Annotated in this window: 61 protein-coding genes (1 of these 61 running past the window's edge); 22 read left to right on the forward strand and 39 right to left on the reverse strand. The window is 71.8% G+C overall.

All coding sequences use genetic code 11. The features are described 5' to 3' along the window. Window positions 1-218 precede the first annotated feature (218 nt). Window positions 219-1,202, reverse strand: a complete 984-nt coding sequence (locus tag ACZ5D2_RS35495) for a hydrogen peroxide-inducible genes activator (RefSeq protein WP_371676873.1) — start codon at window positions 1,200-1,202, stop codon at window positions 219-221. A gap of 135 nt (window positions 1,203-1,337) precedes the next feature. On the opposite strand from ACZ5D2_RS35495, the gene ACZ5D2_RS35500 reads away from it, so the two are divergent. Together ACZ5D2_RS35500 and ACZ5D2_RS35505 are read left to right on the forward strand one after the other, a co-directional pair. Next, the gene (locus ACZ5D2_RS35500; RefSeq protein WP_030226236.1) at window positions 1,338-1,892 is read left to right on the forward strand and encodes a peroxiredoxin; all 555 of its coding nucleotides are present in this window, start codon (window positions 1,338-1,340) and stop codon (window positions 1,890-1,892) included. A gap of 3 nt (window positions 1,893-1,895) precedes the next feature. Further along, window positions 1,896-2,435 (forward strand): alkyl hydroperoxide reductase, encoded by a 540-nt coding sequence (locus ACZ5D2_RS35505; protein ID WP_030226238.1) that lies wholly within the window; start codon window positions 1,896-1,898, stop codon window positions 2,433-2,435. A gap of 59 nt (window positions 2,436-2,494) precedes the next feature. On the opposite strand, the gene ACZ5D2_RS35510 is transcribed toward ACZ5D2_RS35505, so the two are convergent. The 5 genes from ACZ5D2_RS35510 to ACZ5D2_RS35530 all read right to left on the reverse strand — a co-directional run bounded on the left by ACZ5D2_RS35510 (window position 2,495) and on the right by ACZ5D2_RS35530 (window position 8,214). Further along, window positions 2,495-3,220, reverse strand: coding sequence for a hypothetical protein (locus tag ACZ5D2_RS35510; protein WP_371676874.1), 726 nt, complete (start codon window positions 3,218-3,220; stop codon window positions 2,495-2,497). Next, a complete protein-coding gene (locus ACZ5D2_RS35515) occupies window positions 3,204-4,547 on the reverse strand; it encodes an AI-2E family transporter (RefSeq protein ID WP_468935233.1) in 1,344 nt (447 codons plus the stop codon). Before ACZ5D2_RS35515 ends, ACZ5D2_RS35510 begins: the two co-directional genes overlap by 17 nt. Before the next feature lie 116 nt (window positions 4,548-4,663). Continuing rightward, window positions 4,664-5,386 (reverse strand): aggregation-promoting factor C-terminal-like domain-containing protein, encoded by a 723-nt coding sequence (locus tag ACZ5D2_RS35520; protein WP_371676876.1) that lies wholly within the window; start codon window positions 5,384-5,386, stop codon window positions 4,664-4,666. A gap of 433 nt (window positions 5,387-5,819) precedes the next feature. Beyond that, the gene (locus ACZ5D2_RS35525) at window positions 5,820-7,136 is read right to left on the reverse strand and encodes a PhoH family protein (protein ID WP_030226246.1); all 1,317 of its coding nucleotides are present in this window, start codon (window positions 7,134-7,136) and stop codon (window positions 5,820-5,822) included. A gap of 316 nt (window positions 7,137-7,452) precedes the next feature. After that, window positions 7,453-8,214 carry an isoprenyl transferase gene (locus ACZ5D2_RS35530; RefSeq protein ID WP_266841925.1) on the reverse strand — a complete coding sequence of 254 codons (762 nt, stop codon included), beginning with the start codon at window positions 8,212-8,214 and terminating at the stop codon, window positions 7,453-7,455. A gap of 127 nt (window positions 8,215-8,341) precedes the next feature. On the opposite strand from ACZ5D2_RS35530, the gene mgrA reads away from it, so the two are divergent. Further along, complete coding sequence (mgrA, locus tag ACZ5D2_RS35535; RefSeq protein WP_371676877.1) at window positions 8,342-9,379, forward strand: L-glyceraldehyde 3-phosphate reductase; 1,038 nt, start codon at window positions 8,342-8,344, stop codon at window positions 9,377-9,379. A 131-nt stretch (window positions 9,380-9,510) separates the two neighbouring features. On the opposite strand, the gene ACZ5D2_RS35540 is transcribed toward mgrA, so the two are convergent. Beyond that, a complete protein-coding gene (locus ACZ5D2_RS35540) occupies window positions 9,511-10,224 on the reverse strand; it encodes a prepilin peptidase (RefSeq protein ID WP_468935239.1) in 714 nt (237 codons plus the stop codon). Between the two features lie 96 nt (window positions 10,225-10,320). Between ACZ5D2_RS35540 and ACZ5D2_RS35545 the strand changes: the two genes are divergently transcribed. The 3 genes from ACZ5D2_RS35545 to ACZ5D2_RS35555 all read left to right on the forward strand — a co-directional run bounded on the left by ACZ5D2_RS35545 (window position 10,321) and on the right by ACZ5D2_RS35555 (window position 12,964). Beyond that, window positions 10,321-10,689, forward strand: coding sequence for a DUF192 domain-containing protein (locus ACZ5D2_RS35545; RefSeq protein ID WP_371676879.1), 369 nt, complete (start codon window positions 10,321-10,323; stop codon window positions 10,687-10,689). Window positions 10,690-10,749: 60 nt separating this feature from the next. Then, window positions 10,750-11,367: an SMI1/KNR4 family protein gene (locus tag ACZ5D2_RS35550; RefSeq protein ID WP_356220842.1), complete on the forward strand. Its 618-nt coding sequence runs from the start codon at window positions 10,750-10,752 to the stop codon at window positions 11,365-11,367. A 301-nt stretch (window positions 11,368-11,668) separates the two neighbouring features. Further along, a complete protein-coding gene (locus ACZ5D2_RS35555; RefSeq protein ID WP_468935243.1) occupies window positions 11,669-12,964 on the forward strand; it encodes an extracellular solute-binding protein in 1,296 nt (431 codons plus the stop codon). A 160-nt stretch (window positions 12,965-13,124) separates the two neighbouring features. Here the strand turns inward: ACZ5D2_RS35555 and ACZ5D2_RS35560 are convergent, their stop codons facing one another. After that, window positions 13,125-13,751 carry a hypothetical protein gene (locus ACZ5D2_RS35560; protein ID WP_371676880.1) on the reverse strand — a complete coding sequence of 209 codons (627 nt, stop codon included), beginning with the start codon at window positions 13,749-13,751 and terminating at the stop codon, window positions 13,125-13,127. A 194-nt stretch (window positions 13,752-13,945) separates the two neighbouring features. On the opposite strand from ACZ5D2_RS35560, the gene ACZ5D2_RS35565 reads away from it, so the two are divergent. Then, a complete protein-coding gene (locus ACZ5D2_RS35565; RefSeq protein WP_468935245.1) occupies window positions 13,946-15,070 on the forward strand; it encodes a serine hydrolase domain-containing protein in 1,125 nt (374 codons plus the stop codon). Between the two features lie 16 nt (window positions 15,071-15,086). Here the strand turns inward: ACZ5D2_RS35565 and ACZ5D2_RS35570 are convergent, their stop codons facing one another. From ACZ5D2_RS35570 to ACZ5D2_RS35580, 3 genes are all read right to left on the reverse strand, one after another. Continuing rightward, window positions 15,087-15,407 carry a nuclear transport factor 2 family protein gene (locus ACZ5D2_RS35570; protein ID WP_280919524.1) on the reverse strand — a complete coding sequence of 107 codons (321 nt, stop codon included), beginning with the start codon at window positions 15,405-15,407 and terminating at the stop codon, window positions 15,087-15,089. Window positions 15,408-15,561: 154 nt separating this feature from the next. Continuing rightward, entirely contained in the window at window positions 15,562-16,407 is an 846-nt protein-coding gene (locus ACZ5D2_RS35575; protein WP_371676882.1) for a polysaccharide deacetylase family protein, read from the reverse strand. A 113-nt stretch (window positions 16,408-16,520) separates the two neighbouring features. Beyond that, window positions 16,521-18,188: a CocE/NonD family hydrolase gene (locus tag ACZ5D2_RS35580; protein ID WP_468935248.1), complete on the reverse strand. Its 1,668-nt coding sequence runs from the start codon at window positions 18,186-18,188 to the stop codon at window positions 16,521-16,523. 141 nt (window positions 18,189-18,329) lie between these two features. On the opposite strand from ACZ5D2_RS35580, the gene ACZ5D2_RS35585 reads away from it, so the two are divergent. Next, the gene (locus ACZ5D2_RS35585) at window positions 18,330-19,046 is read left to right on the forward strand and encodes a TetR/AcrR family transcriptional regulator C-terminal domain-containing protein (RefSeq protein ID WP_371676884.1); all 717 of its coding nucleotides are present in this window, start codon (window positions 18,330-18,332) and stop codon (window positions 19,044-19,046) included. Between the two features lie 121 nt (window positions 19,047-19,167). Here ACZ5D2_RS35585 and ACZ5D2_RS35590 read toward each other — a convergent pair whose 3' ends face one another. Continuing rightward, complete coding sequence (locus tag ACZ5D2_RS35590) at window positions 19,168-20,748, reverse strand: MDR family MFS transporter (RefSeq protein WP_371676885.1); 1,581 nt, start codon at window positions 20,746-20,748, stop codon at window positions 19,168-19,170. A gap of 129 nt (window positions 20,749-20,877) precedes the next feature. Between ACZ5D2_RS35590 and ACZ5D2_RS35595 the strand changes: the two genes are divergently transcribed. Beyond that, window positions 20,878-21,468, forward strand: a complete 591-nt coding sequence (locus ACZ5D2_RS35595) for a TetR/AcrR family transcriptional regulator (RefSeq protein WP_371676886.1) — start codon at window positions 20,878-20,880, stop codon at window positions 21,466-21,468. Here ACZ5D2_RS35595 and ACZ5D2_RS35600 read toward each other — a convergent pair. The 6 genes from ACZ5D2_RS35600 to ACZ5D2_RS35625 all read right to left on the reverse strand — a co-directional run bounded on the left by ACZ5D2_RS35600 (window position 21,443) and on the right by ACZ5D2_RS35625 (window position 25,761). Beyond that, a complete protein-coding gene (locus ACZ5D2_RS35600) occupies window positions 21,443-22,081 on the reverse strand; it encodes a hypothetical protein (protein WP_468935251.1) in 639 nt (212 codons plus the stop codon). The genes ACZ5D2_RS35595 and ACZ5D2_RS35600 overlap by 26 nt on opposite strands. An 88-nt stretch (window positions 22,082-22,169) precedes the next feature. Then, window positions 22,170-22,568: a hypothetical protein gene (locus tag ACZ5D2_RS35605; RefSeq protein WP_468935254.1), complete on the reverse strand. Its 399-nt coding sequence runs from the start codon at window positions 22,566-22,568 to the stop codon at window positions 22,170-22,172. A gap of 71 nt (window positions 22,569-22,639) precedes the next feature. Continuing rightward, entirely contained in the window at window positions 22,640-23,125 is a 486-nt protein-coding gene (locus tag ACZ5D2_RS35610; protein ID WP_468935257.1) for a hypothetical protein, read from the reverse strand. 30 nt (window positions 23,126-23,155) lie between these two features. After that, complete coding sequence (locus ACZ5D2_RS35615) at window positions 23,156-24,424, reverse strand: hypothetical protein (protein ID WP_468935260.1); 1,269 nt, start codon at window positions 24,422-24,424, stop codon at window positions 23,156-23,158. A gap of 30 nt (window positions 24,425-24,454) precedes the next feature. Continuing rightward, a complete protein-coding gene (locus ACZ5D2_RS35620) occupies window positions 24,455-24,820 on the reverse strand; it encodes a hypothetical protein (protein WP_468935263.1) in 366 nt (121 codons plus the stop codon). Window positions 24,821-25,266: 446 nt separating this feature from the next. Beyond that, complete coding sequence (locus ACZ5D2_RS35625; protein WP_468935266.1) at window positions 25,267-25,761, reverse strand: ATP-binding protein; 495 nt, start codon at window positions 25,759-25,761, stop codon at window positions 25,267-25,269. 238 nt (window positions 25,762-25,999) lie between these two features. On the opposite strand from ACZ5D2_RS35625, the gene ACZ5D2_RS35630 reads away from it, so the two are divergent. Together ACZ5D2_RS35630 and ACZ5D2_RS35635 are read left to right on the forward strand one after the other, a co-directional pair. Continuing rightward, window positions 26,000-26,851: a helix-turn-helix domain-containing protein gene (locus tag ACZ5D2_RS35630; protein WP_371676890.1), complete on the forward strand. Its 852-nt coding sequence runs from the start codon at window positions 26,000-26,002 to the stop codon at window positions 26,849-26,851. Between the two features lie 11 nt (window positions 26,852-26,862). Beyond that, the gene (locus ACZ5D2_RS35635) at window positions 26,863-27,060 is read left to right on the forward strand and encodes a hypothetical protein (protein WP_371676891.1); all 198 of its coding nucleotides are present in this window, start codon (window positions 26,863-26,865) and stop codon (window positions 27,058-27,060) included. A 24-nt stretch (window positions 27,061-27,084) separates the two neighbouring features. Here the strand turns inward: ACZ5D2_RS35635 and ACZ5D2_RS35640 are convergent, their stop codons facing one another. Continuing rightward, window positions 27,085-27,909, reverse strand: coding sequence for an alpha/beta fold hydrolase (locus tag ACZ5D2_RS35640; protein WP_468935270.1), 825 nt, complete (start codon window positions 27,907-27,909; stop codon window positions 27,085-27,087). Between the two features lie 27 nt (window positions 27,910-27,936). Continuing rightward, entirely contained in the window at window positions 27,937-28,362 is a 426-nt protein-coding gene (locus ACZ5D2_RS35645; RefSeq protein ID WP_468935273.1) for a nuclear transport factor 2 family protein, read from the reverse strand. Window positions 28,363-28,456: 94 nt separating this feature from the next. Here ACZ5D2_RS35645 and ACZ5D2_RS35650 point away from each other — a divergent pair, with 94 nt between their 5' ends. Next, complete coding sequence (locus tag ACZ5D2_RS35650; protein WP_468935275.1) at window positions 28,457-28,987, forward strand: TetR/AcrR family transcriptional regulator; 531 nt, start codon at window positions 28,457-28,459, stop codon at window positions 28,985-28,987. Window positions 28,988-29,015: 28 nt separating this feature from the next. Here the strand turns inward: ACZ5D2_RS35650 and ACZ5D2_RS35655 are convergent, their stop codons facing one another. The 14 genes from ACZ5D2_RS35655 to ACZ5D2_RS35720 form a co-directional block, all read right to left on the reverse strand. Continuing rightward, window positions 29,016-29,654: an OmpA family protein gene (locus ACZ5D2_RS35655; protein ID WP_030226294.1), complete on the reverse strand. Its 639-nt coding sequence runs from the start codon at window positions 29,652-29,654 to the stop codon at window positions 29,016-29,018. Window positions 29,655-29,658: 4 nt separating this feature from the next. Beyond that, entirely contained in the window at window positions 29,659-30,255 is a 597-nt protein-coding gene (locus ACZ5D2_RS35660; RefSeq protein WP_468935280.1) for a hypothetical protein, read from the reverse strand. Window positions 30,256-30,285: 30 nt separating this feature from the next. Beyond that, on the reverse strand, window positions 30,286-30,942 hold the full coding sequence (locus ACZ5D2_RS35665) for a pilus assembly protein TadG-related protein (RefSeq protein ID WP_468935282.1): 657 nt from the start codon (window positions 30,940-30,942) through the stop codon (window positions 30,286-30,288). An 8-nt stretch (window positions 30,943-30,950) separates the two neighbouring features. Next, on the reverse strand, window positions 30,951-31,196 hold the full coding sequence (locus tag ACZ5D2_RS35670; RefSeq protein ID WP_468935285.1) for a hypothetical protein: 246 nt from the start codon (window positions 31,194-31,196) through the stop codon (window positions 30,951-30,953). Window positions 31,197-31,306: 110 nt separating this feature from the next. Beyond that, the gene (locus tag ACZ5D2_RS35675; RefSeq protein WP_468935288.1) at window positions 31,307-31,993 is read right to left on the reverse strand and encodes a response regulator; all 687 of its coding nucleotides are present in this window, start codon (window positions 31,991-31,993) and stop codon (window positions 31,307-31,309) included. Then, complete coding sequence (locus ACZ5D2_RS35680; protein WP_468935290.1) at window positions 31,990-33,129, reverse strand: sensor histidine kinase; 1,140 nt, start codon at window positions 33,127-33,129, stop codon at window positions 31,990-31,992. The genes ACZ5D2_RS35675 and ACZ5D2_RS35680 overlap by 4 nt, the downstream gene beginning before the upstream one ends. A 6-nt stretch (window positions 33,130-33,135) precedes the next feature. Then, window positions 33,136-34,038, reverse strand: a complete 903-nt coding sequence (locus ACZ5D2_RS35685; protein ID WP_468935293.1) for a DUF5936 domain-containing protein — start codon at window positions 34,036-34,038, stop codon at window positions 33,136-33,138. 16 nt (window positions 34,039-34,054) lie between these two features. Continuing rightward, window positions 34,055-34,993: a type II secretion system F family protein gene (locus ACZ5D2_RS35690; protein WP_371676902.1), complete on the reverse strand. Its 939-nt coding sequence runs from the start codon at window positions 34,991-34,993 to the stop codon at window positions 34,055-34,057. Continuing rightward, window positions 34,990-36,336, reverse strand: coding sequence for a CpaF family protein (locus ACZ5D2_RS35695; protein WP_371676903.1), 1,347 nt, complete (start codon window positions 36,334-36,336; stop codon window positions 34,990-34,992). The genes ACZ5D2_RS35690 and ACZ5D2_RS35695 overlap by 4 nt, the downstream gene beginning before the upstream one ends. After that, the gene (locus ACZ5D2_RS35700; protein WP_371676904.1) at window positions 36,333-36,668 is read right to left on the reverse strand and encodes a TadE/TadG family type IV pilus assembly protein; all 336 of its coding nucleotides are present in this window, start codon (window positions 36,666-36,668) and stop codon (window positions 36,333-36,335) included. Before ACZ5D2_RS35700 ends, ACZ5D2_RS35695 begins: the two co-directional genes overlap by 4 nt. A gap of 37 nt (window positions 36,669-36,705) precedes the next feature. After that, window positions 36,706-37,089 carry a TadE/TadG family type IV pilus assembly protein gene (locus tag ACZ5D2_RS35705; protein ID WP_468935298.1) on the reverse strand — a complete coding sequence of 128 codons (384 nt, stop codon included), beginning with the start codon at window positions 37,087-37,089 and terminating at the stop codon, window positions 36,706-36,708. Window positions 37,090-37,092: 3 nt separating this feature from the next. Continuing rightward, the gene (locus ACZ5D2_RS35710) at window positions 37,093-38,373 is read right to left on the reverse strand and encodes a CpaE/TadZ family protein (protein ID WP_371676906.1); all 1,281 of its coding nucleotides are present in this window, start codon (window positions 38,371-38,373) and stop codon (window positions 37,093-37,095) included. A gap of 7 nt (window positions 38,374-38,380) precedes the next feature. Then, the gene (gene cpaB, locus ACZ5D2_RS35715; protein WP_371676907.1) at window positions 38,381-39,082 is read right to left on the reverse strand and encodes a Flp pilus assembly protein CpaB; all 702 of its coding nucleotides are present in this window, start codon (window positions 39,080-39,082) and stop codon (window positions 38,381-38,383) included. 47 nt (window positions 39,083-39,129) lie between these two features. Then, on the reverse strand, window positions 39,130-40,011 hold the full coding sequence (locus ACZ5D2_RS35720; RefSeq protein WP_371676908.1) for a hypothetical protein: 882 nt from the start codon (window positions 40,009-40,011) through the stop codon (window positions 39,130-39,132). A 350-nt stretch (window positions 40,012-40,361) separates the two neighbouring features. On the opposite strand from ACZ5D2_RS35720, the gene ACZ5D2_RS35725 reads away from it, so the two are divergent. After that, entirely contained in the window at window positions 40,362-42,056 is a 1,695-nt protein-coding gene (locus tag ACZ5D2_RS35725) for a chitinase (RefSeq protein ID WP_468935302.1), read from the forward strand. Window positions 42,057-42,181: 125 nt separating this feature from the next. Then, window positions 42,182-43,519 (forward strand): M14 family metallopeptidase, encoded by a 1,338-nt coding sequence (locus ACZ5D2_RS35730; protein ID WP_371676910.1) that lies wholly within the window; start codon window positions 42,182-42,184, stop codon window positions 43,517-43,519. Between the two features lie 93 nt (window positions 43,520-43,612). Here the strand turns inward: ACZ5D2_RS35730 and ACZ5D2_RS35735 are convergent, their stop codons facing one another. Further along, window positions 43,613-44,023: a RidA family protein gene (locus tag ACZ5D2_RS35735; protein WP_030226332.1), complete on the reverse strand. Its 411-nt coding sequence runs from the start codon at window positions 44,021-44,023 to the stop codon at window positions 43,613-43,615. Then, window positions 44,020-44,802, reverse strand: a complete 783-nt coding sequence (locus ACZ5D2_RS35740) for an IclR family transcriptional regulator (RefSeq protein WP_371676911.1) — start codon at window positions 44,800-44,802, stop codon at window positions 44,020-44,022. Before ACZ5D2_RS35740 ends, ACZ5D2_RS35735 begins: the two co-directional genes overlap by 4 nt. 237 nt (window positions 44,803-45,039) lie before the next feature. On the opposite strand from ACZ5D2_RS35740, the gene ACZ5D2_RS35745 reads away from it, so the two are divergent. From ACZ5D2_RS35745 to ACZ5D2_RS35770, 6 genes are all read left to right on the forward strand, one after another. Then, complete coding sequence (locus ACZ5D2_RS35745; protein WP_371676912.1) at window positions 45,040-46,320, forward strand: alanine racemase; 1,281 nt, start codon at window positions 45,040-45,042, stop codon at window positions 46,318-46,320. A gap of 2 nt (window positions 46,321-46,322) precedes the next feature. Then, window positions 46,323-47,915: an N-acyl-D-amino-acid deacylase family protein gene (locus ACZ5D2_RS35750; protein WP_468935308.1), complete on the forward strand. Its 1,593-nt coding sequence runs from the start codon at window positions 46,323-46,325 to the stop codon at window positions 47,913-47,915. Beyond that, on the forward strand, window positions 47,912-48,946 hold the full coding sequence (locus tag ACZ5D2_RS35755) for a YdcF family protein (protein WP_468935311.1): 1,035 nt from the start codon (window positions 47,912-47,914) through the stop codon (window positions 48,944-48,946). Before ACZ5D2_RS35750 ends, ACZ5D2_RS35755 begins: the two co-directional genes overlap by 4 nt. Before the next feature lie 128 nt (window positions 48,947-49,074). Beyond that, window positions 49,075-49,260, forward strand: coding sequence for a hypothetical protein (locus ACZ5D2_RS35760; protein ID WP_030226344.1), 186 nt, complete (start codon window positions 49,075-49,077; stop codon window positions 49,258-49,260). Between the two features lie 120 nt (window positions 49,261-49,380). Beyond that, window positions 49,381-49,887: a peptidylprolyl isomerase gene (locus tag ACZ5D2_RS35765; RefSeq protein ID WP_371676915.1), complete on the forward strand. Its 507-nt coding sequence runs from the start codon at window positions 49,381-49,383 to the stop codon at window positions 49,885-49,887. A gap of 108 nt (window positions 49,888-49,995) precedes the next feature. After that, window positions 49,996-50,448, forward strand: a complete 453-nt coding sequence (locus ACZ5D2_RS35770; protein ID WP_371676916.1) for a nitroreductase/quinone reductase family protein — start codon at window positions 49,996-49,998, stop codon at window positions 50,446-50,448. Here ACZ5D2_RS35770 and ACZ5D2_RS35775 read toward each other — a convergent pair. Then, window positions 50,435-50,818 carry a hypothetical protein gene (locus tag ACZ5D2_RS35775; RefSeq protein ID WP_371676917.1) on the reverse strand — a complete coding sequence of 128 codons (384 nt, stop codon included), beginning with the start codon at window positions 50,816-50,818 and terminating at the stop codon, window positions 50,435-50,437. The genes ACZ5D2_RS35770 and ACZ5D2_RS35775 overlap by 14 nt on opposite strands. 117 nt (window positions 50,819-50,935) lie before the next feature. Continuing rightward, complete coding sequence (locus tag ACZ5D2_RS35780) at window positions 50,936-51,628, reverse strand: DUF4386 domain-containing protein (RefSeq protein ID WP_371676918.1); 693 nt, start codon at window positions 51,626-51,628, stop codon at window positions 50,936-50,938. A gap of 96 nt (window positions 51,629-51,724) precedes the next feature. On the opposite strand from ACZ5D2_RS35780, the gene ACZ5D2_RS35785 reads away from it, so the two are divergent. After that, window positions 51,725-52,453: a TetR/AcrR family transcriptional regulator gene (locus tag ACZ5D2_RS35785; protein ID WP_371676919.1), complete on the forward strand. Its 729-nt coding sequence runs from the start codon at window positions 51,725-51,727 to the stop codon at window positions 52,451-52,453. 142 nt (window positions 52,454-52,595) lie between these two features. Continuing rightward, complete coding sequence (locus tag ACZ5D2_RS35790) at window positions 52,596-52,871, forward strand: hypothetical protein (RefSeq protein ID WP_371676920.1); 276 nt, start codon at window positions 52,596-52,598, stop codon at window positions 52,869-52,871. A 130-nt stretch (window positions 52,872-53,001) separates the two neighbouring features. Here ACZ5D2_RS35790 and ACZ5D2_RS35795 read toward each other — a convergent pair whose 3' ends face one another. After that, on the reverse strand, window positions 53,002-53,300 hold the 3' portion of the coding sequence (locus ACZ5D2_RS35795) for a GNAT family N-acetyltransferase (RefSeq protein ID WP_371676921.1). Its footprint extends 286 nt past the window's final position; only the last 299 of its 585 coding nucleotides appear in the window; the start codon falls outside the window, past its right edge; its stop codon occupies window positions 53,002-53,004.

A 53,300-nucleotide genomic window follows, 5' to 3' on the forward strand; every position in this document is an offset into this window, starting at 1 on the left:
CCCCCCCCCCCCCCCCCCCCCCCCCCCCCCCCCCCCCCCCCCCCCCCCCCCCCCCCCCCCCCCCCCCCCCCCCCCCCCCCCCCCCCCCCCCCACCACGCAGCCGGACGGCTGACCGCCCCGTCCGGCCGGGAGCGCCCCACCGGGCCCGCCCTCCCGGACGGTCTGCGTACGGAGCGACCGCTGCGAGGCGGCGACGGCCGCCTCCCGGACGGCCGCCTCAGTCGGTGGGCCACACCGGGAGCGGGCGCACCGCCTCGCGCAGCGCGGCGGCGACGGCCCGGAACTCCTCGTGCCGGGCCGTCCCGGTCCGCATGGCCAGCGCGATCCGCCGCGAGGGGGCCGGCTCGGCGAAGTACCCGGTGGCCAGGTACTCGTTGCGGGCGGTCTCCAGGCGCAGGGCGGTGCGGGGCAGCAGGGTGACCCCGAGCCCGCCCGCGACCAGCTGGACGAGCGTGGACAGTCCGGCGGCGGTGGTGGTGACGTCCGCCCCGGCGCTGCGGCCCGCCTCGCGGCAGATGTCCAGGGCCTGGTCGCGCAGGCAGTGGCCCTCGTCGAGCAACAGCAGCTGGAGGCCGCGCAGTTCCTCGCGCGGGATGTCGCGCCGCCCGGCCAGCGGGTGCTCGCGCGGGGCCAGCAGGACGAAGTCCTCGTCGAAGAGGGGCAGTTCGGTGACGCCCGGCATGCCGAGCGGCACCGCGAGCAGCAGCAGGTCGAGGCGCCCGCCCGACAGCCCCTCCAGCAGCGAGGCCGTCTGCTCCTCGTGCACCTGGAGGTCCATGCGCGGGTAGCGCCGCTGGAAGAGCCCGAGCACGGTCGGCAGCAGGTACGGGGCCACGGTGGGGATCACCCCGAGCCGCAGCACCCCGGTGAAGGGCGCCCGGACCGCCTCGGCCTCCTCCAGCAGCCCGCCCATCGCGTCGAGCACGCCGCGCGCGCGGGCGGCGATCCGCTCGCCCGCCGGGGAGAGCAGCACCTTGCGGGTGGTGCGCTCCAGCAGCTGCACCCCGAGGGCCTCCTCCAGCGCGGAGACGGCGCCCGAGAGCGCGGGCTGGCTCATGCCGATCGCCGCGGCGGCGTCCCGGAAGTGCAGGTGTTCCGCGACCGCCGCGAAGGCGCGCAACTGCGCCAGCGTCGGCTGCTTGGCCTGCCTCGTCTGCCGCGTCTGCTTCAACTGCTTCGGTCCCCTATTACCGACAGCCACTGATAGGCACCTCCGATCACCCACCACAAGAGTAGCTATTTCCGTAATCAATGCAGCTGTGTCAGCATGTGAGATCCGTCCAACCCCTTCGGAAAGCCCCCAAAAGGGTCACTTTCCCGTTCGCAAGGAGAGTTCGTGCTCACTGTCGGTGACAAGTTCCCCAGCTACGACCTGACCGCCTGCGTCTCCCTCGAAGCCGGCAGCGAGTTCGCGCAGATCGACCACAAGACCTACGAGGGCAAGTGGAAGGTCGTCTTCGCGTGGCCGCTGGACTTCACCTTCGTGTGCCCGACGGAGATCGCCGCCTTCGGCAAGCTGAACGAGGAGTTCGCCGACCGTGACGCGCAGGTCCTCGGCTTCTCCCTCGACTCCGAGTACGTCCACCACGCCTGGCGCAAGGACCACGCCGACCTGCGTGACCTGCCCTTCCCGATGATGTCCGACATCAAGCGCGAGCTGTCGACCGAGCTGGGCATCCTCGGCGAGGACGGCCTGCCGATGCGCGCCGTCTTCATCGTGGACCCGAACAACGAGATCCAGTTCTCGATGGTGACCGCCGGTTCCGTGGGCCGTAACCCCAAGGAGGTCCTGCGGGTCCTCGACGCCCTGCAGACCGACGAGCTGTGCCCCTGCAACTGGAACAAGGGCGACGACACCATCAACGCGGGCGCCCTGCTGGCCGGTGAGTGACGGATGTCCCTCGACTCCCTCAAGTCCGCCATACCGGACTTCGCCAAGGACCTGAAGCTGAACCTCGGTTCGGTCATCGGCAATCAGGACACCCTCTCGCAGCAGCAGCTGTGGGGCACCGTCCTGTCCTGCGCGATCGCCTCCCGCTCCCCGCGCGTCCTGCGCGAGCTGGAGCCCGAGGCGAAGGCGGCCCTGTCGCCCGAGGCGTACACCGCCGCCAAGTCCGCCGCGGCGATCATGGCGATGAACAACGTCTTCTACCGCACGCGCCACCTGCTCTCCGACCCGGAGTACGGCACGCTGCGCGCGGGCCTGCGGATGAACGTCATCGGCAACCCCGGCGTGGAGAAGATCGACTTCGAGCTGTGGTCGCTCGCGGTCTCCGCGGTCAACGGCTGCGGCCAGTGCCTGGACTCGCACGAGCAGGTCCTGCGCAAGGCCGGCGTGGACCGCGAGACGGTCCAGGAGGCCTTCAAGATCGCCTCGGTGATCCAGGCCGTCGCCGTCACCCTCGACGCCGAAGCGGCCCTGGCCGCCGAGTAGTCACCCGCACGAGCGACAGGGCCCCCACAGCCGTCACCGGCCGTGGGGGCCCTGCGCGTTCACTTGCGCAGCCGGACCATGAGTGCGCGCATGTCCTCGATCATCGCGGTCTTGACCGCGTCGTCGTCCGGGTCCTGCTCACCGCCGTTCACGCCGAACCAGCGGGCGCTCAGGGTGAAGACCGCCCCGCCGTCGAGCACCTGCAGCCGGACCTGACCCACCTGCGTGGTCAGCAGCGCCCGTTCCCCGAGCCCGGGGACCTGCTCCACCTCGGCGCCCACCAGCCGCGTGCCGGGCTCCAGTCCCGGACCGGTCCCGAACTCCGGACCGGGATCGGCCTTCTTGTGCAACTCGACCACGACCTGGTTCTCGTAGCCGGGCATCCTGTCGGCGCCGCTCATGCCGACCGCGCAGTAGGACCAGTCCTGGACGGGGCCCTCGCCGTGTTTGGTCGTCCTCCCGTCGACCGAGCCGCCGATCCCGGAGAGCATCCGGAGGGGCGCCTCGTCGCACAGGTTCTCGGCGTGCCGGTAGCGGATCGGCGGCCCGGCCTCGGCGGAACGTTCCTGCACGACCAGTACGCCCGCCCACACCACCGAGGCCAGCACCGCCCCGCCCAGCGCCCACCGCCACGGCACGCGCCCGCCGCCCGACGGCGGGGACGGGGGCGCGGACGGAGACGGGGACGGGGACGGGGACGACGGCGCGAACGGAGCGTCCGGCCGGGCCTCCCCGGCGGGCCGGCCCGCGGGCCAGTCCCCTTCGAGCTCAGGCTCGCTGATCATCGCCGGCCCCCGGCCCCGTCACGGCCACGGCCGTGGCGGTGGCGCCGTGCGGGGCCGGACCCATCGCGACGGACGGGAGGTGCCGCTCGCGGGCGTGGGCCCGCAGGTAGCCGACGACCGTGTTCGTGACGGCGACCAGCGGTACGGCGACCACCGCGCCGCCGATCCCCGCGATCATCCCGCCGGCCGCGACCGAGAGCACCACCGCGAGCGGGTGGACCCGTACCGCGCGGCCCAGGATGAAGGGCTGGAGCACGTGCCCCTCGATCTGCTGCACCGCCAGCACCACCAGCAGCACCATCAGGGCGATGAACGGCCCCTGCGTCACCAGCGCCACGACCACGGCGAGCGCCCCGGAGACCACGGCGCCGACCAGCGGGATGAAGGCGAACAGGAAGATGAACACGGCCAGCGGCACGGCCATCGTCACGTCGAGGAAGTAGAGCCCGAGGCCGATGAAGACGGCGTCGATGAGCGCGACGAGGACGGTGCCGCGCACGTACGCGGTGAGCGTGCGCCAGGCGCGCGGACCGGCGCCCGAGAGGCCGGGGCGGGCCGCGGCCGGGACCAGGCCGAGCACCCAGTTCCAGATCTTCGCGCCGTCGTAGAGCAGGAAGAGCGTCGAGAACATCGCGAGCAGCATGCCCGTCAGCACCTCTACCAGGACCGTCACGCCCTGGAGCCCGGCGGAGGTGATCTCCTCGGTGTTGGTGCCGATCGTCTCGCTGAGGTTCTTCGCGATGTCGTTGATCTGCTTCTCGGTCACGTGGAACGGGCTGTCCAGGGCCCAGCTCTTGAGCTCGTTGATGCCCTCGCGCAGCCGGTTGGAGAGGTCGTCGAGGTTCTCCATGACCTGCCAGACCACGAACCAGCCGACCAGTCCGATCACGACGAAGCCCAGGATCGCCGTGACGGCGGTGGCCAGCCCCCTCGGCAGCCCGAGCCTGCGCAGCCGGACCACGAAGGGCTGGAGCAGCGCGGTCACCAGCAGGGCGGCCGCGAAGGCGAGGACGACCAGCCGGACTTCGCTGATCACCTTCATCAGCACCCAGAGCATCCCGGCGAGCAGCAGCAGCCGCCAGCTGGCCTCGGCGGCCACGCGCATGCCCCAGGGGATGACGGTCACCGGATCGGGCTTGGCCGGCGGCGGGAGCGCCCCGGACACGGCCTGCGGTACGGGGACGGGCGCCTCGGCGGCGCCCACGACGGGCGCCACCGGCTCCCCGGTGGCCTCGGCCTCGACCTCGGCCCGCCGTTCGTCGAGGCGCGCCTCCATCCGGCTCAGTCTGCTGCCGAGCCGGCCGAGCCAGCCTGCCCTCTTCGACATCTCGTTCCCTTCCCCCGTCCTACGGTCACACCTCGCACGACCGTACACGCGAGGGGCCCCGCACCGTAGGACGGTGCGGGGCCCCTCAAGGTTGAACCGGCCCGGAGGCGGTTCCGCTAGTACCAGCCGTTGGCCTGGTGGAAGCTCCAGGCACTGCACGGGCTGCCGTAGCGCTCGTTCATGTAGCCCAGGCCCCACTTGATCTGAGTGGCCGGGTTGGTGCGCCAGTCCGAGCCGGCCGAGGCCATCTTCGAACCGGGGAGCGCCTGGACCAGGCCGTAGGCGCCCGAGGAGGAGTTGACCGCCTGGTAGTTCCAGGTGGATTCCTCGTTGATGATGTTGGAGAAGCACTGGTACTGGCCCGAGGGGACCAGCTGCTGCGCGATGGCCTTGACCTGCGAGACCGTGTAGGAGCCCTGGAGGGGGAAGTCACCGGCGTCGCGGGTGGCGGACCGGCTCGCGACCTCGTCCTTCTCCTCGCGCTCCTTCTTGAGCTTGGCCTCGGCCTCGTCCTGCTTGGCCTTCTCCGCCTTCTCGGCGTCGGCCTTCTTGGACTTGGCGTCCTCGGCGGCCTGGATGCGGGCAGCCTCTTCCGCCGAGCGCTTGGCGTCGGTGTCGGCGGCGTGGGCGATGGCGTCGGCCTGCTGCGTCAGGGACGCGCTCTGGACCTGGGCCTGCTCGCCGACCGGGATGTCAGTGAGGAGAGTCGCACCCGACGCGGTGGTCTCGATGTCGTTCGAGGAGGCGGCGTCGCCGGTGGCGACGCCGACGACTGCGCCGACGGTGGTGACCGCGGTGGCCGAAGCCACTGCGAACCCCCGGACCGAAATCCGGCTCACACGGTGTCCTTCCAGCAGCGTCCGCAGTGACCGCGCGGGCGCGAGAGTGCCCCTCGACACTGGTCTCCGGGAAGGTTCGGTCACTGGAGACGCGGGCCCGTGGGCAACTCCCCTGCGGGGGCTGCCACGTGAAACCGGGCGGCATACGGACATCGGCTGTGGAGTTGTGGTGCTGCGCGTATCCCACGGGAGATACAGGTGTGCCGTATGCGGGGCCTGACGGAAAACAGACTCTGCCGGACCTCGACGCCGCAGGGCAATTCCACGTTGCGTGGGAAAGGTCACACCTGGCATGTTGCCGTTGTTTTCGACAAAGCCCTGTGCAGCACGACGCCGCCCGGCTAGGCTCCTGGGCCTTTGCCGGGCGGCGCCAACTCGCCTTCCCGCTATGGGGTTTTTGACCCTTTCGGGCCGGGTGGGCGATCGGTGCCGGTCAGAGCGTTTCGAGCATCTCGGTGACCAGGGCCGCGATCGGGGAGCGCTCGGAACGGGTCAGCGTGACGTGGGCGAAGAGCGGATGCCCCTTCAGCTTCTCAACGACGGCGACCACTCCGTCGTACCGGCCGACCCGCAGATTGTCCCGCTGGGCCACGTCGTGGGTCAGAACCACCCGCGAATTGGCCCCGATCCGGGACAGAACGGTCAGCAGGACGTTGCGCTCCAGCGACTGGGCCTCGTCCACGATCACGAAGGAGTCGTGGAGCGAACGGCCGCGGATGTGCGTGAGCGGCAGGACCTCCAGCATCCCGCGGCCCAGCACCTCCTCGATGACCTCGCGCCCGGCCACCGCCGAGAGGGTGTCGAAGACCGCCTGCGCCCAGGGGCTCATCTTCTCGGACGCGTCGCCGGGCAGGTAGCCGAGGTCCTGGCCGCCGACCGCGTACAGCGGGCGGAAGACCATCACCTTCTTGTGCTGCCTGCGCTCCAGGACCGCCTCCAGGCCCGCGCAGAGCGCCAGCGCCGACTTTCCGGTGCCGGCCCGGCCGCCCATCGACATGATCCCGATCTCCGGGTCGAGCAGCAGGTCGAGGGCGATGCGCTGTTCGGCGCTGCGGCCGTGCAGTCCGAAGGCCTCCCGGTCGCCCCGGACGAGCTTCACGTTGCCGTCGGCCGTGACCCGGCCCAGGGCCTTGCCGCGCTCGGACTGCAGGACCAGTCCGGTGTGCACGGGCAGCTCCGCGGCCTCCGGTACGTAGAGCCGTTCCTCGGAGTAGAGGAGGTCCACCTGCTCCCCGGAGAGGGCGAGCTCGCTCATGCCGGTCCAGCCGGCACCGGTGATCGCGAGTTCCGCGCGGTACTCCTCCGCGAGCAGCCCCACGGAGGAGGCCTTGATGCGCAGGGGAAGGTCCTTCGAGACGACCGTGACGTCGTAGCCCTCGGCCTGGAGGTTGCGGGCGACCGCGAGGATGCGCGAGTCGTTGTCCCCCAGCCGGAAGCCGGCGGGCAGGACGCCCGGGTCGGAGTGGTTGAGCTCGACGCGCAGGGTCCCGCCCAGATCGCCCAGCGGGATGGGGGCGTCGAGGCGACCGTAGCGGACCCGGAAGTCGTCGAGCAGGCGCAGGGCCTGACGCGCGAAGTAGCCGAGTTCGGGATGGTGCCTCTTTGCCTCCAGCTCTGTGATCACCACGATCGGGAGCACGACCTCGTGCTCGTCGAAGCGGGAGAAGGCGTTGGGGTCTGCCAGCAGGACGCTGGTGTCGAGGACGTAGGTCCGCCTGTCGGGCAGGCGGCGCTTTGTGCTGGTCACCACGGAAGGACGTACCCCCTCGGAAGAGGTCGGGCCATGAAGACCGGACCGGTCAACGGCACCCCTGCCAGGGCCGAATTCCGGCCCTCCAATCCGTCCGTGCGAACCGCACGCGCGTCCTGGTGCAAAGGGCCTCCCGGGCGGACGGCCCTGTGCCGTCCGCTGAGACTCGACACCCGTGGACCGGGCGTCGACCTGCCTGGGTTATGCCCTCGAACATGCGCCGCCATGCCATGGCATATGACGGACGCTCGGTGAATCCCTGGTGAAGGGTTCGCGAGGGGGCGGGAGGGGCCGAAGGGGCGTCAGCTCCGCGGGGTCAGGTGCCGTAGCGCCGGTGGCGGGCGGCGTAGTCGCGCAGGGCGCGCAGGAAGTCGACCTTGCGGAAGGCCGGCCAGAAGACCTCGCAGAAGTAGTACTCCGAGTGGGCGCTCTGCCACAGCATGAATCCGGACAGCCGCTGCTCGCCGCTGGTGCGGATCACCAGGTCCGGGTCGGGCTGGCCGCGCGTGTAGAGGTGCTCGGCGATGTGGTCGATGTCCAGGACCTCGGCGAGCTCCTCGAAGGAGGTGCCCTTCTCGGCGTGCTCCAGGAGCAGCGAGCGCACGGCGTCCGCGATCTCCTGACGGCCTCCGTAGCCCACGGCGACGTTGACGAGTATCCCGTCGACGTCGTGCGTGGCCTGCTCGGCCTCCTTGAGCACGGACTGGGTCTGTGCGGGCAGGATGTCGAGGTTGCCCACGTGGTGGACGCGCCAGCGGCCGTCCGCGGCGAGGCCCCGGACCGTGTTCTCGATGATGTTGAGCAGCGGGCGGAGCTCGACCTCCGGCCGGTCCAGGTTGTCCGTGGACAGCATCCACAGGGTGACGACCTCGACGTCCGTCTCGGTGCACCAGCCGAGCATCTCGGAGATCTTGTCGGCGCCGGCCTGATGGCCCTGCACCGTGGTGCTCCCCGCCGCCTTGGCCCAGCGCCGGTTCCCGTCCAGGATGACGCCGATGTGCTTGGGCGACGCGTCGTGGTCGAGGCGGCCTTCCACCCGGCGTGCGTAAAGCCTGTACACCAGGTCGCGCAGCTTCACGATCTTCCAGCCCCTCCGTGCAATGCCCCCGTGCGGATTGCGGTCTCCCCCGAGGCCGCCACATTACTGCGCGGCGGGATCGGGTACCCAACTCGGTCGGTCACAAGTCCGTGATAGGGAGGACATCGTGACTGATAACAATCCCTATCGGGCAGAGCCCTCGCGCTACGACTCCATGCAGTACCGGCGCACCGGCCACAGCGGCCTCAAGCTTCCGGCCATCTCCCTCGGCCTCTGGCACAACTTCGGTGACGACAAGTCCCTGGAGTCCCAGCGGGCCATCCTCCGCCGCGCCTTCGACCTCGGCGTCACCCACTTCGACCTGGCCAACAACTACGGCCCGCCGCCCGGCTCGGCCGAGCTGAACTTCGGCAAGATCTTCGCGCAGGACTTCGCGTCCTACCGCGAGGAGCTGGTGCTCTCCACCAAGGCCGGCTACCTGATGCACCCGGGCCCCTACGGTGAGTGGGGCAGCCGCAAGTACCTCCTCGGCTCGCTCGACGCGTCGCTGAAGCGGATGGGCGTGGACTACGTCGACGTCTTCTACTCGCACCGCTTCGACCCGGAGACCCCGCTGGAGGAGACCATGGGCGCGCTCGCGTCCGCGGTCCAGCAGGGCAAGGCGCTCTACGTCGGCGTGTCCTCGTACACGGCGGAGCAGACGGCCGAGGCGGCGCGGATCCTGCGCGGGATGGGCGTGCGGCCGCTGATCCACCAGCCCTCGTACTCCATGATCAACCGCTGGACGGAGGAGGACGGGCTGCTGGACACCCTGGAGGAGGCCGGCATGGGCTGCATCTCCTTCGCGCCGCTCGCGCAGGGCCTGCTGACCGGCAAGTACCTGGGCGGCATCCCGGAGGGCTCGCGGGCCAGCCAGGGCAAGTCCCTCAACCCGGACCTGCTCTCCGAGGACGTCCTCGGCCGCCTCGCCGGCCTGAACGAGATCGCCGCGCGGCGCGGGCAGTCGCTGGCGCAGCTGGCGCTGACGTGGGTGCTGCGCGACGAGCGGATGACCTCCGCGCTGATCGGCGCGTCGAGCGTGCGGCAGCTGGAGGAGAACGTGGCCGCGCTGGCCGCGGCGCCGCTGTCGGCGGAGGAGCTGAAGGAGATCGACTCCTTCGCCGTCTCCACCCCCGGCACCAACATCTGGGCCCAGCGCGGCTGACCTGCGTTTTTGCCCAGAAGGGGCGGAAAGAAAAAAACGGGCCGGTCCGTGGGGGGGATACGGACCGGCCCGAGGGGGGGGTTCCACCATAACCCTTCGTAAAGCGAGATGCGTGCATTGCCGCGAAACGATTACGCTCCGAATCCGCCCAGCAGCACTCCGGTGAGGGCGCCGGCGGCCATGAAGGGGCCGAAGGCGAAGCCCGCCGTACGGGTCGCCCGGCCCCTGAGCACCAGGCCGAGGCCGTACAGGGCCCCGTAGAGGAGGCCCAGGAAGGCCCCGGCGAGCCATACCCCCCACCCGTACCACCCAAGAGCGACCCCGAGCGGGAGCGCCAGCTTGACGTCGCCGAGGCCCATCCCGGCGGGGTTGATCAGGAACAGCAGGAGGTACGCGGCCCCGAGCGCGACCCCGCCCAGCAGCGCGAGCCGCCACGAGCCGGCGGCGCCGGGCAGCAGCGCGGCGGCGCCGAGGAGCGCGGCGGTGGCGGCGGCCAGCGGCAGGGTGAGCACGTCGGGCAGCCGGTGGACGGCGAGGTCGACGAGGGCCAGCAGCACCAGCGCCGGGGCGAGCAGCACGTACGCCGCCGCCTCGGGGCGCGGGCCCACTCCGGCGGCGAGCGCCCCGCAGACGGCCGCGGAGGCCGCCCAGGCCCCCGCGGGCCCGTAGCGGCGCCCCGCGCAGCGGGCGGGGCCGAGCCATCCGGCGAGCGGGTGTCCCCGGGGGCAGCTACGCCGCCAGGGCTCCCCGGGCTCCACGGAGAGCCGGTACGCGGCGCGCGGCAGCCCCAGCCCGGCGGCGGCGCCGTACGCGACGGCGAGGAGGACGATCACGGCGTGGCCCATCCGCCGACGGTAGACCGCGGTACGCGGACGCCGGGGCCGTTTCCCCTTTCCCCGCAGGGGTGGGGGCCGGGGGCGGGAGCCTCTAGGGTGGCCGCCATGACGCGGTGGGGCGACGGGTACGGGATCCTCCAGGTCGGCGGGGTGGCGGTGCCGCTGGAGGTGGCCGCCTCGTACCGGGCGCGTACGCGCGGGCTCCTGGGGCGGGACGGCATCGAGGGGGCCCTGCTGCTGACCCCGGCGGCGAGCGTGCACACCTTCCGGATGCGGTTCGCGATCGACGTGGCCTACCTGGACCGGAGCCTGCGGGTCCGCGCCGTGGTGACGATGCCGCCGGGCCGCCTGGGCCTGCCCCGCCCGCTCTCCCGGCACGTCCTGGAGGCGGAGGCGGGTGCGATGGCGGGCTGGGGGCTGCGCCCCGGGATCCGGGTCGGGGTGCGGCCGCGGGACCGTCTCGACACCGCCTAGGTCCGCGGGCGCTCGGGCGGTAGGTTGGGGCGGTTGAGCTGGGGCGCGCAGGGGAGCGGCATGACGGAGAACGCGCGGATCAAGGCGCTGGAGCAGATCATGCCGGCGACGCACGGCGCCGACGAGGACATCGACTGGCAGGCGGCCGAGGCCGTCTGGGGCACCCGCTTCCCGGCCGACTTCGTCGCGTTCATGGGGCGTTACGGGGCCGGTTCCATCAACGGCGAGGCCAGCATCCTGCTGCCGCTGCCCAAGCCCGGACTCCAGTGGGACCCGGCGGAGATGTCGGAGGAGACCGCCAACGCCCGGCAGGCCTGGGAGGACGGGGGCGGCCGGGCCGCCTTCGACGTGGATCCGGAGTCCATCGTCGCGTGGGGCGTCACCGGCGGCGCCGACGTCCTGTGCTGGCTGACCACCGACCCGGACCCGGACCGGTGGCCGGTCCTCGTCGTCGGGCGGCACACCGCCGACGCGTTCGCGGTGTACCCGTACGGCATGGCCGAATTCCTGCTGCTGCTGTGCTCCGACGAGTTCGACGTGAGCCCCGTCGGCATCACCTTCTGGGACGTCGGCCACCTCAGCTTCGTCCACTGGCGCAAGGCCCAGCGCCGCTGGCAGGAGGGCCGCAACCCCGAGACCGGGGAGCCCGACCCCTACGCGGGCGAGTTCGCCGACTAGCCGGCCGACCCGCCACACCCGCCACACCCTTCAGCCCGTTTCCCGGCCGGAAACGGGCTTTTCGGCATGTCTGCGCATGTCTACGCGCGTCCAATTCATGGACCGTGTATCGGAAAACACGAGCGAGAATTGCGGAATTTGGAGCATTGAACACAACTGCCGACCCAATGGAATCAACCGCGCCACCCTCGGGAGAGAATTCCGGCCAACGGGCCACGGCGGGACACCCCAGCCCGGAGCAACTCATAAGTAATATCCGGTCTCAAAAGAAAATCAGGGGTACCCACCCGTGCGACGAAGAATGTTCGGAGCTGCCGCCACGGCGGCCGTCTTCGGCCTGCTGATACCGCTTTCCGGCTGCGGAAGTTCCGAGGCCGGGTCGGGGGACAGCGGAACCCTGCGCCTGGTCGCGGCCGAATACGGCGACAATGCGGGCAACAGCTCCAAGGCTTTCTGGGACCAGGTGACGAAGGATTTCACCGCGGCCAACCCGGACATCAAGGTCGAGGTCCAGCTGCTTCCCTGGGCCGACATCGACCGCGAGGTCTCCCGGATGGTCAAGGCCGGCAAGGCGCCCGACATGGCCCTCATGGGCTCGTACTCGGACTTCGCGGCCCAGGGAAAGCTGTATTCCGCGGACGAGCTCCTCTCCATCACCGCCGAATCGAACTTCCTCCAGCCCCTCGCCGAGGCGGGCTCGGTCGGCAACACCCTCTACGGCCTGCCCTTCGTGGCGAGCAGCCGTCTGCTCTTCTACAACCAGAAGCTGCTCGCGGACGCCGGGGTCATCCCCAAGGACGGTTCGGCCACCTGGCAGCCGAAGAACTGGTCCGACCTGAAGGCCGCCGCCAAGGCGCTCAAGGACAAGGGCGTGAAGTACCCGTACGCCCTTCCGCTGGGCCCCGAGGAGGCCCACGCCGAGACGCTGATCTGGGAGCTGAGCAACGGCGGCGGCTACGCCGACAGCAGCGGCAACTACGCCCTGGCCTCCGACGCGAACATCTACACCCTCCGCTGGCTCCGGGACCAGCTGGTCGCCCCCGGCCTGACCGGCCCGACGCCGCCGTCGCACCTCAACCGCGCGGACGCCTTCGCCGCCTTCCTGCGCGGCGAGGTGGGGATGCTCAACGGCTACCCGTCGCTCTCCCACGAGGCGCGCGCCAAGGGCATCACCGTCGGCGCCGTCGCCATGCCGGTCTCGGACAGCCTGGGTGCGGGCGAGACCCCGCCGACGGTGGGCGTGGCCGACTGGATGATGGCCTTCAAGCAGAACGACCACCGCGCCGAGATCGGCAGGTTCCTCGACTTCGTCTACGCGGACAAGTACCTGTCGGACTTCGCGGGCCGCTACCACCTGCTGCCCTCGACGGTCACGGCCTCCCGCACCCCGGCGGGCGGGGGTCTCGACAAGACCGACGAGCAGTTCCTGACCGCCCTGCGCGGCGCCCAGCTCTACCCCGTCAACGACCCGACCTGGGTGACGGTCAGCGACACCATCAAGCGCGGGATCGGGCGGGCCGTGGAGCCGGGCGGCGACCCGAAGGCCATCCTGGAGGGCATGGCCGCGAAGGCGGCGGAGGCAGGGAAGAAGCACTGAAGCGCCTCCCGATCCGGGACCTTCGACCCTCCGCCCGTACCCATCCCGTACGGCACCATGACCGTGACGGCCTTGATCCAAGGCCCCGGCCCGGTCGCCCGCCGAGCACCCACAAGGTGCCGGGGCGCCAGGCCTCCCCTCCCCCGCCTCCTCCGCGGGGCTAGTGCGCCCCGTTCTCCGCGGCGAACGCCGTCCGGTACTGCTCGCAGCTGGAGTCCCAGGGCAGGCTGCCCGTCAGCGTCCCGTAGCCGGTCCGGGTGACCGACCACTCCACCGTGTACCGACCGGTGTCGCACGCGATCCGCTCGTTCCCCGCCACCTTCTGACGCCCCGTCGCCGGCTGCCCGGACAGTTCCTTGCGCACCTCACCGACCGCGGCCCCCTTCGCGTCGCGCAGCACCGCGTGGACGACGATCGGCTGGTTGCCGTCCTTGGTGGTCAGGGCCTTCTTCACGACCGCCGAGTCGGAGACCGCCCAGGCGAACTCGTACGAGGGCTGCCAGGCCAGCGTCTTGGGATCGCCCACCTGGCGCTTCCACTCGGGCGCTTCCTGCGGACCGGGCCGGGACACCGTCTTGTACTGCACTCCCGGGTGGAAGCGGAGCTGTCCCTCCACCTTGTGCATGTCGTCCTTGGTCCACATGGACTTCATCGCCTTCTCGTCGCCCGCCGGGTCCTGGAGGTAGGCCGTGCCCTGCGCGGCGGTGGCGGCGGCCTGTCCGAGGGCGGGCGCGAGGGCCGCGACGGCGGCGGCGAGGCTGAGGGCGACGGTGCGGGTGCGGTTCATGCACGGCCCAACGGGAGCCCGCGGCGGGCCGGAACGACGCCGCGGGCGCGTTCACCCGTACGGGAGCGGGCCGGGCGCGCGCAGGTGACGAACTCCCGGATCCGACAGGAATACGATCCCACCGCCTCTGGTTGGCTGCCGACGGACACTGCGGAAAGATCCGCGTGCGACGAACGGGGGATGCCATGGGCGTGATGGTGAACGGAACGGTGGCGGCGGGCTGGGAGCCTGTGCGGGAGGAGTTCGAGGCCTTCGTGACCGGCGAGCACGCCTCGCCCGAGGCCCAGCTGTCGGTGCGTCACCACGGGCGGGTCGTCGTCGACCTGTGGGGCGGCGAGGACACCGAGGGGGACACCCTGACCGGGGTCTACTCGATCACCAAGGGTGCCGCGCACCTGGTGGTGGCCCTGCTGGCGCAGGAGGGCGTACTGGACCTGGAGCGCCCGGTGTCCTCGTACTGGCCGGAGTTCACGGGGCACGGCAAGGAGCGCCTGACGGTGCGGCAGCTGGTCGCGCACGGCTCCGGGCTGATCAACACCCCCGAGGGCTTCTCGTACGAGGAGATCGCGGACGACGCGCTGATCGCGGCGCGGCTGGCCGGCGCCGAGCCCTACTGGGAGCCCGGTACGGCGTACGGCTACCACGCCTTCGTGATCGGCGCCCTGACGGGCGAGGTGGTCCGGCGGGCGACCGGCCGCTCCCTCCGGGAGGTCTACGAGGAGCGGCTGCGGGTCCCCTACGGGCTGGACCTGTACATGGGTCTGCCGGCCTCCCAGGAGGGCCGCTGGAAGCCGGTCCTGGAGATGGCGCCGACCCCGGCCCAGCTGGAGGTGCTGGCCTCGGGCGAGCCGCTGCCGGAGCTGTTGAAGATCGCCTTCAACTGGCACCGGGAGCCCGCGATGGACCTGGTCGCGTACGCCAACCACCCGCAGGTGAAGGGCCGGGGCCCGGCCTCCGCGGGCGGCGTCGGCACGGCGCGCGCGGTGGCGGACCTGTACGCGGCGGCCATCGGCGGGCTGAACGGCCTCCCGGCGCTGCTGAAGCCGGACACCCTGGCGGATGTAGCGCGACCGCACACCCCGGGCGCGGACTCGGTCGTTCCGGAGGCCGACCACTTCGGTCTGGGCTTCGAACGGCAGCACGCGGTGGGCCCGGAGGCCTTCGGGCACTGCGGCGCGTCGGGCGGGCTCGGCTTCGGCGACCCGGTCACGGGCGTCGCGTACGGGTACACGCGCCGCCGTTTCGGCTTCCCGGGCGGTGTGGGCCCGGAGAACGGTCCGCTGACGGCGGCGGTGTTGGGGGTGGCGCGGGGGCTGTAGCCCCGGGACCCGTGGATCAGGCCTGGCCGGTCTCGAAGCGGACGACGTGGCCGTCGGCGATCTCGAACCGCCAGGCGGTGCGCATCTCGCCCCAGGTGTCGTTGCGGTAGTCGACCACCAGGGAGCGGCCCCCGTCGGCTTCGGAATCGACCGACATGTGGCCGTGGCAGGACCAGATCTCCCGCTCCGACCAGTCGTCGACGTCGCGGTCCGAACCGTCGTCGGACATGGTCGCGCCGGGGGTCAGGACCGCGTGGAAGGCCGTGCGGTCCCCGGCGTTCACGGCGGTGACGAAGGCGCGGACGGCGGGGTCGGTCAGCTGGGTGGGGTCGATCACGGGGGCTCCTGGGCGGCTGCGTGCGTACCGTGCTGCGTGCGCGACCAGGGAACACCGTGGCGGCCGCGGGCGCGGCGACCCTCACCCGTTCGCCGCCGGACGGCGTGTCAGGCGGCGGTGCGGCGGGGTTTCAGGGGGGCGGTGCGGGCGCGGCTCAGGGGGCGGTGCGGACCGGGAAGCCGGTCGGCCGGCCCTGCTCCTTCAGCCAGGTCAGCACCTGGTCGAGGGCCTCGACGGTCTGCCGGCGGTCGCCGCCCCCGTCGTGGAAGAGCACGGTGGGGCCGTTGCCGATCTCACGCTTGACGGCGGCGACGATGGCGGCGGTCCCGGGCTTGCCGAAGTCCTTGGTGTCGACGTTCCAGCCGAGCGGGCGCATGCCCTGGGCGGCGGCGATCCGCCGGCTGTCGGGGGTGAAGGCCCCGCCGGGGGCCCGGTAGTACTCGACCCTCGCGCCGCCGCCCGCCGCCTCCTCGATCAGCTTCTTCGCGTCGACGATCTGCGCCTCCTGGTACGCGACGGGCTTCTTGTCCATGGCCGTGTCGTGGCTCATGGTGTGGTCGCAGAGCCTGTGGCCGGCCGCGACGACCTGCTTGACCAGCTCCGGGTGGGCCTTGGCCTGCGGGCCGATCATGCAGAAGACGGCCTTCACGTCGTGGCGGGCCAGGACGTCGAGGACCTGTGGGGTCCAGCGGGGGTCGGGGCCGTCGTCGATGGTGATGTTGACGGTGTTCCCGCCGCCCTCGGAGGCGTGGGCGATGGTGTCGGGCAGTCCCGCCGGTGCGGCGGGGGCGCCGCCCGCGCCGGTGGCGGCCCCGCCGGTGCCCCCCTCGTCCGGCCCGCCGTCCGCTTCGCCCTGGCGCGAGGCGCTGCCCTGCCGGTGGGCGGTGTGGCCGTCCGCGGCGACCAGGGCCGTCACGCCCCAGACGGTCGCCGCGACGGCCACGGCGGAGGCGCCGACCGCCATCCGGGTCCGCAGGGCCTGCTTCTGCGTGCGCGTCATGAGTCCACTCCCCATCCGGACTTGTGAGGGTCCTGTGGGTCATGACGTCTTGGAAGCGGGCCGGGTTCCACCCGATTGCCCTATAAATTCCAGGTAATAAGGACTTTGGTCCTTTATAGCCCCGGACGCCCCTCCTGCCCCACGGCACCGGGGCCGGGCGTTGCGAGCACCAGCGCGGAGTCCGTGTGGAGCGTGATGCGCACCGGCGTGAAGGTCGTGGCGTCCGCCGACGACTCCCCGGTGCCGGGGTTGCGGGCGTAGCGCGGATGGGCGCCCCCGCTGATCTGCCAGCGCATGCGGTGACCGACGGCGAAGCGGTGGGCGGTGGAACTCATCGGCACGGTGACGGTCGAGGGCATGCCTTCCTCCGTCCGAAGCCGGCCCAGCCCGTCGCAGATGTTGACGGAGCGGCCCTGCTCGTCCACGTCGCACAGGCGGGTGAAGACGTCGGCGTGGCCGGTGTCCGTGGAGATGGTCAACCGGGCGGTGACCGGGCCGAGGACGTCCACGGGCGCCGTCAGCGGGGGTCCGGTGAACGTCAGCACGTCGTCCCGGCTCTCCAGGGCGCCGTTGTCACGAGGACCGGCCGTACGGGAGAGCAGCGGGCCGCCGAGCGAGGGGGTGGGGTCGTCCGGGTCGTAGCGGACCGACGCCAGTGGCGCGGACTGCGCGGGAGCCCGCTCGGTGAGCCGCCCCTGCTCGGCCGGGAACCACGAGGTGGTGGCCGCGGCCGGCGGCCAGTCGTCGAGGTCCCGCCAGTCGTCTTCGCCGCCGACGTGCACGCGGACCCTGGTGGGACGGAGACCGGAGGCATCGCCGCACAGGTGCGCGCGCAGCCAGGCGAGGCTCTCGGCGAAGACCTCGGGCCACCCCTGCTGCAGCGCGGACGTGTGGGTCCAGGGGCCGACGAGCAGGGAGGTCTCGCAGCCGGCCTCGCGCAGCCGGTGGTACTGCCCCAGGGTCTGGTCGCCCATGACGTCGTGCCATCCGGTGATCAAAGCGGTCGGCACGCCCAGCCGCTCCGCCACCGTCGCCATCGACGCGCCGTGCCAGTACGCGTCCTCGGCGTCCGGGTGCGACATCACCTCGTCCAGCCAGGGCACGTCACCCCCGAGGGCGGGCGCGTACGCCCCGCGCAGCGGCCGCGCGGTGGTGACTTCGCCCAGGCGGCGCTGCAGACGCATCGTCGCCCTGACGAACCGGCCCATGCCCTGGTGCTGGTACGTCATGCCGGCGCCGACGGCGAGGGCGTTCTCCAGGCGGAGCGCACCGTCCGCGTAGAACAGGGAGTACGGATCGTGCAGCCCCACCTGCACCACCATCGCCTTCAGCTCCGGCGGCGGGTCCGCGGCGAGGGCCCACTGCACGTATCCCAGGTAGCTGGGCCCGACGGTCCCCAGTGTTCCGTCGAACCAGCTCTGCTCGCGCAGCCAGGACACCGTGGCCCGGCCGTCGGCGGCCTCGTTGCGCCACAGGTCGAACTCGCCGCCGGAGCCGCCGGTGCCGCGGCAGCTCTGCAGCACCACGTGAAAGCCCTGTTCGGCGAAGAGCACGCCGTACATCGGAGACCACGGCAGGCCCCTGCCGTACGGCGAGCGCACCAGGAGGGTGGGGAAGTCGCCGTCGGCGCGCGGGAAGTAGTGGTCCGTGACCAGCGGGCTGCCGTCGGCGGCCGGCACCCGCAGCCCCGGCTCCCACCCGACGTCGTACCGCTTGGCCGGGAGGCCGCGCCAGGTCGCCCTCATCATCCGCGAGGCCAGCGGCGGCTTACCGGAAGGCATCGCCCAGGTCGTCCTCGGCGCAGGACCGTGCGTGCGTGTTGCCATCGTTCCCCTCCTCCATGTCCGTACAGTGTACGAGAATACAGGATGCTTGGATGAGGCCCGCAAGGGCCGCCCTGATCAAGGAAGGGAGCATGGACCATGCCCCGTAGAGGAGGGGCCGATGCCGCAGGCATCGACCCCGAGCAGCTCTGGCTGGGTTCCGACCAGCCCCGCAGGGGGCGCAAGCCCGCCTACAGCAGAGAGACGATCACCGCGGCGGCCGTCGCCCTGGCGGACGCGGAGGGGCTCGAAGCGGTCACCATCCGGAAGGTCGCCGCGCAGGTCGGAGCCGGCGCCATGTCGCTCTACAGCTACGCCCCCGACAAGGAGACGCTGCTGGAGCTGATGGTCGACCACGTCAGCGGCGAACTGCCGGCCGCGCACGCGCCCACCGGCGACTGGCGCGCCGAGCTGAAGGCCATCGCGCACCTCCAGCGCGCCCACATGCTGCGACACCCCTGGCTGCCCGCCGCTCTGGCCACCCACCGCACCCCCGGCCCCAACACCCTGGCCTTCCTGGAACGCGCGCTCGCCGCCCTGCGGCCCACGGGGCTGGACGGCGCGGCGAAGCTGGAGGTCTTCGCCCAGCTGACCGCGTTCGTGGCCGGGCACGTCGGCCACGAGATCGCGCGGGCCGCGGCCTCGCAGTCCCCCGACCGGGCCGCGGCGGAAGTCCGCTACCTCACCGCCGTCGCGACGGACGGCCGCCACCCGGAACTCGCCGAGGCCCTCGCCGCCCCCGGACGCCCCCTCACGCCCGAAGCCACCTTCGACCGGTTCCTCAACCGCCTCGTGGACGGGCTCGACACCGGCTGATCCCGCGGGGCCGCGGGGCCGCATACGGAAACGGGTCCGGCCCGGGGATCTCTCCCCGGGCCGGACCCGTGTGGTGTGTGCCGCGTGCCGCGTGCGCACCGCGCGTTCCCGCGCGGGGGACTCAGTGCGCGAAGGAGTCCTGCGGAGCGGGCGCGGCCTTGGCGCCCTCGCCGCCGCCCTGGGCCGGACCGGCGCCCCGCAGCGGGACCTCCTTGACGAACCAGGCGAGCACGAAGCCCAGTACGGCGATGCCCGCGCCCAGCAGGAACGCCGAGTGCGTACCGGCGGCCACCGCGTGCTGGTAGGCGTCGCGCACGGCCTCTGGCAGCTTGGCCAGGCTCGCCGCGTCCAGCTGGGCGGAGCCCGCGGCCTTGGCGGCCTGCGGGCCGAGCCGCTCGGACATGGTGTCCGTGACCTGGGTGGTGAAGAGCGAGCCCATGAGGGCCACGCCGAAGGAGCCGCCCAGGGTGCGGAAGAGCGTGGCCGAGGAGGAGGCGACGCCCATGTCCTTCATGTCCACGCTGTTCTGCGCGACCAGCATGGTGATCTGCATCAGGAAGCCGAGACCGGCGCCGAGGACGGCCATGTAGAGGCCGGAGACGAGGCGGGTGGTGCCGGTGTCCATGGAGGCGAGCAGGAAGAGCCCGACGACCATCAGCGCGCCGCCGATGATCGGGAACATCTTGTACCGGCCACTGCTGGTGGTGATCCGGCCCGCGACGAGCGAGACGACCATCATCGAGAGCAGCATCGGCAGGAGGAGCAGGCCCGAGTTGGTGGCGGAGGCACCCTGCACCGCCTGCTGGAAGAGCGGCAGGTAGAGCACGCCGCCGAACATCGCGAAGCCGACGAGGAAGCCGATCACGGACATGAGCGTGAAGTTGCGGCTGCGGAAGATGTGCAGCGGCATGACCGGCTCGGCGGCCTTGGTCTCGACGTAGAGGAAGGCGGCGAGCGAGAGCAGGCCGACGACGATCAGGCCGATGATCTCCGCGGAACCCCAGGCGTACTCGGTGCCGCCCCAGGTGGTGACGAGGACGGTCGAGGTGATGGCGACGGTCAGCAGCGCCGCGCCCAGGTAGTCGATCTTCCCCTGCGCCTTCTTCTTGGGCAGGTGCAGCACGGCCGTGACCATCGCGAGGGCGACGGCGCCGAGCGGGAGGTTGATGTAGAAGGCCCAGCGCCAGCCCATGTGGTCGGTGATGGTGCCGCCGACCAGCGGGCCGCCGATCATGGCGAGGGCCATCACGCCGGCCATCATGCCCTGGTACTTGCCGCGCTCACGGGGCGGGATCAGGTCGCCGATGATCGCCATGACGCCGACCATCAGACCGCCGGCGCCCAGACCCTGGATCGCGCGGAAGCCGATCAGCTGGCCCATGTCCTGGGCCATGCCGCTGAGCGCGGAGCCGACGAGGAAGATGACGATCGAGGTGAGGAACGAGCCCTTGCGCCCGTACATGTCACCGATCTTGCCCCAGATGGGGGTGGAGGCCGCGGTCGCCAGGGTGTAGGCGGTGACCACCCAGGAGAGGTGTTCGAGACCACCGAGCTCACCGACGATGGTCGGCATCGCGGTCCCGATGATCATGTTGTCTAGCATGGCGAGCAGCATGGCGATCATGAGTGCCATGAGCACGACGCGCACGCTGCGCGGCTTCACCTCCCCCGAGGCGCCCGCCTGCTTGACCGTCTCGCTCATGTCCACTCCCCTGGTACTGGCACTTCTTCGTTCGGTCGGGCACTTACTTGCCGCCCGGCTAGTTCACTACACTGGGGAAGGTAGTCCTGCTACTAGCCGGGCGTCAAGTAAGTTCTCGTGGGGAGAGTCATGTCCAGCAGTTCCAGCGGCACCGCTCCGCAGGCCAAGCGCGGAAACACGCGCCAGCGCATCCAGGACGTCGCGCTGGAACTCTTCGCCGAGCAGGGATACGAGAAGACCTCCCTGCGGGAGATCGCGGAGCGGCTGGACGTCACCAAGGCGGCGCTCTACTACCACTTCAAGACCAAGGAAGACATCATCATCAGTGTCTTCGAGGACTCGACGCGGCCGATCGACGAGCTGATCGAGTGGGCCCAGGGGCAGCCCCGGACGCTGGAGACCAAGCGGGAGGTGCTGCGCCGGTACAGCGAGGCGATGGCGTCGGGCGCACAGCTGTACCGCTTCATGCAGGAGAACCAGGCGACGATGCGGGAGCTCAGCATCGGCGAGACCGTCAAGAAGCGGCTCTTCACCCTGGTGGAACTGCTGCGCACGGACGAGGGGCCGCTGGCGGACCAGGTGCGCTGCGTGAGCGCCCTGTTCACCCTGCACGCGGGGATGATGTTCCTCCAGCACGTGGAGGGCGACCCGGAGGAGACCCGCCAGGCCGCCCTGGAGGTGGCCACCGATCTGATCACCCGCGCCCACCAGGCGCAGTAGCCGTCGCGGGGGCGGTCGGCTCCACGACGGCCGCACCGGCGACCGGCGCGCCGGGGGCGATGCGGAAGCCGAGGTCGCAGGGCAGGAGCGGGGCGAGGTGGCGGGCCGCGTCGGCGGCGAGGGCGGCCAGCGGCTCCGCGGCGCCGGGCGGCACCGCCTCGTCCGCCACCCGGCTCTCCCTCCGGTGCACGTTCACCGCGAGCCATCGCTCATCCGCGCCGGCGGGGGCCCGGCATGGCAGGTAGAGACTCGCCGCATGGTCGTTCGCGTACCCCTCGACCTCCGCCAGCCGGACGGGAGCGTTGCCCCGCACCCGGCTCCGGGCGTCCTCGGGGGTGAGCCAGTGGTAGTCGCCCCAGAGGGCGCCGCCCCCGGCGGTCATCCGGCACCAGGTACCGCCGTCGGCCCGCACGGGCTCCCGGGACTCCGCGTACCCCTCGCCGCGCGTCCGCGACGGCAACAACGCGGCGACCTCCCTCCCCGTCAGGACGCCCCCACAGGTCCGGACGGGCACCCGCACGGAGTCCGGGAGCGACACCCACCAGAGCGCGGACCCCATCAGCACGACGGCGAAGACCGCGCCGGCCAGGTTCCGTCTGACATCCACCACCATGCCCGCATCCTGACCGCCCGGACGGGCACTCACGCCCGAACAGCCGTTCTGTCAGGGGATGTTCACCCGGCAGAGGCCTGCGGACCGCTCACCACTTGAGCAGCACTCCGCGCCAGGTCCACCCGGCGGCGAGGACGGCGTCCCGCAGGGGGTCCTTCATGTCCCGCGAGTCGAACCGGAACGTCTCGACCAGGTGTCGGCGGCCATCGGGGCCCTTCTCGAACTGCCACTTCCTGGCGACCATGACTCCGCCCCCGCGGCCGTACTGCCGCCCGGAGTACTCGTGCGATATCTTCCCCCACTGCTCTTCGAGCGCCCGCACCTCGCGGGCCGCCGGAACCAGCCGCATCCGGATCTTGACGGTCAGGTCCAGCCGCGGAACGTGCCGGTCCGCCACTAGGTCGGCCTTCTCCTTGGGAAAGCCGTGGCGCACCTGGAACACCGCGTCGGGCCCGTTGAGCGCGAGCAGCGCTTCCCGCACCTCCATGGTGGGCAAAGGCCTGACATCGCGGTCGGGGTACTTGGTACCGGTTAGCTTGTCCCGAAGGCGCCCCATCGTCAGACCCCCGCTCCGCTGTTCGGGCGCACCGTGCGCACGAAGTCCTGGAAGTCGGGCAGGACGCTTTCGTACTGCACTGCGGTGGCGGTCAGGGCCACCCGGATCAAGGCGCGCCCACGCACGTCCTCGTGGTCCAGCAGGAACAGATAGACCTGGGACTGGACGAGGTCGCGGCTTTCGTCACCCACAAGGGTCGAGAAGGTGATCCGCTGGGCCAGCGCAGGCGCATCATCGGACCCGAGTTCGCGACGATGGGTCACCGTCACCGATGCGGCGAACTCACGCAGGCGCTCCACCGAGGCATCAGCAAGCTCGGCCGCCGTCACCTCATCTTTGGGGAGTCCCCCGTCAACGGTGATGTTGGCATCGAACCCGGCATCCGGATGAGGATGCACCGCGGCGTAGGCGACGCCTGCAGGGGCGGCAGCCGGAAGCCAGCCCTCCGGCAGGCTGAACTCGATGGGCACCGGCAGCGTAGTGGACATCTTGGCCCCTCCTTCTACTGAAACGTGACGTCAGTCGAGCCAGTTGCCGATTTCATGGGCCACTGCTCCAGCCGTTTTCTTGATCTTGCCCGGATCTACGGTGATCTCCAGCCCCAGCGCGCCTCCGAAGAGCGGGGAAAAGCCGACCCCGCTGTCGAGCTCCCACACACCGGTCGTTGCGTCCCTCCGCCAGCCGAACGACGCCTCCGCACCCTTCCCGGCCCATCCCTCGCCCGTCAGACCGACACCAAGACCGCCGGACTCCACACCACCCGCAGCGGTGAGCTTCCCTCCGGCGAACGCCTTCGCCCCGATGGTGACCTCTTCCCGTGTCAACTTGCCAGTCGAGCTGGCCTCGCCTCCGGCGAAGGCCTCCACTCGCCCGTAGGCGGCCTGCGGACCGTGTTCGATCCGGGCTTCTTCCAGGAATCGCAGCCCGGCGGACATCTCGCCCTTGGCGACGACGCCCTTGTCGGTGGCACCCAGGTTTCCAGTGGCCCTGACACCTCCGTAAATGTCCTCCACCCCTGAGAGCTTCAGTCCCTCAAAGGACGTATCTCCGCTCACGGATGCGTGGAAGAGGTCGGCGTAGGTCTTGAACGAGGCCTCCTTTCCGTACTTGATCCCGCTGGCCGTCCAGCCGACGGCGGGGCCGGTCACCGTAACGGGGTCGGGATGCGTCTTGATGTCGGCCGGTTCGTGCTTCCTGGCCTTGGCCAGGTCGCCCTCTGCGTAGTTGTTGAAGCCGGTGAGGGTCTCGTCGGCGCCCTTGCCCAGGGCATCCCGGTTGCTGTCGACAACTGCGGCTTCGAGAGCGTCCTTGACGTGCACGTCCGCTTCGATCAAGGCCTTCACACGGTCGTCGATGTGCTTCTGCCACATGTCGACCGCCGTGCGGATGGCGGACCGGCCGTCAGGATCGTGTTCGTAGGCACTGCGCTCGGCGGCGGTGAGCTTGGCGTAGTCGAAGGCGACGTGGCCCTGCTCGGAGACGGTCATGCCGGCGGCTATGGCGTCGTCGCGGGCACTCTCCAGCTTCGCCTTGAGGCCACTGAACTGCTCGTGGGCACCGCGCAGAAGGCTCGCGATGGCCTTGGCCTGGTTCTGCGCCGCCGAGTACTCGTAGCGTGTCGCCGTGAACTTGGTCCGGGCCACACCAGCACTGACACCAGACCAGTTGTCACCCATGGTGATCTTCTGGACGGTTTCGCCGTAGCGGGCCTCGACTTTCTTCAGTTCGCCCGCCATGCTCTCCCATTTGGCGGCCGCCGACGTCAGCAGACCCAGATCCGTCGTCATGACTTTTCCGTATGTCAGCACTGCGGCCCCTCAGAGGTGGTTCAACTTCGACTGCGAAAGGAATCGGTCGTGCAGGCCCGTGTCATTGCCCACGAAGAGGCCCGAAGCCCCGCGCAGCGCGGCTTTTTCTCCCGCGAGGCGTCCCATCAGGGTCTTCACCTGCTGGTCCCAGGTGTCCGCCACCTTCGTCAGGCCTACGGCTGCATCCCAGCCGTCGAAGCCCTTCTGTGCGGTGCTGGTGACGTCATCCGCATGGTCGACAGCCTTCTTGGTGTCGGGCTCCAGTTCGGTCTCGATGGTGCCCGCCGCCGCCTTCTTCTCCGCCGGTGTCGAAGCGAAGTCTCCAGGCCCGCCCGGAACCAACGGCGGCAGCCCTGCCCCCGGCCCGCTGTTCATCCTCGTCCCCACCTGGTCCGCGCCGCCTGCGTGCGGGCGCATCTGCTCCCGGCTGACATCCCCCGACATCGCACCCCAATCAGAAAATCTGATCTTATCCTCGCCACTCCGAGGGGCACTCCCGCCAGCTCGCGAGTCGCGGCGGAAATGGCGGCAAATAGACGCCGCGCGGCGCATCTTCAGCGCCGATGCCACCGACGCGGGCCAGTGGACCGGCGGCTGGTTGACCAGCCCTGCTGCGCGACCCCGCCGGCCCACGATGACGGTGTTCGGCAACACAAGGAGCAGACGCGAGGGGCTCAGGGCACTCTCAGCCGACCGCCCGTTCTGTACACGGTGGCCGTGGGCCGGCGGCCCGGCGGGCCGCACGAGAGTCGGGGGCACCGTCTTACAGGTCGACACCCCTACAGGTGCACCCCGAACCCCTTTCCATCAAGGGAAGTTCGTCAGCCTGCGAGGTAGCCGACAGCCCCCTCCCGGGGCAGGCTCGCCCAGGTCCGCGTACCGCCTCCGGGCTCCCGGGACTCCCCGAACCCCCACACCCCGCCGCAGTCCCGCACGACGGCCGCCATCACCCGCAGCCCCGCCCGCCGCCGGGCCTCACAGTGGGCGGCCAGGCGGGGGTGGGCGTGGGGGGCGTGGGCGTCGTAGACGCTGAGCCGCAGTGCGTCGTCGCGGTACCGGACGGAGAGGTAGAGGCTCCGGCCGGGCTCCAAGTCCCAGGTGGCGGCGATCAGCTCCCCGGCGACCTGCACGGCGGCGGGGGCGAGGGCGTCGAGCCGGTAGGCGTGCAGCACGGACCGTACGGCGCCGCGCGCGATCTGGCCGCTGTACGGGGCTGCGGGCACGGTGAGGCTGCACGCGAGCCCGTCGGGTGCGGGCGGCTCGCACGGACCCTCGGCGGGCCGGGGCGGCGGGCAGGACGAAAGGGGGCTGGGCATGACGGACTCCCTGAAGTCGGCTTGGACGAAGGCGAGTTCGACGCGCACGGATGGCCGACGCGGAACGGGGAGCGTGGCTCGTCGCCGAGGCCCGAGGCATGCTGCGGCGATGCACTTCGACTCCCCTGCGTGGGCGGTGCGTTACCTAACGTAGCGTGAATAGGGGTCTATTGACCACCTCATTGAGGAAGTATGGCCACGCATGGATTCGAGCACCGCGACACGGCAGACTGCGTCCATGCCGCCACGCACCGCACCGACCGAACGGCAGAAACGACTGGGCGCCGAGCTGCGCCGCATGAGGGTCGCCGCAGACGTATCTGCTGAATCGGCGGCCGGACTTCTGGGAGTCGACCGGTCGAAGGTCTCCGCCATCGAGCAGGGCATCCGAGCCATCAGCGAGGAGCGGCTGCGCTCCCTGGCGTGTCACTGCGAGTGCGCCGACGAGGAGTACATCGAGGCGCTCGTCGCCATGACGCAACCTCGGCGCCGCGGCTGGTGGGAGCGCTATCGCGGCTCACTGTCGGCTCCGATACTGGACATTGCCGAGCTGGAGGCACACGCCACACGTATGAGGTGCGCCCACTCGGTGCACATTCCCGGACTGCTCCAGACCAGCGACCACGCGTTGGCCCTCTTCCGCCTCGTCGTACCCGCCCTCCCCGAAAAGGAGGTCGCCCTTCGGCTCGCCCACCGGCTGGAGCGCCAGCAGGTGCTGGAAGGCGATGCCGCGCCCGCGTACGTCACGGTCATCCACGAGGCGGCGCTGCGGATGCAGTTCGGCGGACCGAAGGTGGCGCGGGCACAGCTGGAGCAGCTCAACCTCTCAGCCGAGAAGGACAACATCACCTTGCGCGTCCTGACCTTCAAGGCCGGGGGATTCCCGGGCGCCGGGCAGACCGTCAACTACCTGGAGGGACCCGTACCGCGCCTCGACACCGCACAGGTGGACAGCACGCACGGGCCGGACTTCCTGCATACCGAAGCCCAACTAGCCAAATACCGAGCCCAGCTGGACTGGATGGAGAGCCTCAGCCTCTCCCCCGAGGCGTCTCGGGACTTCATCCACAGCCTGGCCCGCCAACTCTGAGAGGACGGCCGATGGCCGACATCACCTGGGAAGACGCCTTCTGCGGCGAAGGAGCGAGCTGCTACCGGATCGGGGTCGACGGGGACGGGAACAGCTACATCGCCGTCGCGGGAGCGGAGGCGGCCTACCTCACCGACTCGACGGAATCGCTGCGCCAGCTGATCCGCGACATCAAGGCCGGGAAGGCGGACCATCTGCTGGAGGGGTGACCTCCGGGCCTCCGGGCCTCGGGGTCAGCCCGCGCCGGCGGCGAGGAAGGCGGTCAGGCCGTCCACGTAGAGGTCGGGGTGGGAGACGTGCGGGACGTGGCCCGCGCCCTCCAGCACCCTGACCCGCGCCTGTGGCAGCGCGGCGGCGAGCCGGTCGATGATCACCGGGAACCAGGGCGGGCTCTCGGTGCCCCGGGTCAGCAGCACGGGACCGGTGTAGCGGGAGAGGCGGGTGAGGTCCAGGTCTGCCCAGGCGGGGTCGGCCTGCTCGTCCGCGAAGGTGGGCGCGTTGGCCACGTACGTCTCGCGCAGCGGCTCCGGCAGCCGGTCCCACGCCCCCGGGCCGACGGCGACCTCCTCCACGAAGCGGCGGGCCCCCGCCCGGTCGCGGCCCGCGCGCAGCTCGGTGAGGACCCCCTCGATCCGGAGCCGGGTGGCTTCCATCAGCGGCCGGAGGGCGGGGTCGTCGGCGACGACGCCGAGGAGCGGGGGCTCGTGCGCGGTGACGCTGCGGAAGAGCTCTGGGCGGCGGGCAGCGAGCCCGAGGGCGGTGGAGGCACCGAAGGAGTTCCCGGCCACGTGCGCCGGAGCGAGGCCGAGGGCTTCGATCAGGGCGGCCAGGTCCTCCTCGTCCTCCACCCGGCTGCCCGGCCCGGGCAGCCGCTCGCTGCGGCTGTGGCCCCGGCGGTCGTAGGCCACGACGCGCAGCGGCGCGCGCTCCGCGAGGCGGGGCACGACGGCCCGCCAGCCGTCGTGGTCGCTCCAGGAGCCGTGGACCAGGACGAGGGGCTCCCCGTCCCCGGTGGCCTCGTAGAAGAGGGTGGTGCCGTTCGCGCGGACCTGTGCCATGACTCCACAGAACCGCACCCGGCGGGATCAGGCGAGCCGGCGCTCGGCAGTGGTGATCGGGACGTCGTTGATGCTGGCCTCGCGGCGGCGCATCAGGCCGTCGGGATCGAACTCCCACTGCTCGTTGCCGTGGCTGCGCCACCACTGGCCGGCGGTGTCGTGCCACTCGTACTCGAAGCGGACCGAGATGCGGTTTCCGGTGTACGCCCACAGCTCCTTGCGGAGCCGGTAGTCCAGCTCCCGCTGCCACTTGTCGGCGAGGAAGGCGCGGATCTCGGCCCGGCCGGTGAGGAAGCGGTCGCGGTTGCGCCAGACGGAATCCTCCGTGTAGGCGAGGGCGACGCGTTCGGGATCGCGGCTGTTCCAGGCGTCCTCGGCGGCCTGGACCTTGGCGCGGGCGGTTTCCTCGGTGAAGGGCGGAACGGGCGGTCGGACGGCGGTGGTTCCGGACATGCGGAAGTCCCCTCTCGGTCGTGGAGAACGATCGTTCTCAAGCCTAGGAGAACGATCGTTCTCTCCGCAAGGCCGTTTGGGCTACGCTGCCCCCATGGACGAGGAAGAGGCCCGCACCCGGCTGCTGGACGCGGCGGAGGAGCTGTTCTACGCGCACGGCATCCAGGCCGTCGGCATGGACCGCATCCGCGCGGGCTCGGGGGTGCCGCTCAAGCGGCTGTACCGGATCTTCCCGGCGAAGGAAGCCCTGGTCACGGCCTATCTGGAGCGGCGCGACCGGCGCTGGACGGGGAGCCTGCGGGAGGCGGTCAAGGGGGCCCCGGAACCGCTCGGCGCGGTCTTCGACTGGCTGGAGCGGTGGTTCTCGGAGCCGGACTTCCGGGGCTGCGCCTTCCTGAACGCGTACGGGGAGCTGGGCGACGGCGGGCCGCCCGGGGTGCTGGACGCCGTACGCCGCCACAAGGCGGACCTGCGCGCGCTGCTCGCGGAACTCGTCCCGGACTCCCCCGCCACGGCCGACGACCTGCTGATCCTGATCGAGGGCGCGATCACGGTGGCCGCCCTCTCCCCGGGCCCGGAGCCGGCGCGCAGGGCGCGCGCGATGGCGGAACGCCTGACGGGCTGACGGGTTGACCGGCCGACCGGCCGCCCGCCTAACCGCCGGTGCTGCGGGGGAAGGTGATCTCGACGCGGCGGTTCTTCTTGCGGCCTTCCTCGGTGCTGTTGTCGGCGATCGGGTAGTCCTCGCTGTAGCCGCGGACGTCGTAGGTGACCCCGGGGGCGGTGACGGTCTTGGCCAGCTCCGCCTGCACGGCGTCGGCGCGCTGCTTGCTGAGCTCCTTGCCGTGCTCGTAACTGCCCTGGTCGTCGGTGAAGCCGAAGACGCGGACGCGGGTGGCCTTCTGGGTGTTGATCTCGTTGGCGATGGCCTGGATGCGGGCGGCGGCCTGGGCGTTGAAGACGGCGCTGTTCTCGGGAAAGAGGACCTCGGACTGCAGGGCCATCATCACGGTCTGATTGGTCTCCTGCCGCCGCTGCTCCCCGCCGAGGTCCTCGACGACCTCGGCGATGTCGAGCACCTTGGCGGGGGCGAGGGTCCCGCCCTGGGGGATCTTCAACCCCGGGGAGGCGGAGTCGATCGGCACGGGCGCCGAGGCGGACGGCTCGGTACCGGGCGGCGTGGAGGGCTTGACGTCGTCTGCGTGGGCGGCGGTGGCGCCGATCAGGTGGGCCCCGGCGATGATCAGGGCCGAAACGGCTGTGGCGGCGGCTGCACGGTGGCGTGTGGTCATGGCGTCACCCGGAGAGTTTGACGGTGGCCGTGGCAAAGGTGGGGAGGTTGAAGTCGACCTCGGTGGTCGAAGCGGGAGGTGCGGGGAACTGCGCGAAGAACGGCACCGTGGCGCCCGCGGCGATGCCGGCCACCCCCGTGGTGCACAGGCACCTGCCGTCCGTATCGCGCAGCACGTAGTACCGTTTCTTGCCGACCTTGTCGACGAGCGTCGCACCGGCCACGGACTCGCCGCTTCCGTTGAGATCGCGCTCGCTGCCGCGCCAGGCCGATGTCTTGACGAACTGCTGGCCGGTGGTGTTCTTGATCTGGCCGTTGATCGTCACGAAGCCGCCCGCGTCACGGGTGACGGAGTTGATCGTCAGAACGATCCCGCTCTCGCCGTTCACCGAGGCCAGGATCTGGGGCGGCGCGGAGCTGCCGCCGCCCGCGGGGGCCGAAGCGGATGAGCCCCCCTGCGGCTGCGGCGACGAGGAGGTCTGTACGTCCTTCGCCTTCGGCTTCTCCCCGCCGCCGCCACAGCCGGCCAACGCGAGTGCCAGGACCGCCACGACCGCCGCGGCCGCTCCCCCGCGGACCTTCACCGTGTGCCGAATGCTCATGTAAGCCGCTTCCTTGTCTCTCATTCGCTCTCACTCGACCAATCGCACGCTGAACAGGGACCGCGCCAGATCGCGCAGGGAACCCGGGTTCAACGGGTCGATGTCAATGGACTTTCCCCCTTTGCACCGCAGCTTGACCCGGGCCGGCACCGGCGTGGCGGTCGGCCCCGGAGACGCGGTGGCGGTGGGGTCGGGCTGGGGCGTCGCAGTGGGGGCGGGAGCGGGGGCGGATCCCAACGTGCAGAGGGGGTCGATGACGGCTGCGGCGCGCGCCTCGCCATGCATGCCGTCCGTACCCGGAACCACCGACTTGCCCACCGTGCGGTTCGTCTCCACCGTAACGGCGAAGCGCGGAGGCGACGCCTCGCACGTGGCCCTGGAATCGTTCCTGGCCGCGAAGTCGACCGCGGCGTCGCAGGCCCCCCTGCCGCTGAGGAGGTCGCCCGCCAGGACCTTCACCCATTCCTCCGGCTTCAGGGAAACAAGGTCCAGAGCGCCCAGGCTCCCCTCCCCCGCTTCTCGGGCCGCTGCCAGCGCGGCCGCATCCGCTGCGCCCTGCGCGTCGCTGCGCGTCACTGAGGCCTGTCCGACGACGAAGAAGACGAACGCCGCGAAGAGCAGGCCCCCCACCGCCACGACGTAGATGGGGAAGGCCTGCCCTCGGTCACTCGACCCTCTGCTGCGCACGCGCCGGATCAGCCCGCCTTGATCAGGCCGACCTGCTCCTTGATCTTGTCGACGATCTGCTGGCCGATCCCAGTGCCGATCATCGCCCCGATGATCACCACGACCACCAGGATGATGCCCAGGTACTCGAACGCGGTCTGCCCCCGGTCGAGGTTCGCGTAGCGCTTGCGGAGGCGTGTCACCGCCGTGTCCGTCCAGTCGTTCAGGCGGAGCTTCGCCTCGACCGATGCCTTCAGCAGCCTGTTGTGTGACATGGGGGTTCCCTCCCGGGCCGGTGCCGCTGTTGATTTGCGGACGGTACGACGAGTTACCGGTCGTCACCAAGGGTCCCGGGGCCCAAATACGGACCCACTGCGTACTCCGTCTACCCATGACCGGTCACCCCTGGACGGGCGGTTCCCAGCCAGCGGGCTATCGCCTCGCTGCGGGAGGCGCTCCGGAGTTTGGCGAAGATGCGGTTGATGTGGTTCTTGACCGTCTTCTCGCTGATGAAGCAGGCGCCGGCGATCTGCTGGTTGTTCATGCCGGACGCGATCAGATCCATGATCTCCACCTCCCGCGAACTCAGCCCGAAAGCAACGGAGTTGTGCACGCGCTCCGTAGACTGTCCCACACTTCGTTGCTGTTGCGAAGAGGACCGGAGTTCCGCGAGCACGACGGTCGCCGCCGTCGGGGTGAAATGGGCGCGGCCGGCGCGGGTGTCCCGGACCGCGCGCAGGAGGTCGTCGGGCGTGAACTCGCCGTGGACCAGGTAGCCGCCCGCGCCCAACAGCAGTGCCTCGCGGACGACATCGGCCTCCTGGCTGTACGTCAGCATCAGCACCGGTGCCAGGCACACGAGGTGCGGCAGGGCCGAGATGCCGTCGACTCCCGGCATGCGGACGTCCAGCAGGATCACGTCCGGACTGTGGAGCCGGGTCAGGTGCAGGGCCTCGTGGCCGTCCCGGGCCTCCGCCACGACCACGAGGTCGGCGGTGGTGGCCAGGAGGCTGCTCAGGCCCGCGCGGACGACCGGGTTGTCGTCCGCGATCAGGACGCGCACAGCGGTCACGCGCGGCCTCCCGTCGGCAGGGTCAGGCGGACCCGGGTGCCGGTGCCCGCGGTGCGGGGGCCGACCTCGAAGGCGGCGCCGATGGCGTGCGCGCGTTCCCTCATGCCGAGGACCCCGAAATGCCCGGCCGGCATCACGGGGGGCAGGCCGACCCCGTCGTCCTCGACCGTCACCGTGAGCGTCGACGGCCCCGCGCACACCGACATCTCCACCCGCGAGGCCCCGGCGTGGCGGCGGGCGTTCTCCACCGCCTCCCCGGCGACGGAGAGCAGCTGGTGCACCACCCCCGGGGGAAGGACGGGCAGCGTGCCCGTGGTGTGGAGTTCCGCGCCCAGGGCGCGCAGCCCCGGCAGGAGGGCGGCGCCGGGCACGCGCAGCTCCGTCAGCAGGGCCCGGGACTCCGCGGAGGCGCGGCGGGCCGCGTCCGCGACGAGTTCCGCCTGGCGGCGGATCGCCGCCGGGTCGGGGGTCCGGGCCAGGGCGTCGGCCGCCAGTGCCAGGCCGTGCAGGGTCTTGGCCACCGAGTCGTGCATCTCCCGGGCCATCCGCTCCCGCTCGTCCCGGACCGCCTCGGCCGCCGCCAGGCTCCGTACGGCCGCCCCGAAGCGCAGCAGCAGCTCCCGCAGCCCGGATCCGGCGGCCCCGGCCACCACGCACAGCAGGCAGAGCACGAAGCCGCCGCCCAGCGCGGCCACCGCCACCGCCTGCGCGGCCGCGTACACCGCCGAGCCCCGCCATCCGTAGACCAGCCCGGCCAGCAGCGGGGTGCACAGGGCCACCAGCCCGACCGGGGAGGTGGGGGTGGCCACGATCAGCAGGAGCCCGCTCAGGACCATGTCCACCGCCAGCAGCCAGCGGTGGCGCAGCAGCAGCGGCCCGAAGCGCTCCCAGTCGCGGAAGAGGACGTAGGACAGCATGAAGGTGGCCAGCAGCGCGCCGGACACCAGGTACGTAGGTCCCCCGGCCGCCGTCCGGCCCAGGGAGAACGGGGCGCCGAGGCCGATCATCACGAGCCGGAAGGCCATGACCTGTCGGCACAGGCACTGGAGGGCGTTCGCCTGGACCGCGAGGGAGGGGGCGGGGGTCGTGTCCCGTCCGGGGGCCGCGCGCAGTAACGGCAGGTGCAGTGCGGTCATGGCGGCTCACCCGCCCCCGAGCAGTGCACCGAAGTCCACGTTGGCTCCGTAGACGAACCCGCAGACGAGCAGGATCAGGGTGCCCGGCAGCATGAACATGGTGACGGCGAAGGTGGCCTTCGGGACGGCGCGGGCGGCGCGGCGGCGGGCGTTCTGGGCGTCGGTGCGGCGCATGTCCTCGGCGATGGCGATGAGGGTGTCCACGATCGGGGAGCCCAGTTCCTCGCCCTGTTGGAGGGCGGTGACGAACTGGGCGACCTGTTCGGAGTCGTTGCGCTTGCGCAGGTCGTCGAAGGCCTGGCGGCGGCTGACTCCCATGTCCATCTGCTGCAGGGTGATCCGGATCTCGTCGGACCAGGGGCCGGTGTACTTGTCCGCGACGCGCTCCAGGGCCTGACGGAAGCCGAGTCCGGCGCTGACCACGACCGCGAGGACGTCGAGGAAGTCCGGGAGGATCCGCTCGATGTGGTCGCGGCGGACCCGGATGGCCGACCACAGGCCGACCTCGATCCAGAACAGGCCGAAGGCCACCATGAGGAGGGCGAGGACGAGCTGCCCGTTCATGAGCATGGCCAGGGCGCCGAGTCCGCCCAGGAATCCGTAGACCGCGCGCCGGGCGGCGTAGCGGTCGATGGTGAGGCCGGCCGGGTTGCCCGCCATGTCGATCTGGCGGCGCTTGCGGGCCACCTGCTTGGCGCCCATCAGGCGCAGCACCAGCGGCGCCCAGCGGATGCCGAGGCGGTCCACGAGCGAGCCGACGGCGGTGGTGCGGGTGGCGCCGACCTCCAGGGCCAGGGCCAGGTCGGTCGGGAGTTTGACGTCGGCGCGGTAGAGGCGGATGCCGTGCAGGGCACCGAAGACGGACAGGGCCACGGCCAGGGCGAGGAGGAGGGGGAGGTAGGCGGTCATCGCGGCGTCAGCCCCCTCACACGTCGATCTTCGACAGCCGGCGGATCAGGACGAAGCCCAGCGCGAAGAGCCCCAGGGCGACGATCACCGCGACCTGCCCGACCAGCGCGCCGGTCATCCGGTCCAGGGCGCCGGGCATCATCGCGTTCACCAGCAGCAGCGACCCCAGTCCGATGGCCGGTACCAGGTACGCCGTCACCGTCACCTGCGAGAGCTGCGTACGGATCTCCCGGCGGGTCTCCTTGCGCTGCTCCAGGGTCACCGTGAGGTTGCGCAGGCTGCCCACGATGGCGCCGCCCGCGCGGGCGGAGAGGACCAGGGTGGAGACGAGGACGACCAGTTCGCGGGACGGGAGCCGGTCGACGATCTCCCCGAGGGACTCCTCGATGGAGTGCCCGACGGCGAGCCGGTCCGCGACCCGGGCCAGTTCCTCGCCCGCCGGGGCCTCCAGTTCCTCCGCCGCCATGCCGATGGCGGTGCGCAGGGCGAGGCCGGCCTGGGTGGCGTTGGCGAGGATCCGGGCCAGTTCGGGGAGCTGGTTGATGAAGCGTTCCGTGCGGCGGGCGCGCTGCCAGTTCAGGAAGGCGTTGGCGGACCAGAGGCCGATCAGTCCGGCCACCGGCCCGAAGAACGGGGCCAGCAGGGAGGAACAGACCAGCCATGTGCCCGCGACGGCCAGCAGCATGTAGACGAAGAACTCACCCGGGGTGAGGTCCAGCCCCGTGGTCGCCAGTTTCAGTTCGATGCGGCGGCCCAGCGCCGTCCGGCGCAGGCGGCGGTCGACGCCGCGGAAGCGGCGCCTGCGTCCGGTCGGCGGGGGTTCGCCGCTCGCCGAGAGGCGTTCGATGAGGGCGGCCCGCTGGGCGAGCCCGGCCGAGTAGGCGTGCACCCCGAGGGCCGTGAACAGCCCGGCGAGCAGGGTGGCGCCGAGGGTGAGGAGGACGAGGTGGTTCACAGGACGGTCCGGGGGGTGAGCGGGTCGAGGAGGGCGTCGGGCTGTGCGACGCCGAAGGCCTGGGGGATCGGCTGGCTGTTCATGTAGAGGCGCTCCGCGATCCGGCGGGGAAGGGGGGCGTACGCGAAGTAGCCGTGCACGCGTCCGTCGGCGCCCATGGGCTGGGCCACGTAGCGGCAGACGGTGGTGATCCGGAAGGGCTCGCGGCCGTGGGATTCGAGGATGGAGATCTCCGTGATGCGGCGCGAGCCGTCACCGAAGCGGGTGAGCTGCACGATGACGTTGACGGCGCTGTTGATCTGGTCCTGGAGCGCCTCGAAGGGGATCTCCACCTCGGACATGGAGGCGAGGGTCTGCAGGCGGGTGAGCGCGTCCGAGGAGCTGTTGGCGTGGACGGTGGCGAGGGAGCCGTCGTGGCCGGTGGACATGGCCTGGAGCATGTCGAGGGTCTCGCCGCCGCGGACCTCGCCGACGATGATCCGGTCGGGGCGCATGCGCAGGGAGTTGCGTACGAGGTCGCGGATGGTGATCTGGCCCTTGCCCTCCACGTTCGCGGGGCGGGATTCGAGGCGGATCACGTGCGCCTGCTGGAGCTGGAGTTCGGCGGAGTCCTCGATGGTGATGATGCGCTCGCCCTCCGGGATCAGGCCGGAGAGGGCGTTGAGGAGGGTGGTCTTGCCGGTGCCGGTGGCCCCGGACACGATCAGGTTCAGCTTCGCCTGCACCAGCCCGGACAGGAGCAGGAGCATCTGCTCGTCGAGGGAGCCGAGGGCGATCATCTCGGGCAGGGTGAAGGCGCGCGGGAACCGGCGGATGGTGAGGGTGGCGCCGGTGAGGGAGAGCGGCGGGATGATGACGTTGACGCGCTCGCCGCTGGGCAGGCGCGCGTCGACCATCGGATTGGCCTCGTCCACGCGGCGGTTGACGGTGGAGACGATGCGCTCGATGGTCTGCATCAGCTGCTCGTGCGAGGCGAAGCGGATCGGGAGCTGCTCCACCCGGCCGGAACGCTCGACGAAGATCTGGTCGGGGCCGTTGACCATGATCTCGGAGATCGAGGCGTCTTCGAGGAGCGGTTCGAGGACACCGAGCCCGAGGGCCTCGTCGACGACGCGGCGGATCAGCTGGGCGCGCTCGGCGGTGGACAGGACCGGGCCCTCGCGGCTGATGATGTGCCCGAGTACGCGTTCCAGCCGCGCGCGGCGCTCGGCGGGCGCGAGCGCGGACATCTCGGCGAGGTCGATCTCTTCGAGGAGCTTGGCCCGGTACGAGGAGACCAGGCGGCCGTCCTCGCGGGGGCTGTGGCGGTCGTCGGGGGTGCTGACCCGGGAACGCAGGCTCACGGTCGGGCTCCGTCCGGGTCGGTGTTGGGCATGACGGCCGTGGCCCTGGCCGGGTCGATGTGCAGTCCGGGGATGATCGAGTTGATCGGTATCGTCACGGTCGCCGTGATCGCGTCCCCGCCGCTCGGGACGGAGACGGTCGCCGCGAGGCCCTCGCGGATCGCGGCGTGACCGGCGGCCTCACCTCGGCCCCGGTGCTGGGCCTCGACCCGGGCCGCGGTCCGCGCGGCGGTGTCGGCCTGCTCGTGGACGTACGCGATCCAGCCCAGCTGGATCGCACACAGTGCGACGAACAGCAGGATCGGGACGAAGCCGATGTATTCGATGGCCACTTGGCCGCGGTCGGAGCGGATGCGCCGCCTTCTCATGTCATTCCTCCCGCTCCATCGCCGCGCCGGCCGTGCCGTCGATGGCGCCGAAGCCGAGCCCCGGGAAGAGGACGGGGATCTCCAGTCTGACCTTCGCCTTGTACAGGTTCCCGGCCGGACCGCAGTCGACGGACATGTTCCAGGCGCCCCCCACGTACTTGCGGGCCGCCGTGTCGCACTCCCCGTCCCCCTTCACCGCGCCCGCCCGCGCCCCCTGGTCGGCCGCGTTGCCCGCCAGCGAGAAGGCGTACCCGATCAGCACGCACTCCCACACCGCCGCCACGAGCAGCAGGATGAGCGGGACCATGCCGACGAACTCGACGGCCACCTGCCCCCGGTCCCGGCACCACCCCCGCCCGCCGCGTACGGACCCGCGCGCGGTCACCGTTCAGCCCTCCCGGCCGCGCCGCAGGCGGGCCACCGGGCCGGCCGCGCGGAGGGCGAGGGCCGCACCGGAGCCGGCGGCGGCGGGGGCCGGGGATCCCGCCGGGGCGTCCGGGGCGGCGAGGAGGCCCAGTTCGCCGGCCAGGGTCCACAGGGCCTGCTTCACCGTCGAGCGGTTGTCGAGGTCCTGCACCCGGCCCGCGTCCACCACCGCCTGGAGTTCCTTGAAGGCGGCGGGGACCGGGGTGCGGGTGGGCCGGGTCTTGGTGATCTTCTCGATCAGGGAGGGCTGTATCTCGGTGTGCTTGCTCCAGCGGTTGACCACCATGGTGGTGTCCTCGGCCTTGCGCACCTGGAGCCGTTCCCACATCCGGACCATCCGCTTGGCCGCCCGTACGGCGACCACGTCCGGGGTGGTGACCATGACGGCCAGGTCCGCGAGTTCCACGGCGGTGGCGTTCGCGCCCGTCACCTGGGTGCCGCAGTCGATGACGACGAGCTCGTAGCGGGCGCGCAGGGCGCCGATGACGTGCCGGGCGGCCCGTTCGTCGACCTCCTCGCCCCGCTCCCCGTCCGCCGGGGCCAGCAGCAGGGCCAGGCCGGTGCGGTCCTCGTAGACGGCGTCCTGGAGGACGCGCGGGGAGATGTCCTGGATGCCGGCGAGGTCGGCGATGGAGCGCCGGAACTGCACGTCGAGGTACGAGCCCACGTCCCCGGCCTGGAGGTCCAGGTCCACCAGGGCCGTGCGCCGGCCCGCCGCGGCGGCGGCCAGCGCGAACTGCACCGCCGTGAACGTGGCGCCCACGCCTCCCTTGGCGCCGGTGACGGTGACCACCCGGCCGCCCGGCCCGGCGGGCGCCTCGGGGCCGCGGCCCAGGTGGCGGCGTACGCCCGCGGACCACTGGGCGGCGGCCTGGACGCGGGCGGCGAGTTCCTCGTAGGCGAGGGGGAGGCCGATCAGGCCGCGCGCGCCGGAGTCCATGGCGGCGGAGAAGAGGGCGGGCCCGGCGTCGGAGGAGATCAGCACCACGCCGACCGCGGGGAAGCGCAGGGCGACTTCGCGGATCAGCTCCAGGGCGGGGACGGGCCCGATCCGCTCGTGGACGAGGACCACCTCGGGCAGTTCGTCCAGGGAGTCCGCGGCGAGCCGGAACAGGGTGTCCAGGAGGGTCGTGGAATCGGGGACGGGAGCGGCGGGCTCGGCGTCCGGGAGCTGGCTGAGCAGCGCCACGATGGCGCGGGCGGCGTCCGGGTCGCCGGCCGCGGGGAGGATTCGGGTGGTCATCCGGGCCTCACTTGTCCCCGTCGAGGGTGTACGTGCGGTCGCTCGGGCCGGGAGTCGAGTCGGTGCCGGGGGCCACCAGGGCCAGTCGGACGTGCTCGGCGAAGGACTCGGCGTACGCGACGCGCTGGGTGTCCTTGGTGTTCAGGGCGAAGGTGATCGGAACGGCCTCGGCGGGGCCCTTCCTGTCGCTGTCCTTGTCGAGGGCGGTGAGCTTGCCGACGCCCAGGACGCGGGCGTTGGCGACGATGATGACCGAGCGGGCGGGGTCGGTGTCCTTGGCGCCCTTGAAGGTGGCCAGGATGTTGACCTTGGCGCCCGAGGTGATCTTGCCGGCCACGCCCGTCGCCGCGTCGATCATGATGGCGATCTCCTGCTCCCCGGCCTGGAGCTGAGGCTTGTCGACGAACATGTCGCTCTGGAGCAGCGAGCCCCGCTTCAGGGTGGTGAGCGCGATCTTGCCCTGGAGCGCGCCCAGGTCGGTGACGGCGGTGTCGGAGAGCCACCGCTTGGGGACCTTGACCTCTTCGAACTGGCCGGCCGTGAGCGGACTGTACGGGGCGATGTCGCCCTTGACGCGGTAGGCGACCACCTCGGACCCGACCTTGGAGTTGACGTCGCCGATCACGACCAGGACCCCGGCGAAGGCCGCGAGGGCGCACAGGACCGACAGCAGGAGCAGGATGACGCCGCGGCGCTGGCGTGAGTTCATGGGCCGTACTACCTCGCCGTTCTTCGGTTCGTTCGGGGGCGGGCCGGTCAGGTTCTGGAACGGGTGCCGGTACGGGCGGGGGCCTCGGGTGGGGGTGCGGCCAGGGGTGCGGCGCAGAATCCGCAGCGGTCGCCGATGAGCTCGAAGCCGCACCAGCGGCACTCCTCCCTGCGGACCGAGGCGACCAGCTGGTAGAGCACGGACGGGTCGGGGATGGCGGCGGCGAACTCGACGAGCTTCGGGGTGGCCCACCAGGCGGCGGAGTCGGCGGGCAGCGGGTTCTCCATGACGCCCTGCACCTGCCAGGCGGGGGCCAGTTCGGCCGTCACCCAGTCGGAGGACAGCGCTCCGCGCGCGAAGGTGAGGTGGGTGGCGAAGCCGGGTCCCGGCGGCAGCGCGGCCTGCGAGGCGGCTCCGGCGGATCCGAGCCGGGCCAGATGCGGCGTCGGGTGGGCCAGTACGGCGAACTGGGCGCTCGGCGACCAGGACCGGGCGTGGGCCTTGAGCCCGACGGGGACCCGGTCCAGCTTTGCGACCGTACCCAGCAGCGCGCCCGCGTGGATGTAGTGGGAGAGCAGCCGGGCGGCGGAGGCGATGACCCCGGGGCTGAAGTCGCAGACGGTGAGCTGGCGCAGCTGACGCACCAGCACGGCGGTTGCCAGGGGCGGCAGATCGATGTCGAGGAGCGCGATGCGGTCGGTCTCCAGGATGGCCCGGACGGTGTGCAGCCGGCGCACGGTGGCGGGCGGGAGCCAGGGCGGTACGACGGCCACGAGGTGGCCGTGCCGCTCCAGCAGGGCGGAGGTCTCGGCGAGCGCGCCCTCCAGGTCGGCCTCGCCGGGCGGGCGCAGGACCGCGGCGCCGGGGGTGTGCCGGTCGGGGGCGGGCAGCACCAGGTCGGCGCTGGTGACAGCGATGGCGGTCGGCACGCGAATCCCCCCGTTCACCCTGTACGCGACGCCTGTTCGCACGGCCGTCACGTACGCGCACATGCTGCGCGACCGCAAACGATCGACGCGCTCCCCCCTTGCCCCAGCACCATAACCGCGCCACCCCTGGCTGGTCAGGGGCTTGGTGATTCCCGTGCCGGAAGGGCTTGTCACAGGTGGCGGGAAACCCGGACAACAGGGATCGGAAGTCCGAACAGTTCAAGCCACTTCGCAAAGACCCTTGACACGGGGATTGGTCTGGACCAACTTGGCTGCGCCGGCAGTTCGTTCCGGGGGACCCCCACTCCCCCTCCTTCCGCTTCCCCCCTTCCTCCCCCCACGGAGCCCACGTGAACCGCATACGCTCCCTCGCCCTGCTGGGCGCCGCCACCCTCACCGCGGGCGGGCTGACCGCCCTCGCGGCGGGCACCGCCCAGGCCGCCGACGTCAACGTCGCCCGCAACGGCGGCTTCGAGTCCGGCCTCGCCAACTGGTCCTGTTCCGGCGGCAGCGGAGCCGTCGTCACCACTCCGGTCTACGCCGGCGCGGGCGCCCTGCGCGCCACCCCGGCGGGCTCGGACAACGCGCAGTGCAGTCAGACCGTCACGGTCAAGCCGAATTCCACGTACACGCTGAGCACCCAGGTCCAGGGCTCGTACGTCTACCTCGGCGCGACCGGTACCGGCACCCAGGACGTCTCCACCTGGACCCCCGGCTCCGGCTCCGGCTGGCAGAAGCTGTCGACCACCTTCACCACCGGCCCGAACACCACCCAGGTCACCGTCTGGACCCACGGCTGGTACGGCCAGCCCGCCTACACGGTCGACGAGTTCAGCGTCTTCGGCCCGGACGGGGGCGGCGGCACCGACCCCGGCCCGAGCGTGCCGGGCGCCCCCTCGGGGACCGTCGTTTCCGGCCAGAGCGCGAGCGGGCTCACCCTTTCGTGGAACGCGGTCGGCGGCGCCACCGGCTATCACGTCTACCAGGACGGCGTCCGCGTCCAGACGGCGTCCGGAGCCTCCGCCCAGATCACCGGGCTGGCCGCCGCCACCTCGTACGCGTTCCAGGTGAGCGCGTACAACGCGGCGGGCGAGGGCCCGAGGTCGGCGGCGGTCACCGGCACCACGACCGGGGGCGGCGGCCCGAACCCGAACCCGTCGGTGCCCAGGCACGCCCTGACCGGGTACTGGCAGAACTTCGACAACGGCGCGACCGTCCAGAAGATCTCCGACGTCTCCGCCCAGTACGACATCATCGCCGTCTCCTTCGCCGACGCCACGACCACGCCCGGCGCCATCTCCTTCAACCTCGACTCGGCGGGGCTCGGCGGGTACACCGTGGACCGGTTCAAGGCCGACATCGCGGCGAAGAAGGCGGCGGGGAAGTCCGTCATCCTCTCCATCGGCGGCGAGAAGGGCACCATCTCCGTCAACGACTCCGCCTCCGCGAACAACCTGGCGAACTCGGCGTACGCGCTGATGCAGGAGTACGGCTTCAGCGGCATCGACATCGACCTGGAGAACGGCCTCAACCCGACGTACATGACCCAGGCGCTGCGCGCCCTGGCGGCCAAGGCGGGTCCCTCGTTCGTCCTGACGATGGCCCCGCAGACCATCGACATGCAGTCCACCCAGGGCGGCTACTTCAAGACGGCGCTGGCGGTCAAGGACATCCTGACCGTGGTGAACATGCAGTACTACAACAGCGGCGCGATGAACGGCTGCGACGGCAAGGTCTACTCCCAGGGCTCGGTCGACTTCCTGACGGCGCTGGCCTGCATCCAGCTGGAGGGCGGGCTCGACCCCTCGCAGGTGGGCATCGGCGTCCCGGCGTCCCCCAGTGGCGCGGGCAGCGGCTACGTCTCCCCGACGGTCGTCAGCAACGCCCTGGACTGCCTGGCCAAGGGCACGGGCTGCGGCTCCTTCAAGCCGTCGAAGACGTACCCGGGGCTGCGCGGCGCGATGACCTGGTCGACGAACTGGGACGCCAAGGCGGGTAGTGCCTGGTCCAACGCGGTGGGTCCCAAGGTCCACGGCCTCCCGTAGGCGGTAGGTGTGGGGGTGGCCGGTTCGGGTTCCCCGGAAAGACGGGGTTCTTGACCGGGACATGCCATGAGAGCACGCTGTGCGCGTCCGCACGGCTACCCCCACACTCCCACCCAGGAGAACGCATGCGGCTCCACCACCGCGGAAGGGCCGCCGTCACGGCGGCCCTCCTCGCGCTCGCGCTCGGCGCGCCCGCCTACGGCATGAGCGCGACGGCGGCCCCGCCGCCCACCCCGTCCACCGCGACGCAGGACGAGGCCATCGTCCAGTACGAGATCCAGGGCCCGTCCACCGCCGCCGAACGCACCGCCCTGCTGAGCTCCGGCGTCTCGATCGACGAGGTGGACGCCCGCTCGGTCGTGGTCAGCGCCGACCCCGTGCAGGCCAAGGAACTGCGGGCCCGCGGCTACCGGCTCACCGCCCTGCCCGGCCCGCCGGACCGGGGCGAGCGCGGCACCAAGGCCAACCCGATGGACTTCCCGTCGGCGGACTCCAACTACCACAACTACGCCGAGGCGAACGCGGAGATCGACCAGCGGATCGCCCAGTACCCCGGGATCATGAGCAAGCAGGTCATCGGGAAGTCGTACGAGGGCCGCAACCTCTACGCCATCAAGATCAGCGACAACGTCGGCACCGACGAGGCCGAGCCCGAGGTCCTCTTCACCGCGCACCAGCACGCCCGCGAGCACCTCACGGTGGAGATGGCCCTCTACCTGCTCAAGGAGTTCGGATCCAAGTACGGCACCGAACCCCGGATCACCGACATGGTCAACAGCCGCGAGATCTGGATCGTCCCGGACCTCAACCCGGACGGCGGCGAGTACGACATCGCCACCGGCTCCTACCGTTCCTGGCGCAAGAACCGGCAGCCCAACAGCGGTTCCTCCGCCGTCGGCACCGACCTCAACCGCAACTGGGACTACAAGTGGGGCTGCTGCGGCGGCTCCAGCTCCAGCAAGGGCTCCGAGACCTACCGCGGCCCCGCCGCCGCCTCCGCCCCGGAGGTCAAGGTGGTCTCCGACTTCGTCCGCAGCCGCGTCGTCGGCGGCAAGCAGCAGATCAAGGCCGCCATCGACTTCCACACGTACAGCCAGCTGGTCCTGTGGCCCTTCGGCTGGACGTACAACGACACCGCGCCCGGCATGACCGCCGACGACCTCGCCGCCTACAAGAAGATCGGCACGGGCATGGCGGCCAGCAACGGCTACACGCCCGAGCAGTCGAGCGACCTGTACATCACCGACGGCACGATCGACGACTGGCTGTGGGGCAACCAGAAGGTCTTCGCCTACACCTTCGAGATGTACCCGTCCGAATCCGGCAGCGGCGGCGGCTTCTACCCGCCCGACGAGGTCATCGACCGCGAGACCTCGCGCAACAAGGAGGCCGTGCTCCAGCTCCTGGAGAACGCCGACTGCATGTACCGCTCGATCGGCAAGGAAGCCCAGTACTGCTCCTGAGCCCCGTACCGCTCCCGGCCCGGCCGGACGCCGCGCGCGGAACCCCGCGCGCGGGGGGCGCCCCACCGCCAGGGGGGCGCCCCGCCCGCCCCCTCAGCCCAGGACGGCGAGCGCGTCGATCTCGATCAGCAGCCCGGCCGGCAGCCCCACGTACACCGTGGTGCGGGCGGCCGGGGCCTCCTTGAGGCCCTGCTCCTCGAAGTAGGTGTTGTAGATCCCGTTCATCTCGGCGAAGTGGGCGGTGTCGGTCAGGTAGACGCGGATCATCATCACGTCGTCCCAGCCCGCGCCGCCCGCCTCCAGCACGGAGCGGACGTTCTCCAGCGTCTGCAGGGTCTGCTCGCGCAGCGTCGGCCCGGCCGGCGTCGGCGGCTGCCCCTCGACGTGCGGGAGGAAGCCGACCTGGCCGGCGACCTGGAGGATGTTGCCCTTGCGCACGCCGTGCGAGAACCTCGCGGGCGGCGCGGTGTGGGTGTCGGGGGTGATGGCGGTCTTCTCGCTCACGGAAGGTCCTCGTCTTCTGGCTCTCGGTGCGGCTCCGGCGCGGTGCCGGAGTACTCCCGGCTGATGATGTCGGCAGTCCGGCGCACCAGGGGCAACAGCTCCAGCAGTTCTCCGGCGCCGACCACCACTCCGGGCGCCGAGACCGACATCGCCGCGACCACCCTCCCGCCCGGCCCGCGCACCGGGGCGCCCACGCAGTTCAGGGCCTCCTCGTGCCCGCCCAGGTCGGCGGCCCAGCCCTGCTCCCGTACGAGGGCCAGCTCGGCGAGGAACGCCTGCGCGTCCGGGGTCGACCGGGAGGTGTAGCGCGGGTAGTCGATCCGCCCCGCGAGCGCACGCCGGTCGTCCTCCGGCAGGTCGGCCAGGAGCAGCTTGGCGACGGCGGCGACGGTGAGGGGGACGGGGCGGCCGATGCGCGAGTACATCCGGACCGGGTAGCGGCTGTCGACCTTGTCGACGTAGACCACCTCGTCGTCCTGGTGCAGGGCGAGGTGGACGGTGTGCCCGGTGAGCCGGTTCAGCTCGACCAGGTGGGGATGGGCGACGTCGCGGACGTCGAGGTTCTCGACGGCCTCGGCGGCCAGCGCGAACAGGCGGGCCCCCAGCCGGTAGCGGCCGTCCGGCTGCCGGTAGGCGAGGCCGTGCGCCTGGAGGGTGCGCAGCAGGCGCAGGGCGGTGCTCTTGTGCACGCCGAGTCCGTCGGCCACCTCGCCGAGGCCCGCCGGTCCCTTCGCGAGCGCGGGCAGGATCCGCAGCGCCCGCTCCACCGACTGGCTCATGCCACGCCCCTCGTCCCGTCCGCTCGCCCGCGGTCCGCGGGCCTGTCCGTACGCCGGTCCGTACGCCGGTCCGCCCCGCTGCCCGCCGGCCCCGCCGGCCCCTTCGGCCCGTTCGGCCCCTTCGGCCCGTTCCGGAACCGGGCGCCGTTGACCCGTCGTCATCCGGGATGTTAGACACCACAAGCACCACCCGCAACGCTCGTTGCGCATCACGCAACAGCACGAGGAGGCATCCGCATGGCCAGCGACGCAGTCCGACGGCTCGCCGACGAACCGGTCGACCACCGGTTCAAGGGGCTCCCCCCGGACGCCCAGAGCGCCGGCCTCACCGTCGGCGAACTCGCCGCCCAGGCCCGCGACCTGTACGACGGCGGATTCACCACCCCCGTCCTGACCCTGGACGCGGAGGCCCTGGAGCACAACCTCACCGCCCTCGGCGAGTACGCCCGCCGCCACGACCTCGCCTTCGCGCCGCACGGCAAGACCTGCATGGCCCCGCAGCTCTTCGAGCGCCAGCTCGAACACGGCGCCTGGGGCATCACCGCCGCCGTCCCCCACCAGGCCCGCGTCTACCGCGCCTTCGGCATCCGGCGGATCTTCCTCGCCAACGAGCTCGTCGACCCCGCCGCCCTGCACTGGGTGGCCGCCGAACTCGCCGCCGACCCCGACTTCCGCTTCGTCTGCTACGTCGACTCCGTCCGCGGCGTCCAGCTCATGGACCGCGCCCTCCAGGGCCGCGGCGCCGTCCTCGACGTGGTCGTCGAACTCGGCGCCGGCGAGGGCGCCCGCACCGGCGCCCGCACCGACGACGACTGCCGCGCCGTCGCCGACGCCGTCGCCGCGACCACCACCCTGCGCCTGACCGGCATCGCCGGCTACGAGGCCGAGGTGCCCGACGCCGACCCGGACTCCGTCCACGCCTACCTGCGCCGCCTCACCGGCCTCGCCGTCGAGTTCGACAAGGCCGGACGGTTCGCCCCCGACCTGGAGGAGATCGTCGTCAGCGCGGGCGGCTCCGCCTGGTTCGACGCCGTCGCCGACGTCTTCGCCGCGATCCCGGAGCTCTCCCGCCCCGTGCTGCGGCTGCTGCGCTCCGGTGCGTACGTCTCCCACGACCACGGCTGGTACACCCGGCTGACCCCCTTCAACCGGGTCCCCGAGGAGGGCGGACTGCGCCCCGCCTTCCGGCTGTGGACCCAGGTCGTCTCCCGCCCCTCCCCCACCCAGGCCTTCGTCAACGCCGGCAAGCGCGACATCGCCTACGACCTCGGCCTGCCCGACGCCGAACTGGTCCGCGACGCGCTCACCGGCGAGGAGCGGCCCGCCACCGGGATCCGCGTCGTCAAACTGTCCGACCAGCACGCCTGGCTGGAGACCGGTTCCGCCGACGACGTGCAGGTCGGCGACTGGGTGGCCCTCGGCATGTCGCACCCCTGCACCATCTTCGAGAAGTGGCCGCTGATCCCGCTGGTGCAGTCCGACGGCACCGTCACCGAATTCGTCCGCACCTTCTTCTGACCGTGGACCTCGTCATCCGCGGCGCCCTCGTCGCCGACGGCACCGGCGGGCCCTCCTACACCGCCGACGTCGCCGTCCACGAGGGGCGCATCGCCGGGATCGGCCGGATCCCGGGCGGCGGACGGCGCACGATCGACGCCCGGGGGCTGGTCCTGGCCCCCGGGTTCGTCGACATGCACGCCCACAGCGACCTCGCGCTGCTGCGCGACCCTGACCACAGCGCGAAGGCAGCCCAGGGCGTCACCCTCGAAGTCCTGGGCCAGGACGGGCTCTCGTACGCCCCCGCCGACGAGCGGACCCTCACCGGGGTGCGCACCGCCATCGCCGGCTGGAACGGCACCGGCGAGGACGTCGACTTCGACTGGCGCACCATCGGCGGCTACCTCGACCGTCTGGACCACGGCTTCGGCGGACGGGGCATCGCCGTGAACGCCGCCTACCTCGTCCCCCAGGGCACCGTCCGCGCGTACGCCCTCGGCTGGGACGACCGCCCCGCCACCCCCGCCGAACTCGACCGGATGCGCTCCCTCGTCGCCGAGGGGCTGGAGCAGGGCGCCGTCGGCCTGTCCTCCGGGCTCACCTACACCCCCGGCATGTACGCGTCCGGGTCCGAACTCACCGCACTGTGCCGGGTGGTGGCCCGCTACGGCGGCTACTACTGCCCGCACCACCGCTCGTACGGCCGCGGTGCCCTCGACGCCTACGCCGAGATGCTCGACCTGACCCGCGAGGCCGGATGCGCCCTCCACCTCGCCCACGCCACCATGAACTTCGGCGAGAACGAGGGCCGGGCCGGAGAACTGCTGGACCTCCTCGACACCGCCCTCGCCGGGGGCGCCGACCTCACGCTCGACAGCTACCCGTACACCCCCGGCTGCACCACCCTCGTCGCCCTGCTCCCCGGCTGGGCCAACGAGGGCGGCCCCGAGGCGGTCCTGGCCCGGCTGCGCGACGACGCCACCGCCGACCGGATCCGCCACGCCATGGAAGTGGAGGGCGCCGACGGCTGCCACGGGGTGCCCGTGGACTGGTCGACGATCGAGGTCTCCGGGACCGCCTCCGCGGCCCTCGCCGGCCACGTGGGCACCCGCCTGGACGGCTGGGACACCGCCCGGCGGCTCCTGCTGGCGGACCGGCTCGGCCCGACCGTCCTCCAGCACGTCGGCCACGAGGACAACGTCCGCACGATCATGCGCCACCGCGCCCACACCGGCGGCTCCGACGGCATCCTGCACGGCGCGAAGCCCCACCCCCGCGCGTACGGCACCTTCCCGCACTACCTCGGCCGCTACGTGCGCGAACTCGGCGTGCTCTCCCTGGAGGAATGCGTCGCCCACCTCTCCGGCCGCCCCGCGGCACGGCTGCGCCTGCCCGACCGGGGCCTGGTGCGCGAGGGGTTCCGGGCCGACCTGGTCCTCTTCGACCCGGAGACGGTCGCGGCCGGAGCCACCTTCGAGGCGCCGCGCGCCCTGCCGCACGGCATCCCGCACGTACTGATCGACGGCCTTCCCGTCATCCGCGACGGACGCCGTACGGACGTCCTGGCGGGCCGCTCCGTGCGCCGGACTCCCGTTCACCGACGGCCCATACGATGAACGCCATGGTCGCCGCCTTCGTCCTCCCCGCCCTCCTCTTCCTCGTGTTCTGCGTCAGCGTCTGGAAGGACCGCCGCCGCTTCCGCAACGCGGTCCTGCTCGGACTGACCTTCGTCTCCCTCTCGTTCGTCATGCTGCTCCAGCTGACGGCGCTGCCGCCGTGGGCCGCGCTGACCCTGTTCGCGCTCGTCTTCTTCGTGCCCGCGGTCGGCGTGGTGGCCCTCGGCGTCTTCCTGGTCCGCAACGGCATGACCATGGTCCGCAAGGAGGGCGGCCGGCCGGCCAACCTGCTGTCCCTGCTGGCGGGGCTCGGGATCTTCGCGATGATCGCCCTGCTGGTCACGGTCGCCTGGACCGGCTCCAGGACCCTCGCCGGCATCGCTGCGACCCTCACTCTGGTCGTCGGCTACGTCTCCTTCGTCTTCCTGTGCTTCTTCGGCTACGCCTTCCTCTACGGCCGCATCAAGGTCCGCGGCGACGTCGACCACGTGGTCATGCTGGGCTCCGGCCTGATCGGCGGCGAACGGGTGCCGCCCCTGCTGGCCTCGCGCCTGCGCAAGGGCCAGGAGATCTACGAGGCCCAGATCAGCCGGGGCAGCCGCCCGCCGGTGCTGCTCCCCTCGGGCGGCAAGGGCACCGACGAGAAGGTCGCCGAGGCGCGGGCGATGGCGGACTGGCTGATCGCCGAGGGGGTTCCGGCCGAGCACATCGTGCTGGAGGACCGGTCCACCACCACCGAGGAGAACATGCTGTTCTCCCGGCAGATCATGGAGGCGGCCGACCCGGGCTACCGGTGCGTGGTCGTCACCAACAACTTCCACGCCTTCCGCGCCGCGATGATGGCCCGCAAGGCCGGGGTCAACGGACAGGTGCTGGGCTCGCCGACGGCGCGGTACTTCCTGCCCAGCGCGACGCTGCGCGAGTTCGTCGCGGTGTTCTGGGAGCACAAGGCGGTCAACCTCTGGATCTGCGGAGTGCTGACCGCCCTCGGCGCCGTGGCCACCCTCACCGCCGCCGGATCCGGGGCCTGATCCGGGGCCCGGCCCGGGGCCTGATCCGGGGCCCGGCCCGGGGTCCCGTGCGGTGCCCCGCGCCCCGAGGTGCGTTCATGGGGCCGGGGCCGGAGTATGGGGGCCTGAGGGGGCACGAGGAGGCACCGATGGACAGTGAAGCGGACCAGCAGCCCACCCGGTCGGACCGGCTCTTCACGGGCGGGGAGCGACCGTACGACCCCGAGGACCTGGTGATGGCGACCGGGCAGGACGTGACACCGGAGCGGGTCGAGAAGGCGCGCCAACTGATGGAGAAGGAGGGGCCGCAGGTCATCGAGCGCTATCTGCCCTAGCGGCCGCTCGAAGGCACTGCCGACGGTCCGGCCCGGGGCCGCACCCCGGGCCGTGGTCCCCCGGTGACCCTCTGCGAAGCTGAGAGGCACGTTTCAGCACCGGAAGGAACCGGAACCGTCATGCCCCAGGTGAAGCTGACCACCAGCCTCGGCACCATCGTCATCGACCTCTACGAGGAGCTGGCCCCGGCATCGGTGGCCAACTTCCTCGGCTACGTGGAGAGCGGCCACTACGACGGCACCGTCTTCCACCGGGTGATCCCCGGCTTCATGAACCAGGGCGGCGGCTTCACCGCCGACATGCGGCAGAGGCCCACCGGGGAGCCGGTCCGCAACGAGGCGGACAACGGGCTGAAGAACACCCGGTACACGGTGGCGATGGCCCGGACCAGCGTCCCGCACTCCGCCACCTCGCAGTTCTTCGTCAACACCACCGACAACCCGGCCCTGGACCACACCGCCCCGACGCCCGCCGGGTACGGCTACGCGGTGTTCGGCGTGGTCACCGACGGCCGGGACGTGGTCGACTCCATCGCCGCCGTCCGCACCGGCCGGGCGGGCGGGCACGGAGACGTGCCGCTGGTCCCCGTCGTGATCGAGCGGGCGGCCGTGGTCGTACCGGGCTGACCGGCACGGGCGTCCGGCGGACCCGGCCACCCGCCTGCGCGGCCGGTGTGCCGCATCCAGAATCGACGGAGCTCGTTAGCCGTCCGGGGGCCGCGCCACGGAGGTCAGATGAACAGCGTCGCCGTCACCGTCGACTGGGACCACCCCACGGACCCGCACCCCGGACCGCGCCTGGACCACGTACGGACGTACGTCGCCAGCGGGGGCGCGGACGGCCACCTGTGGCACGGTGTCCCCACCCTGCTGCTCACCACCCTCGACCGGGCGACCGGCCGCACGGCCCGCACGCCGCTGATCTACGGGCGGGACGCCGGCCGCCACCTGGTCGTGGCCGTCGGCTCGGGCGGGCCGCGCCACCCCGCCTGGTACCGGAACCTCACCGCCCACCCGGAGGTCCGCCTCCAGGTGGGCGCAGACGTCTTCCCGGCCCGGGCGCGCACGGCGACGGCGCTGGAGCGGGAAACGTACTGGGAGGCCATGGCGGCCCTGTGGCCGCCGTTCGACGACTACCGGGAGGCGTCCCGGCCGCGGGAGGTCCCGCTGGTGATCATCGAGGCATGAGGCGCATGCTGGGGCGCTCGGTGGTGAACTTCACCGAGCGGACCTTCATGTCGTCGGTGGCGCGCTGCCCGTTCGGCCGCAGGACCGTCGTGGGGCTCTCCTCGTTGCAGTCGGCGCCGAGGTAGAGGACCACGTAGGCGTCCGTGGAGTTCTGCGGACCGTAGCCGGCCGGGGCCTCGTCGGAGGCGATGCCGGAGAGGTTGACACAGGTGTCGTTGGCCGGGTTGCTGAGTGCGGCCTCGTGAACCTGGCCGTCCTCCGCCTGGTACGTGTAGTGGAAGTCGCCCTCGGCGGCGAAGGCCGAGCCGGACATCGACAGGGTGATCGCGAGGGCGCCGAGGGTGGCGGCGACGGCGTTGCGGAGCTTCATGCGGGGAGTGATCCCTTCTCGAAGATCATCAAGTGGGACTGCGGGGCCGACGTTAGGAGGCCCCGCTCGTGGCGAATCGATTCGCCACGAGCCGCCGATCCGGCGTGTCCGGCACGATCACCCCTTCGGCCGTCGAGAGCGCTCCAGGGCGGACGACCCGTGCGGCCCGAACCCCCGGGCGATCAGCCACCCCGCGAACCCCAGCTCCCAGGCGAACACCGGGAGCGCGGCGAGGGAGCCGGGCACGGAGAGCTGGGCATAGAGCCCGAACATCACGGCGACGGCAGAAGCGCAGATCAGCGGCCCCCCGACCAGCCCGAGCAGGGCCAGCGGGCGGGGCACGAGCCGCGCGCGGTAGGCCAGGGACGCGAGCAGGACGGTGTTCATCCCGAGGGCGATGTTCGGCCCGAGCAGGAACGTCCAGTCGTGGACGGCCACCAGCGCGGCATCGGCCGCGGCACCGGCCGCGCCCCCGGACTCCCGCCGCAGGGTGACGAGCCCCAGCACCGCGACGATCCCGACGGCGATGAGGGCCGCCTCCAGCAGCCTCCCGCAGACGTACCCCAGCGCCACCCCCTCGCCGCGGCGCCGCAGCACGGGGAACAGCGCCGCCCCGGTACCGGTCACCGCCGCCACCAGAACCACCTCGCACAGGGCCCCGAGCAGCGCCCGCGTGTCGGCGCCCTGCGCGAGCCGGCCGTCCGCCGCGCCCAGCAGCGGGCGGTACAGGGCGGCCCCCGCGATCGCGGCGACCTCGGTCAGCAGGAACAGCGCCCCGGCGGCCACCGCGGTTCTCCGGTCCGGACTCATCATCGATCCCCCTCCTGGGTGTACGGCGTACACCTGCGGCCGACCATAGGTGTACGCCGTACACTCGTCAAGGCCGAACGAGGGAAGGGGCCCGGAATGACCCGGCAGGAAGCCACGCACCGCACCGCGCGACGAACGCCCCTCAACAGGGAGCGCGTCCTGCGGGCCGCCGTCGCGCTGGCCGACGGAACCGGCATCGACGCGCTCAGCATGCGCAGGCTCGCGCAGGAGCTCGACGTCGTACCGATGGCGCTCTACAAGCACGTGGCCAACAAGGAGGAACTGCTCGACGGCATGACCGACACCGTCGTCGGCGAGATCGACCCGCCGGGCGCGGGCCCCGACTGGCGGGAGATCGTCCGCGCCCGGATCCTCTCGGCCCGGCGGGTCCTGCTGCGCCACCCCTGGGCGGCCCGGGTCATCGAGTCACGGACCGGGCCGACCCCGGCGGTGCTGGACTACCTGGAGTCGATGGCCGGGACCTTCCGGGAGGGCGGCCTGTCCGCCGACCTCACGCACCACGTCATGCACGCCATGGGCAGCCGCCTGCTCGGCTTCAGCCAGGAACTGTTCACCACCTCGGGGCCGGCGGGGCCCGAGGGCGCCGAGGGCCCTGAGGGCCCCGTGGCGCCGTCCGGCCCCACGGGCGCGGGGCTGGCGGAGCGCTACCCGCGCATCGCGGAACTGGCCGCGGCGGCCGCACACGACGGGGACTCCACCGTCGGGGGCGGTTGCGACGACCAGTTCGAGTTCGAGTTCGCCCTGGACCTCCTCCTCGACGGCTTCGAGAGGCTGCGCGGCCAGGGCTGGACGTCGGCACGGTGAGCGCGGGTGCGGGCGGCGGGGAGCTGCTCTAGCGTCGAAGGGGGAGGGAGGAACCCTCGTATCCGCTCGTCTTCGCCCTTCCTCCGCGAATCCGGGACACCCGGTTCCGCGGCCGCGCGATTCCGGAGAGCAGGTGCCTTCCATGCGCACGTCGACCCGTATCGCCGGCGTCCTCACCGGCCTCACCCTCACGCTCGGCGGCGCCGCCCTGGCCGCCCCCGCCGCCCACGCGGACATCCCGGCCTGCACGGGCACGGTCGAGATGTCCGGCGTCGCGGTCACCGACACCGTCAAGGCGGCGTGCACCCGTGGCGTGGTCAACGACCTGGCGGGGTGCGTGAACGGGCTGACCGCGGCCGGCGTCGCCGGCGGCGCCGCGAACGGCGCCTGCCGACAGGCGGCCTACGAGCCGCGCTAGGCCGTCCGTCCCTTCAGATCGTGCCGGTCGGGCCCGCGTCGTCCGGTGCGTCGCCGACCCCGCGGGCCGAGGACGCGGCGCTCGTCGTCCTCGGCGTGCGCCGTGGTTGTGCCTTCTCAGGCCGGCCCTCTCAGGCCGGCTCCGAGCCCTCTTCGCCCAGCGGAGCGACCGGCACCGCCACCGCCGTGTAGGTCCGGCCGTCGACGACGTACTCCCCCAGCGGGATCATCCCGAAGGCGTCGACGTGGACCTTCCACGAAGATGCGTTCCCGGCTTCGATGAAGGCCACCAGCAGCCCGGCCCGCCCCACCGCCGCGTCGAGCGCCATCCCGAACAGCCCCCGGGCCACCCCGTGTCCGCGGAACGCGGCGTCGACCACGACCGGCCCGTACAGCAGCCACGGCACCTCGCCGAGCGGCCGCCCCTGCC

This window comes from Streptomyces sp. NPDC031479 (genome assembly GCF_055581065.1).

Bases quoted from the DNA above. Each gene is read 5' to 3' on its own strand.
- ACZ5D2_RS35505 (WP_030226238.1), top strand. From the start codon at position 1,896: ATGTCCCTCGACTCCCTCAAGTCCGCCATACCGGACTTCGCCAAGGAC.
- ACZ5D2_RS35510 (WP_371676874.1), bottom strand. From the start codon at position 3,220: ATGATCAGCGAGCCTGAGCTCGAAGGGGACTGGCCCGCGGGCCGGCCC.
- ACZ5D2_RS35515 (WP_468935233.1), bottom strand. From the start codon at position 4,547: ATGTCGAAGAGGGCAGGCTGGCTCGGCCGGCTCGGCAGCAGACTGAGC.
- ACZ5D2_RS35540 (WP_468935239.1), bottom strand. From the start codon at position 10,224: ATGGGCCACGCCGTGATCGTCCTCCTCGCCGTCGCGTACGGCGCCGCC.
- ACZ5D2_RS35545 (WP_371676879.1), top strand. From the start codon at position 10,321: ATGACGCGGTGGGGCGACGGGTACGGGATCCTCCAGGTCGGCGGGGTG.
- ACZ5D2_RS35550 (WP_356220842.1), top strand. From the start codon at position 10,750: ATGACGGAGAACGCGCGGATCAAGGCGCTGGAGCAGATCATGCCGGCG.
- ACZ5D2_RS35555 (WP_468935243.1), top strand. From the start codon at position 11,669: ATGTTCGGAGCTGCCGCCACGGCGGCCGTCTTCGGCCTGCTGATACCG.
- ACZ5D2_RS35560 (WP_371676880.1), bottom strand. From the start codon at position 13,751: ATGAACCGCACCCGCACCGTCGCCCTCAGCCTCGCCGCCGCCGTCGCG.
- ACZ5D2_RS35565 (WP_468935245.1), top strand. From the start codon at position 13,946: ATGGTGAACGGAACGGTGGCGGCGGGCTGGGAGCCTGTGCGGGAGGAG.
- ACZ5D2_RS35575 (WP_371676882.1), bottom strand. From the start codon at position 16,407: ATGACGCGCACGCAGAAGCAGGCCCTGCGGACCCGGATGGCGGTCGGC.
- ACZ5D2_RS35580 (WP_468935248.1), bottom strand. From the start codon at position 18,188: ATGCCTTCCGGTAAGCCGCCGCTGGCCTCGCGGATGATGAGGGCGACC.
- ACZ5D2_RS35585 (WP_371676884.1), top strand. From the start codon at position 18,330: ATGCCCCGTAGAGGAGGGGCCGATGCCGCAGGCATCGACCCCGAGCAG.
- ACZ5D2_RS35590 (WP_371676885.1), bottom strand. From the start codon at position 20,748: ATGAGCGAGACGGTCAAGCAGGCGGGCGCCTCGGGGGAGGTGAAGCCG.
- ACZ5D2_RS35595 (WP_371676886.1), top strand. From the start codon at position 20,878: ATGTCCAGCAGTTCCAGCGGCACCGCTCCGCAGGCCAAGCGCGGAAAC.
- ACZ5D2_RS35600 (WP_468935251.1), bottom strand. From the start codon at position 22,081: ATGGTGGTGGATGTCAGACGGAACCTGGCCGGCGCGGTCTTCGCCGTC.
- ACZ5D2_RS35605 (WP_468935254.1), bottom strand. From the start codon at position 22,568: ATGGAGGTGCGGGAAGCGCTGCTCGCGCTCAACGGGCCCGACGCGGTG.
- ACZ5D2_RS35610 (WP_468935257.1), bottom strand. From the start codon at position 23,125: ATGTCCACTACGCTGCCGGTGCCCATCGAGTTCAGCCTGCCGGAGGGC.
- ACZ5D2_RS35615 (WP_468935260.1), bottom strand. From the start codon at position 24,424: ATGACGACGGATCTGGGTCTGCTGACGTCGGCGGCCGCCAAATGGGAG.
- ACZ5D2_RS35620 (WP_468935263.1), bottom strand. From the start codon at position 24,820: ATGAACAGCGGGCCGGGGGCAGGGCTGCCGCCGTTGGTTCCGGGCGGG.
- ACZ5D2_RS35625 (WP_468935266.1), bottom strand. From the start codon at position 25,761: ATGCCCAGCCCCCTTTCGTCCTGCCCGCCGCCCCGGCCCGCCGAGGGT.
- ACZ5D2_RS35630 (WP_371676890.1), top strand. From the start codon at position 26,000: ATGCCGCCACGCACCGCACCGACCGAACGGCAGAAACGACTGGGCGCC.
- ACZ5D2_RS35635 (WP_371676891.1), top strand. From the start codon at position 26,863: ATGGCCGACATCACCTGGGAAGACGCCTTCTGCGGCGAAGGAGCGAGC.
- ACZ5D2_RS35640 (WP_468935270.1), bottom strand. From the start codon at position 27,909: ATGGCACAGGTCCGCGCGAACGGCACCACCCTCTTCTACGAGGCCACC.
- ACZ5D2_RS35645 (WP_468935273.1), bottom strand. From the start codon at position 28,362: ATGTCCGGAACCACCGCCGTCCGACCGCCCGTTCCGCCCTTCACCGAG.
- ACZ5D2_RS35650 (WP_468935275.1), top strand. From the start codon at position 28,457: ATGGACGAGGAAGAGGCCCGCACCCGGCTGCTGGACGCGGCGGAGGAG.
- ACZ5D2_RS35655 (WP_030226294.1), bottom strand. From the start codon at position 29,654: ATGACCACACGCCACCGTGCAGCCGCCGCCACAGCCGTTTCGGCCCTG.
- ACZ5D2_RS35660 (WP_468935280.1), bottom strand. From the start codon at position 30,255: ATGAGCATTCGGCACACGGTGAAGGTCCGCGGGGGAGCGGCCGCGGCG.
- ACZ5D2_RS35670 (WP_468935285.1), bottom strand. From the start codon at position 31,196: ATGTCACACAACAGGCTGCTGAAGGCATCGGTCGAGGCGAAGCTCCGC.
- ACZ5D2_RS35680 (WP_468935290.1), bottom strand. From the start codon at position 33,129: ATGACCGCACTGCACCTGCCGTTACTGCGCGCGGCCCCCGGACGGGAC.
- ACZ5D2_RS35685 (WP_468935293.1), bottom strand. From the start codon at position 34,038: ATGACCGCCTACCTCCCCCTCCTCCTCGCCCTGGCCGTGGCCCTGTCC.
- ACZ5D2_RS35710 (WP_371676906.1), bottom strand. From the start codon at position 38,373: ATGACCACCCGAATCCTCCCCGCGGCCGGCGACCCGGACGCCGCCCGC.
- cpaB (WP_371676907.1), bottom strand. From the start codon at position 39,082: ATGAACTCACGCCAGCGCCGCGGCGTCATCCTGCTCCTGCTGTCGGTC.
- ACZ5D2_RS35730 (WP_371676910.1), top strand. From the start codon at position 42,182: ATGCGGCTCCACCACCGCGGAAGGGCCGCCGTCACGGCGGCCCTCCTC.
- ACZ5D2_RS35740 (WP_371676911.1), bottom strand. From the start codon at position 44,802: ATGAGCCAGTCGGTGGAGCGGGCGCTGCGGATCCTGCCCGCGCTCGCG.
- ACZ5D2_RS35745 (WP_371676912.1), top strand. From the start codon at position 45,040: ATGGCCAGCGACGCAGTCCGACGGCTCGCCGACGAACCGGTCGACCAC.
- ACZ5D2_RS35755 (WP_468935311.1), top strand. From the start codon at position 47,912: ATGAACGCCATGGTCGCCGCCTTCGTCCTCCCCGCCCTCCTCTTCCTC.
- ACZ5D2_RS35760 (WP_030226344.1), top strand. From the start codon at position 49,075: ATGGACAGTGAAGCGGACCAGCAGCCCACCCGGTCGGACCGGCTCTTC.
- ACZ5D2_RS35765 (WP_371676915.1), top strand. From the start codon at position 49,381: ATGCCCCAGGTGAAGCTGACCACCAGCCTCGGCACCATCGTCATCGAC.
- ACZ5D2_RS35770 (WP_371676916.1), top strand. From the start codon at position 49,996: ATGAACAGCGTCGCCGTCACCGTCGACTGGGACCACCCCACGGACCCG.
- ACZ5D2_RS35775 (WP_371676917.1), bottom strand. From the start codon at position 50,818: ATGAAGCTCCGCAACGCCGTCGCCGCCACCCTCGGCGCCCTCGCGATC.
- ACZ5D2_RS35780 (WP_371676918.1), bottom strand. From the start codon at position 51,628: ATGAGTCCGGACCGGAGAACCGCGGTGGCCGCCGGGGCGCTGTTCCTG.
- ACZ5D2_RS35785 (WP_371676919.1), top strand. From the start codon at position 51,725: ATGACCCGGCAGGAAGCCACGCACCGCACCGCGCGACGAACGCCCCTC.
- ACZ5D2_RS35790 (WP_371676920.1), top strand. From the start codon at position 52,596: ATGCGCACGTCGACCCGTATCGCCGGCGTCCTCACCGGCCTCACCCTC.